This is a genomic window from Deinococcus sedimenti (assembly GCF_014648135.1).
GTDB classification, from domain to species: Bacteria; Deinococcota; Deinococci; order Deinococcales; family Deinococcaceae; genus Deinococcus; species Deinococcus sedimenti.
In genome coordinates, this window is sequence record NZ_BMQN01000002.1 from 274335 (window position 1) to 331483 (window position 57149).

Below are 57149 nucleotides of genomic sequence, written 5' to 3' on the forward strand. Positions count from 1 at the left end.
AACGGCTGCGCCTCGAACTGAGAGAGGCTGCGTCCCAGCGACGGCACCAGCCCACCCACGATGCGGCTGCCGTCCAGCAGCGGAATGGGCAGCAGGTTGAAGATCGCCAGGCCCAGGTTCACGCTGAGCACCGTGAACAGGAAGGTGGCCAGCGTGCCGCCCGCCAGCAGCGTCTCGCGCGGCACGACCGCGATGATGCCCACGCACACCAGCGCGATCAGCAGGTTGCTCAGCGGGCCCGCCGCCGCCGTCCAGAGGGTGCCCCAGCGGCCCAGGTTGTTCGGGTTGATCGGCACGGGCCGCGCGAACCCGAACGGCGCGAACAGCAGCAGCAGCGACCCGATCGGGTCCAGGTGATTGATGGGATTCAGCGTCACCCGCCCGAAGCGGCGCGGGGTGGGGTCGCCCAGCCGGTCGGCGGTCCAGGCGTGCGCGAACTCGTGAAAGGCCAGCGACAGCAGCAGCGCGGCCGCCACGATCAGGAACGCCAGCGGATCGCTAGACAGTAGAGAGATGAGACCCATACCCCGGCATTCTAGAGGTTGACGTGCGGGCCTTTCGTCGCCAGGAATGCCTTCAGGGCTGCGCGCTCGTCATCGGGGCTGCGGACCTGCCCGGCGCGGCGCAGCGCGGCGAGGTGACCCAGCGCCTCGCCCACGCCCCGGCCCGGCGGGACGCCCAGCGCCAGCACGTCCCGCCCGGTCAGCGGCGGGTACGCGTCCGGGCGCAGCAGGGTGCGCAACTCGCGTTCCGGGGTGCCGCCGGGGAACGGCGTGTCGGACAGCGCGCGTTGTAGCAGCGCGGCGGGGCGGTCCCCCAGGCTCAGGCGCTCCGCGAGCGCGCCGGGGTCGGGGGCGGCGTGCAGCAGGGCCGCCGCGTACGCCGTGAACGGCACCCCTGCGCCCGCGGCGCGCCGGGCGTCCAGGGCGTCCAGCAGCGCCGTGTCGGGCAGCAGCGCCCCGGCGCCCCAGCCGCGCAGCACGCCCGCCGCGCGGCCCGGCCGGGGCTCGTGCAGCAGCAGGCGCAGTTCCGCCCACAGGCGCGGCGTCCGGTCCGCCACCGCCACGGCGTCCGGCACCAGGGCCAGCAGGTCCGGATGGGCGCGCAGGTTCAGCCGCGCCGCCAGCCGCGCCCCCCGCACCAATCGGCTGGCGTCCTCGTGGAACGAAGCGGCGTGCAGGGGCCGCAGCACGCGCGCGCGCAGGTCCTCCAGGCCCCCGACCTCGTCCAGCAGCGTCCGTGCGCCGGTGGGGGAGAGGTGCAGCGCCAGCGCGTTCAACGCGAAATCCCGCCGCCGCAGATCATCCGCCAGCGTGCCCGGCATCGGTACCGGGTTCCCGCCCGGCACCGGGTACGACTCCCGCCGCGCCCGCACCAGATCCACCGCCCGCCCGTCCGGAAGGGTGACCGTGGCATTTCCGAACGCCGGGTGGAACACGGACGGCAGACCCGTCGCGCCGGCCAGGGCCTCCACGTCCCCGTCCGGGATGACCACGTCCAGATCCAGCGGCGTGCCGCCCAGCAGCGCGTCCCGCACCGCGCCGCCCACCAGCGCCACCCCTCCCGCGCCCGCCCGCGCCGCCAGGGTCAGGAGCCACGCGCGGTCATCGGCGCGCAGGTGCGCCCACGCGGCCTCCGCCACCCCGGCGGGGTGGATCACTGCCCGGTGCGGACCGTGAACGACGACGCGTCCAGCGTCACCTTCACCTCACGCGTCGCCTCGCCACGCACGACCGTCAGCGTCACGGTGTCCCCCTCCTTCTTGTCGATCAGCGCCGCCTGCAGGTCTTCCAGCGCGTCCACCGGCTCCCCGTCCGCGCGGGTGATCACGTCACCGCCCAGCAGGATCACCCCACCCCGGAACTCCTGCTGCCTGGTCCCGGCCCGCAGACCCGCGCGCGCCGCCGGGCTGCCCGGCTCCACCTGCCCCACCACCAGCCCCTGATCCGGCAGGCCCAGCTGCCGCTTCCCGGCACTGGACAGCACACTCAGCCCCACCGGCAGCAGGCCCTGACGGCTCTGCACCGCCAGCCCACCCCGGATCCCGATGCCCGGCGCGTTCACCTCGCCTCCCTGCGCCGCCTGCAGTCTGGGCAGGAGGTTCCTCGCCGTGTCGATCGGAATGGCGAACCCCACCCCGGCACTCTGGCCCACGCCGCCCCCCTGACCCGCCGGGGAGTAGATCTGCGTGTTGATGCCGATCACACGCCCACCACTGTCCAGCAGCGGCCCCCCGCTGTTCCCCGGGTTGATCGCCGCGTCCGTCTGGATCGCCTTCTGCGTGATGCCCTGCCCGTTCGCCCCGCCGAACCCGATCGGGATCTGCCGCGCGGTGCTGCTCACGATGCCTTCGGTGACGCTGAAATCCAGCCCGAACGGCGCTCCCATCGCGATCGCCTTCTGCCCCACCTTCAGCGAGGCGCTGCTGCCCAGCGGAATCGGGCGGATCAGGTTCTTCTTCAGGCCCGGCGCGCGGATCAGCGCCAGATCGTACTGCGGCGCGAGCCCCACCACCTGGGCGGGCACGCTGCCCTCCTGACCCATCACGCGCACCGTGATCTTCGCCGCCGCGCCATCCGACCCCTCACCCGCCACCACGTGGTAATTCGTCAGGATGTCGCCCGCGTCGTTCACGAAGAAACCGCTGCCCACGCCACGCTGCACCTCCTCCTGACCGCCACCGAACATCATCGCGAACGGATCCTGCGGCACGACCTCCTCGGTGCTGATGAACACCAGCCCCGGCTCGAAACGCCCCACGACATCAATGGTGTTCTGCTCGTTCTGGAGGCGGGCGCCCGGCTCGTTCAGCGGCGCGGCCGCCGGGGCCGTGCCCTGCTGCGCCGACCCCAGCGGCACCTGATCCCGTAGCAGCGTCGCGCCCAGTCCCAGGCCCACCAGCACCAGCAGCACCCCCACACCCTTACCCTTCATGAGGCGCATTATCCGCCAGAGGACGCATGCTGGATGGGCCGCCCCTGTGCTCTGCTTCATCCATGACGCTCGAACAGGCCGCCCGTGACCTCCGAACGCACCTGGGTGACTTCCTCGACCGCAACCGCACCGACGGCGTTTTTCATATTCAGCCCGGCGGACCCGGCAGCGTTCCGGCCCTGACTGACCTGGACGTGCCCGAGTTGCACCTGGACCTGCTGCCCGAAACCCCTACCGACGCGCAGCGCGCCGCCCTGACCCGCCTCGGCTACCAGCGCCACGACGATCGCACCTGGACGCACCCCGGCGGGTGGCGCCTGATCCTCCCCGACCACGGCAGCGGCTGGCGCGCCGAACAGGCCGCGCTACGAGACCTCCTCCTTCACGACCCTGGCGCCGCCCGCGCCTACCGCGCCGCTCACCAGCAGGGGGGACGCGCGCACGCCGACGCCACCATGCGTCCCGCCGCCCTGGCCCACCACGCCCGCACCGTCGGCCTGACCCCCGCCCGGCAGATCACCCAGCTGCTGACTCCGCTGGACGCTCCGTGGATGATCGCCGCCGGGTACGCCCTCGACCTGCACCTCGGCCACACCGCGCGGCCTCACGACGACCTCGACGTGATCCTCCCCCGCGACGTCCAGACCCAGCTCCCCGACCTACTGCGCGGCTGGCGACTCGACACGCCCGTGGACGGCACGTACCAGCCCTACGTCGCTCCCCTGGATGCGCCCCACCACCAGATTCACGCCCGCCACCCCGACCTGCGCGGCGTCCTGATGCTCGACGTCCTCCTGACCGACCTCAGCGGCGACACCTGGCGCTACCGCCGCGACCCCCGCGTGACCCTCCCCCTCCACCGCGCGCGGAAGGTCAGCCCCGACGGGCTGCCGTACCTCACCCCGGAAGCCGTGCTGCTGTTCAAGGCAGGCACCGCCGGACGCGACCCGCGCGGCAAGGACGAGACCGACTTCCAGCGCGTCCTGCCCACCCTGACGGGAGAGGCCCGCGCGTGGCTGCACGACGCCCTGAATCGCACGAGTCCAGACCACCCCTGGCTAACCGAGCTGGGCTCTGTGACCCCGCAGTCATGATGACCGCCTGACGTGGCGAACGCAGGCTACAGGCAGTACAATTCTGTGCATTCTCAAATCGCATCCACTGGAGCCCATATGAACAAGACCGTGACGTGCAGCGCCGCGCTGCTGGCCCTGACTTCCCTCCTGGCCGCCTGCAACCCCGCCCCGACCCCCCCCACCTACACCTGCCCTGCCGGGGCCACCATCACCAACATCGCCGCCGTGCAGGGCACGACCGACACCAGCCCCCTGGCCGGTCAGACCGTCACCGTCCGTGGCGTCGTGACGCTCGACGCCCAGGCGGGCCTCAGCGGCTTCTACGTGCAGGACATCGCCCCCGATCAGAAGGCCGACACCAGTGACGGCGTGTTCGTGTACACCGCCACGACCCCCCGAACCGTGAAGGTCGGCGAGGTCGTCGAGGTCACCGGAACCGTCAAGGAATTCAGTGGACTGACCGAAATCGACACGGTGACCACCCTGACCTCCTGCGGCACCACCAGCCTGCCGGGCGCCACCGCCGTCACGCTGCCCGCCGCCTCGGCCACCGCGCTCGAAGCGACCGAAGGCATGCTCATCACCATCAAGCAGCCCCTGACGGTCACCGACACGTTCACCCTGGGCCGCTTCGGGGAACTCGGCCTGTCCAGCGGCGGACGCCTGTTCAACCCCACCAACGGTCAGGGCGGCGACGCCACCAGCAACAAGCTGCGCACCATTCGCCTGGACGATCTGAGCAGCAAGCAGAACCCGGAAACCATTCCCTACCTGACCAGCAGCGACCCGCAGACCGCCACCCGCCGCGCCGGCGACACCGTCAGCGGGCTGGAAGGGGTCCTGCACTACGCCAACGGCAACTACAAGGTGCAGCCCACCAAAACGCCTGCCTTCACGGCCAGCAACCCCCGCACCACTGCGCCCAAAGAAGTGGGCGGCAGCATCAAGGTCGCCGGCGCCAACGTCCTGAACTACTTCACGACGCTCGGCAGCGCCGGGCGTGGTGCCAGCAACCCCAATGAATTTGCCCGCCAGAAAGCCAAGATCGTGGCCGAACTGCGCGCCCTGAACGCCGACGTCATCACGCTGATGGAAGTTGAGAACAACAGCGAAACGGCCCTCAACGACCTGGTCACCGCCCTGAACACCGCCAGCGGCCGCACCGAGTACGCCAGCGTCAAGACCGGTACCGTCGGCACGGACGCCATCCGCGTCGCGATCATCTACCGCCCTGACCGTGTGGATGCCGTGGGTGCCGCGCAGATCGACACGGCCACCGTGTACTCCCGCCCGCCCGTCGCGCAGACCTTCCGCGACCGCGCCGGCAAGGGCATCTTCACCGTCATGGCCAACCACTTCAAGAGCAAGGGCAGCTGCCCCACCAGCGGCGACACCGACCAGGGACAGGGCTGCTGGAATCAGCTGCGCGTCGAGCAGGCCAAAGCAGTGCTGGCCTTCGCTGACCGCCTGAAAGTGACCGACCCGGACGTCCTGGTCATGGGAGACCTGAACGCCTACGGCGCCGAGGACCCCATCAAGACCATCGAAGCGGCCGGATTCGAAAGCCTGAACAAACGCATTCCTGCCGAGGACCGGTACAGCTACCAGTTCAACGGTGAATTCGGCTACCTGGACCACGCCCTGTCCAGCGCCGCCCTCGCCGCCCAGGTCACAGGCATCACCGAGTGGCACGTCAACAGCGACGAACCCGTCATTCTCGACTACAACACCGAGTTCAAGAAGAACCCCGACTGCACGGCGGCGTCCTGCACCAGCCCCGACCTGTACGCGCCCACCCCCTACCGCAGCAGTGACCACGACCCCGTCCTGGTCGGCCTGAACCTGAAAGCCGACGCTGACCCCGTCCTCCCCCTGACCGTGCAGGCCAGCGGTGCCAGCAGCGTCACGGCCGGTCAGCCCTACACCCTGACGTACACCACCGGCGGCGGCCCGGACAGCGTCAGCGTCACCTGGGGGGACGGCAGCAGCGATACCCTGAACGTCGCGGGCGGCACAGCCACCCACACCTACGCTGCAGCTGGGACGTTCACCGTGACCGTCACCGCCAAGCGTGGCGCCACGGAGACCACTAGCACCAAGCAGGTAACCGTGCAGAGCGTCGTGGAAACCGGCAGCGTGTACTTCAGCGAGTACGTCGAGGGCACCAGCAGCAACAAGGCGATCGAGATCTACAACGGGAAAAACGTGCCGGTCGCTGCGGGTACCCTCACGGTGAACCTGTACAGCAACGGGGCGACCACGCCCAGCCCCAGCAACGTGTTCACGCTCGCCGCGACCATCGCACCGGGCGCGACGTACGTCATCGTCAACCCCAGTGCGGTCGCGGCGCTCAAGGCCTACGCGAACGCGCAGAGCACCGTCACGAACTTCAACGGTAATGACGCGTTGGAACTCGTCCTGAATGGCCAGCGAGTCGACGTGCTGGGCCAGATCGGGTTCGATCCTGTCACGGCGTGGGGCGCGGGCATGACCTCCTCCACCATGGATAAGACGCTGCGTCGCAAGGCATCGATCACCAGCGGCGACGCGAACGGCTCGGATGCGTTCGATCCTGCTGTGGAGTGGGACGGCTTCGCGGCCGACACGTTCGACGGACTCGGCGTGCGCTGAGTTATCCAGGCGGCGTGAAGGGCGGACCCGTCAGGGATCCGCCCTTCACCCTGCCTACCGGTCAGGCCTGGGCGCGCAGGGGCTGTTCGTCCAGCGCGGCGATCTCGTCTGGTGTCAGCTGGTAGCGTTCGTTGCACCAGTGGCACACGATTTCCTGGCCGCCGGTGTCGATCATGTCCTGGCGTTCGGCGGCGGTGAAGAACTTCAGGCTGTCGGCGGCGCGGTCGCGGGAGCAGCGGCATTCGAACCGGGCGGCCTGTGCGTCGGGGGCGAGGTGCAGGTCGAGTCCTTCGGTGGCGCGCTGGATGGCGGTCAGCAGGCCGCCCTGGCGGAGGCTGTCGGTCAGCTGGCCCATGGCGCGGATGTTCGCTTCCAGTTTCGCGAGGGTCTCGTCGGTGACGCCGGGCATCGCCTGGACGAGAAGACCGCCGGCGTGCGCGACGCGGCCGCCTTCCTCGTACACGCCGAGCAGAACGGCGTTGGGGATCTGTTCGGACACGCCGAGGTACATGCTGACGTCCTCGGCGATCTCGCCGCTGACGAGGGTGGCGCTGCCGGTGTAGGGTTCGCCGTTGTCGAGGAGGCGGGTAACGCCGATCTCGCCGTCGGTGCCGACCAGTCCGCCGACGTCGAGTTTGCCGTCGCGCTCGCGGACGGGCAGGTCGGCGTCGGGGTGGCGGACGTAACCGCGGACGCGGCCGTCGGCGCTGCCCTCGGCGACGACCCAGCCGACGGGGCCGCCGCCCTCGACGCGGACATTGACGCGACTGTCCGTTTTCTTGCCGAGCACGATGGCAAGGAGGGCGCTGGCGGTCATGGTGCGGCCCAGTGCGGCGGTGGCGGTCTTGGAGAGGCCGTGGCGGACGCGGGCGTCTTCAGTGATGCGGGTGGAGTCCATGCCCACGAGGCGCAGGGTGCCGTTGGCGGCCACGCCACGGAGGATGAACGAGTCGGGCAGAGGGGCAGTCATCCCGACACCTTAACGAATGGGGCGGGTTTCGGCTGTGCAGGTGCTCCCAATCCGGCGAGAGCATGTGAGAGGGGCGGAGCGTGCAGCGCGGGCGGACAGCAGAGAGTGGCGGGGCGTTGGGGCGTCTCCCAGTCGGGGACAATCGTGATATCCCTCTCTGTTCCTTATGCGGTACCTTCAGCGTTCTGGCGGGGAAGTCTCACGTGGTCTTCCTAGCATGAGAGGCCATGACGGCCACGAGTGGGACGTCCGCGCCCCGCGCGCGGCCGGCTCCTGACGCTCCTGTTTTCTTCGACTCCTGTCAGGTGCCCACTTCTTGCCCGACCCGCCAGTTATTCCGGGAGCGGACCGCCCGCTCCTGACGTAAGGAGTCCGAATGAAGAACAAGACCCTCAGCGCCGTGGCGCTGGCCACACTGTCCCTGACCCTCGCCGCCTGCAACAACAAGCAGGCTGGCGGCGCCGAAAGCACCCTGGTCATCCAGCAGTCCGCCGACATCCTGACGCTCGACCCGGGCACCACCTACGACACGTCCAGCGGTCAGATCGTCGAGAACATGTACGAGACCCTGGTCGGGTACGAAGGCAACGACATCACGAAGGTCGTGCCGGTCCTCGCCACCGAGTGGCAGGAAGGGCAGGACGGCAGGGAGTACCGCTTCACCCTGCGGGACGGCGTGAAGTTCCACACCGGCAACGACTTCACGTGCGCGGACGCCGAGTACACCATCCGACGTAACCTCGTGACGAACACCGCCGACAGCGGCAACTGGTTCCTTGCCGAGAGCCTGCTGGGCACCCCCAGCAACGCCAACGACGACACCAGCATCACCTGGGCCAAGATCAGCAGCGCCGTCAAGTGCGACGGGAACACCCTGATCTTCACGCTGCCTGCCGTGGACCCGGCGTTCATGACCAAACTGGCGTACATCGGCCAGGGCATCGTGGACAGCAAGCACGCCCAGGAAGTCGGCGAGTGGGACGGGACCGAAGCCACCTGGAAAGAATGGGTGGGCAAGGACATCCTGGGTAGCGAGCTGAGCAAGCAGCCCAGCGGCACCGGCGCGTACAAGCTGGTCAACCGCGATGCGAACGCCATCACCCTGACCGCCTTCGACGGGTACTGGGGCGAGGACAAGCCCCAGATCAAGAACGTGATCCTGCAGAAGGTGCCTGAAGAGGCTGCCCGCGTGCAGGCGTTCCTGAAGGGCGACGCGGACTTCATCGAGGTGCCCCGCGCGATCATCAGCAGCCAGCTGCAGGGCAAGCCCGGCGTGGCCGTGCTGGATGACCTGACGAACACCACCGCCGCCGGGTTCAGCATGAACCAGAAGATCGAGGCGGGCAGCGGCATGATCGGCAGCGGCAAGCTCGACGGTCAGGGCGTCCCCACCGACTTCTTCAAGGACGCCGACGTGCGCCGCGGCTTCGTGGCGTCCTTCGACGTGCCCACGTACATCGAGCAGGTGCAGGAAGGCAAGGGCACGGCCCGCAACTTCCTGCTGCCCGACTCCTTCCCCGGGTACGACAGCAACCTCGAAGCGGCGAAGTTCGATCCTGAACTCGCCAAGGCCGCCTTCCAGCGCGCCTGGGGCGGACAGGTCTGGGACAAGGGCTTCACGGTCAACGTCTCCTACCGCGCCGGAGCCCAGACCCAGCAGACGGCCATGGAACTGCTGAAGAAGAACATCGAAGCCCTGAACCCCAAGTTCAAGGTGAATATCGTCGCCAAGGAATGGAGCGAACTGATCAGCTCCAAGAACGTGCCCAAGGAAGCGATGGTCATGACCGCCTGGGCGCCCGACTACGCCGACCCGGACAACTTCGTGTCCACCTTCTACGCCAGCAACGGCTACTACGCCCCGCGCATCAACGCGCAGGACGCGCAGATCGACGGCTGGATCAAGGAGGCGCGCAGCACCACCGACACGGCCCGCCGCGACGAACTGTACGCGCAGATCGCCAAGCGCGCTCTGGACGAGGCGTACTACATCAACATGCCCGCCCAGCCGAACGTGTTCCCGTACCGGGACAACATCAAGGGGGTCAGCGCCGATACCTTCAACCCCATGATCGCCTTCACCAGCGGCACGTACTGGAAGAACCTCAGCAAGGAGTAATCCCCGCTGTCTGAACAACCGCCTCGGCCACACGGCTGAGGCGGTTGTTCGTGCCGCCGGGCTATCCTGCGGGCATGCTCGACGCCGAAACCCTCGAAGCCGGTTCCACGCGCCCCATCACGCTGCTGCTCGTGGATGACCACCCGGTCGTGCGCAAGGGCACGCGTGAACTGCTGGAAAGCGAGGCGGACCTGCGCGTGATCGGCGAGGCAGGCAGCGGCGAGGAGGCCATCCTGCGCGCGCGGGAACTGACGCCCGACGTGATCCTGATGGACGTCAGTATGCCCGGCATGAACGGCATTGACGCCACCCGCGCCATCAAGGCCGAGCGGCCCGGCGTGGGCGTGCTGGTCCTGACCAGCTACGACGACGACGCGTACGTGTTCGCGCTGCTGGAGGCGGGCGCCGCCGGGTACCTGCTGAAGAACGCCTCTGAAGACGACTTGCTCGGCGCCGTGCGCGCCGTGGCCGCCGGGGAGAGCGCGCTGCACCCCAGCGTGGCGAAGAAGGTCCTGGAACGCTTCAGCACCCACACCACCCCCACGCCCCCCGAGGACGACCTGAGCCCCCGTGAACTGGAGGTGCTGCGCGTGGCTGCCACCGGTCGCACGAACAAGGAGATCGCCCGGGACCTGGACATCAGCCCCCGCACCGTGCAGGTGCACCTGGCGAACATCTTCTCCAAGCTGGGGGTCGGGAGCCGCACCGAGGCGGTCCTGTACGGCATCAAGCGCGGCTGGATCGACCCGAAGAACCTGTAGGCGGCGCGTGACCGGGATGCTTCCACCCTTCCCGATGGCCCTCTCGCAGGCGGGCAGCGTGGCCGCGTTCGCCCGCGAACTCGCCGCTTACGCCTGCCCGGTGCTGCACGCGCACGGCGTCCGCGTGTGGGTTGTGCAGGACGCCGCCCTGACGCCCGCTGCCGAGGAGGGGCGTGGCCTGGCCCTCAGCGACGGCACCCTGGCACAGGAAGCCCTGACCGTCGGGGTCCTCATGGAGGACGGCATGCTCTCGGCCCTGCCGTTCGGCTGCGGCGTGCTGGAAGCCGTGGGCGCCAGCCCCGAGGGCCTGCACGCCCTGCTGGGCGCCGCGCCCCTGCTGGCCCTGGCGGTCGAGGGCGTCCAGGCCCGCGAGGCCAGGCGCGGCCACGGCCGCATCGCCGAGACCGTCGAGGGCCTCGTGCGGCGCCTGGGCGGCAGCCTGGACCTGCCCGAGGTCCTGACCGTCACCGCGCAGAGCGCCGCGCTGGCCCTGGGGTTCCGCCGGGCGTTCGTGGCGCTGTTCAGCGAATTTCAGGAGGGCGGCCGCGCCCGCACCGGCGAGGTCTTCACGCACGGCTTCGACGAGGAATTTCGCGGCGGGATCGGCGTGGGTCCCGTCACCTTCGAGGCCCTGGTCCGGCGCGGCGAGGCCATCCGCTTCGAACGGCTCCGCGACGCCGGCACCCCCCTGGCCCGTGGCCTGGAGGAACTCGCGCCGCACGCTGCCGTCATCGCACCCCTCTCGGCCCGCGGGCAGGCCCTGGGACTGCTGTACGTGGATACCCAGCAGCCCGGCGCGGGGGCCAGCGAGGACGACGCGCGGCTGGTCCTCGCGCTGGCCGAGCAGGCGTCCCTGGCCATCGACAACGCCCGCCTGTACGGCATCGAGACCCGCAAACGCGAGGCGGCCGAGGCGCTGCGCGAGGCAGGTGCCGCCCTGGCGGGCAGCCTGCACCTGAGTGACACCCTGACCCGCGTGCTGGAACGCGCCACGACCCTCTTCCACGCGGACGCCGCCGCCGTGTACGAACGACAGCCCGACGGGCGCACCGTGAACATCCGTTCCGCCGTGGGCCTCCCGAACGAGTACATGCTGCGCGTGCGCGCCAAGGTCGGCCTGGGCGTCACCGGGCGCGCCATCGCCGAGTGCCAGCCGGTCGCCGCGCGCGACCTCACGCAGGCGCACCTGGGCGGCAGCAGCCGCTATACCCGGCAGCTGCTGGCCGCCGGACGCTACCCGTACCGGGGCGTGATCAGCCTGCCCCTGACCACCCGCGCGGGCGTGTTCGGCGCGCTGACCCTGTACTGGCAGAACGAACTGCCCCTGGACGCCGACGATCAGGCGCTGGCTGCCGTGTTCGCGTCGCAGGCGGGGCTGGCGATCGAGAACGCGCGCCTGTACGAGGAGGAACTGCGCCGCGAGAACGAGGCCGCGCTCCTGCTGAACCTGGGCCGCAGCCTCAGCGAGGACCAGAGTGACGCCGCCCTGGCCGACGCAGCCCGTCTGGTCACGCACGCCATGAACGCCACGCGCGCCCTGATCGCCCTGAGCGACGACACCGGCGCGTTCACGCGCTGCGCGACGTACAACATTCACGTGCCGCCGCAGGCGGACCTGCACGCCCTGGCCGCCCAGCTGGGCCGCGGCGCCCGCGCCCTCACGCGCCGCTACACCCTGGCCGTCGCGGGCAGCGGCCTGATCGTCCCCCTGCGGGCCGAGGCGCAGGGCGAGCGCGGCGAGGACCTCCTGCTGGGCTTCCTGTACCTCGACGATCCGGGCACCGAGGCCCCCGGCGAGCACCTGCTGGCCCTGGCGCGCAGCGTCGCCGACCAGATCACCCAGACCCTCGTGCGCGAACGCCTCCTGACCGAACTGGAACGCCAGGAAGCCCGCTACCGCCAGCTGGCCGAGGGCGCCCACGACCTGATCATCAGCACCGACGCGAGCGGGACCATCACGTACGCCAACCCGGCCGCCGGGACGCTGCTCGAACCCCTGACCGGGCCGCTGCCCGGCGCGAACTTCCTCGACCTGCCCACGCCCGACACCCGCCCCGCCCTGCGCGCCGCGTGGGCCAGCGCCCGGCGCGCCTCCCGCGGCAGCCGCAGCGAAGTGCAGATCGGCCCGCACCGCCTGGAACTGCGCGTGGGCGTCATGGACGGCGGGCGCGGCGTGCTGATCGTCGGGCGGGACCTCTCCGAACTCCAGACGCTCGCCGACGAGATCGCCCGGCGCGGACAGGCGCTGGAGGCCGCCACCAGCCGCACCGTCGAGATGCGCACCTTCCTGACGCTGTTCACGCAGGCGCAGGAGGAGGAACGCCGCCGCATCAGCCGCGAACTGCACGACGACACCGCGCAGGTCCTGACCGCCACCACCCGCCGCGTCGCCCGCCTCGCCCGCGAACTCGACGGGCCGCAGAAGGACCGCGCCGACGACATCCTCGCTGACCTGAACGCCGCCATCGACGGCGTGCGCCGCTTCGCCCGCAACCTCCGCCCCAGCGTGCTGGACGACCTGGGCCTCCTCCCGGCTCTGGAGTGGCTGGCCACGCAGGCCGCCACGCCCACCCGCCTGGAGGTCAGCGGGCAGGAACGCCGCCTGGACTCCGCGACGGAACTCACGCTGTTCCGCCTGTCGCAGGAGGCCCTGAACAACGTCGACAAGCACGCCGGGGCCCACACCGCCGCCATCCGCGTGGCGTTCCAGGCCGGGCACGTGCAGGTCGCCATCCGCGACGACGGCCGGGGCTTCACCACCGATCAGGCACAGGAACGCGCACAGGCCGGTCACCTGGGCCTGATCGGCCTGCGTGAACGCGTCGCCCTGACCGGCGGCACCCTGGACGTGGACAGCAGCCCCGGCGCGGGCACCACCCTGACCTTCACCCTGCCCGGCTGAGCAATCGGCTCATATGGACTCCGGTTGAAAGGTTTGCAAAATCTTTCAACCCGAGCGGAGCGAGGAGGAGAGAAACGGGTTCCGGTCGTGGAGTTGGCAACCCGGTGTGGTTCCGGGTTGTCAACGAAACAAGCGGAATCCGTATCAGCGGCGCAGCAGGTCCTCGATGGCGTCGGCCAGATGCTCGGGGCTCAGGTGGGCGTCTCCGCGCGCCACGCGCAGTTCATAGGCGCGGCGCAGCACGTCTGCGTCCCGCCAGCCTTCGGGCGTCTGGAACTTGTAGCAGGCCAGTTCGACCTTCATGCCGTTCGGATCGCGGAAGTAGATGGAATCCATGAAGCCCCGGTCGCGTTCCAGCACCTCGATCCCGCGTGCCCGCAGCCGCGCCGGGGCGAGCTGGAAAGTCGCGCGGGACACGGTGAACGCCAGATGCTCCACGGTGCCCGGCTCACGCGGGGCGTCTCGCCCGGCGTCCACGCGGCCCTCGTCGGTGAAGACGGTCAGCAGGCGGCCGTCGCCGGGGTCGAAGTACAGGTGGTTCTCGGCGGGGTTGCCGAGGTTCGGCTGTTCGAACACGAATGGCATGCCCAGCACGCCCTCCCAGAAGTCCAGGGTGCTCTGGCGGGTGGAACCGACGATGGTGACGTGATGCAGGCCCTGCACCTGCACCCGGGGGTCGCTGCGGGTCATGCGTCAGGCTACCGCGTCAGCCGTAGCGCTTCAGGAACTCGTCGCGGGGGAGCCACGCCATTTTCGGGGTGTCCTCGCTGGGCGCGCGGGTCGTGCCGTACGCGACGCGCAGCAGCCGGAAGCCCAGCCCGTACCAGCGGGCCGTGGCCGGGGGGAGGTCCAGCAGCGTGAAGCCCGCCTGCGCCAGCGGCGCGTGGAAGAGGGTCACCGCGAACACCGCCTGCGCGTCCTGCAACTCCGGGCGCTCCTGCAACGCCGCGCCGACGTCGCGCAGGCTGCGCAGGTACGCACGGTACGCGGTCAGGGCGCTGCGGGACGCGAGGCCCACGATGCGCGGCGAGTGCAGGTGCAGTTCCGCCGTGTGGGCGCTGCGCGGCAGGGGCAGCGGTGCGGGCGCGTGGTCCAGCGGCGCGACCCGCATGACGGCGTCGGCGCGCTGCGCGAGGTCAATCACGCCATGCTGCCGCGCGAAGCGGTCCTCGACCAGCCGCATGTACCCGCGCAGGAACAGGTCGCGGCCCGTGCCCGTCCGCAGGTCCGGCACGTCACGCACCGGGACGGCGCGGTAACCCAGGCGCTTCAGGTCCGCCAGCAGCGCGGGCAGCTGAGCGGGGGTGGCGGTCAGCAGTGCCCCCGGCGCGGGCCGGTCGGCCGTGGGGGGCAGCGCATGCAGGCCTCGCCGGCCCAGCGCCGCCAGTGTCCGCAGGTCCGGCGGGGTGGCCCAGGTGGTGACCGGCTGCCCGGCCAGGACGTCCAGCAGTGAGGCCCCGGCCGGGTTGCCCTGCCCCCCGACCTCGTGCTCGGCGAGGTCCGCACGGTCCGCCTCGCGGGCCAGGGCAGGCGAGAGGAGCAGTGTGGCGCGCACCCCCGCTTCATTCAGGACGTACAGGGCGTCGGACAGCTCGGCGCGGGTCGTCACGGGCACACTCAGGCCGACGCGTGGATCGCCCGGGTGACCACCCTGCCACGCGCCGCCCTGACCGGCCCGGAGCGCCGCGCGCAGGGCCGCGCCGCCCGGCTGCAGAAGAGGGGAGTGTGGGGGCATCGGCGTCGACTGTAGCGCGCTTGGGGGGGCAGATGAGCGGCGCGCGTCACCCACCCCCGGAGCGTGAGGCTGATTTCTGAGCCTACTCTCATGTCCGGCGTCGTATGCTCCTGTCTAGTGATGCTTCAGGAATCCTTAAACTTTCCCGTGGGGCGTGTCACCCTGACCCGAGGCGGAACCGCATGAGGCCGCTGCGGATCGGTCTGTTCACCGACACGTTCCTGCCGGATCAGAACGGTATCGTGACCAGCGTGGCGCTCCTGAGCGACGAGCTGCGCGCCCAGGGACATCACGTGGACGTGGTGGCCCCGGACTTCCCCGAGCACATCGACACCCGCAGGGACGTCATGCGCGTCGACAGCATCCGGTACATGTTCCTGCCCACCTACCGGCTGGCGTGGCCCACCCGTAAGGACTTCACGCACCGCTACGACGTCATCCACACGCACACGCCCCTGACGCTCGGTCTCGCTGGCGCCCGGCTGGCCCGCAAGTGGGATATCCCGCACGTCGCCACGTACCACACGCACATCGAGGCGTACACGCACTACGTCCCCGGCATGACGACCCTGCAGCACCACACCGGCGTCGTCACCCGGGCCATGGCCCTGCACTACGGCAAGGCCGACGCGGTCATCACCCCGACCGCCGGCATGATGGACGTCCTGGCCGCCATGAAGGTCCGCAACCCGGTCGTGATTCCCACCAGCATCGACCCGCGCGTCCTGAACGCCGCGCCCGCCGTGCAGAGCCCCTGGCCGGAAGGAAAACGCCGCCTGCTCAGCGTGGGCCGACTCGCGCGTGAGAAACGCTTCGATCACGTTCTGGACACCCTGGCCGGACTGCCCGACGCGCACCTCGTCCTGCTCGGCGAGGGCCCGGAACGCGACCACCTCGAAGCGCACGCTGCCCGCATCGGCGTAGCGGACCGCGTGACCTTCCTGGGCGTGCGGCCCTGGACTGACATCGGCGCGTTCTACCGCCTCGCAGAACTGTTCGTGTTCGCCAGCGATACCGAGACGCAGGGACTGGTGCTGCAGGAAGCCCAGCTGATGGGCGTGCCGGTCGTCGCGGTCGGGGCGCGCGGCACCCTCAGCGGCGTCGCGCACGAACGCAGTGGGTACCTCGTCACGCCCGGCGATGTGAACGCCCTGATCGCCTACAGTCGCGACGTCCTGACTGACCCGGCGCTGTGGGCGCGCCTGTCAGCGGGTGCGCGCAGCTTCGGGGTGAGCACCACTCCGCACGGCGTGGCGCAGCGCGTCCTGGACGTCTACAGCCACGTGCTCGGCATGCCGCGCGCCATCGCCTTCCCTGACGAGATCAGCGGTCATCCCCGAAGTACCCTCGCGTATGACCAGTGATGTTCCTCACGTGCTGCCACAGGAAGGGCAGCACGCCCCGGTCCAGGCGCCGCGCGCTCGTCTCCACCAGCGCGCGGCGCACGTAGGCGATCTCGCCGGTGCGGGCCAGTTCCTCGCCCAGGATCACGTCCTCGTACGCCTCCACCTGCGGGTACCCGCCCACCAGGAGCGCCGCCTCTCGCGAGAAGGCCATGTTCGCGCCCGCCAGATTTGGGCGCCCGATCACGCGCGCCACGTGCAGGAACGCGCTGTAACTCGTTCCCGACGCCAGCGCCCAGTGCCGCGCCACACCGGAAAACCGCATCGGGCCGTACAGGGCCGTGCGGCCCGGCGCGGCCCCGTTCAGGGCCTCCAGCCAGTGCGGGACCGGCAGCGAATCGGCGTCCGTGCTGGCCACCCAGTCCGTGCGCGCCGCCTCCAGACCCATCTGACGGGCGCGGGCCACACCCCGCTCCTCGCAGCGCAGCACCCGCGCGCCGGCTGCCCGGGCGATTTCCATGGTCGCGTCACGGCTGCCGTTATCGACCACGATCACCTCGCGAGGCGGGAGGGTCTGCCGTTCCAGCGCGCGCAGCGTGAGGGGCAGGTACTTCGCCTCGTTGCGGGCGGGAATGACAACCGTGAACTCGGGCACCTTCACACCCTAGCAGGCCGGGACGAATGTGCCCAGGCACGCCGGGGTCAGCCGTGACGGTACGCCGGTCCTTCGTGGACCGCCTGCCGCTGCGACCGGAGACACTGGGGCCACTGCTGGCCGCCATGGTCACGCTGGCCACCGCCGAAGTGGTCCGCAGCGGCATCTACGGCGGGTACCTGACCCAGGCGGTCGACACCCACTTCGGGCTGCCGCTGGCGCTGGGAGGCGTGGCCTACACGGTCCATTTCGCGACCGACACCGTGATGCGCGGTCCGGCCGGCGTCATGATCAACCGGTTCGGCCTGCGGGCCGCGATGCTCGGCGGCGCCCTGCTGAGCGTCCTGGCGATCGCGCTGTTCATGGTGGCGCACACCAGCTGGCTGTTCCTGCTGGCCGCCGCCCTGCACGGCCTGGGCTTCGCCGTCATGTGGCCCGGCACCATGAACTTCGCTGCGGACGCCGCCCGCGACGGGTACCACGGACGCGCCCTGACCCTGGTGGGTACGGCCATCACGCCGTTTTCCGGCCTGGGGTTCCTGCTGTTCGGCGCGCTGGCCAAACGCGACGACAACGTGCCGCTGCTGGTCGCGCTGGCCCTGCTGACCCTGGGGGCCCTGCTGGCCCTGCTCGTCCCGGCCCGGCGGGTCCTGCAGCCCCGCGAGGAGGACGCGGGCGGTCCGCAGCCCGTCCGTTCGGTGACGCGCGCGCTGGTGCCGCTGCTGCCCGCCGCGTTCATGCAGACCATGACCATGTCGCTGCTGGGCCCGCTGCTGTTCCGCATGGCGCCCGACCTGGGCCTGAACTACTGGGGGCTGGTGGGCCTGCTGGTGGTCGGCGGCGGCGTCGCCTTCGGCAGCATGCCCCTCACCGGCCGATTCGCGGACCGTGGACGCGCCCGCCTGGGCGTCATGGTCGGGTACGGCCTGCTCAGCCTGGGTTTCCTGGGCTTCGCCATGACCCCGCAGCAGTGGGTGCTGTACCTGCTGGCCGTGGTGGCCGGGCTGGGCTACGCGTTCCTGACGCCCGCGTGGGCGGCGCTGGTCACTCACGTGCTGCCCGCCGAGCAGCGGCCCGCCGCGTGGGGCGTGCTGATGACCGTGGAGAACGGCGGCATGGCCCTGGGGCCACTGATCGGCACCTTCGCGCTGGGGCAGGCGGGCGTGCCCGGCCCGTTCATTGTCGGCGCGGTTCTGGCGGCCGTCACGGCCGGTGGGTACGCGGCGTTCGGGCGGGCGTTCCGTGGCGCGGCGGCGTAGGGCGCTCGGCGGGGCGGCGTTCCTGCTGGTGCCCGCCGTGCTCGCGGAACTGCTGGGCCGCGCCGCCGGGTGGGGCGCGCTGGGACACGGACCCCGCGACGGCTGGAAGGTGGCCGTGACCTTCGACGACGGACCGGGTGACCGCACCCGTGAACTGCTGGAGATTCTGGCGCAGTACGGCGCGCGCGGCACGTTCTTCGTGACCCGACCGGCCGCTCAGGCCCACCCGGAGCTGCTAGACGCCATCGAGGCCGCCGGGCACACCCTGGACGCCCACGGCGTCTGGCACCGTCACGCGCTGACCCTGACGCCCTGGATGGAGTGGGCGCAGGTCGCGTGGCACCCCCGCCCGCAGCGGGTGGGCCTGCACCTGTACCGCCCTCCGTACGGGGGGCACAGCCCGCTGACCCGCCTGTTCGCCCGGCTGGCGGGACGGCAGGTGGCGCTATGGGACACCGAGAGCCGTGACTGGACGGACGCCGAGCCCGCATCCTTGGCCGCGCAGACCCTGGCGCGCGTGCAGCCGGGCAGCGTGATCCTGCTGCACGACGGTCCGGCCGGAACGCCCGCGCTGCTGGACGCGCTGCTGCGCGGCCTTCAGGAGCGTGGGCTGGCGGTCGTGCCCATGCATGAACTGCCCCCGCAGCGCATCATCCTGCTCGGCGGGCTGAAGCGTCTACGCGACAGTTACGGCGCGTGACACCCGTGTGAGGCGGGGAGGAGGTGGTCCCCCTCATCCCCGCCTCTCTGCTGATCAGCCCTGCGGTTTGCTGACGCGCTGCCGCCCGGCCAGCGCGCGGCCCAGCGTGACCTCGTCGGCGTACTCCAGCGCGCCGCCCACCGGCAGGCCGTACGCGATGCGGCTCACGACTGCGCCCAGGGGCTCCAGCAGCCGCTGAAGGTACAGCGCGGTCGCGTCACCCTCCACGGTCGTGCCGGTCGCCAGGATGATCTCCTGCCCCTCCTGCACGCGTGGCAGCAGTGGGCGGATGTGCAGTTTGTCCGGTCCCACCCCGTTCATGGGGCTCAGTACGCCGTGCAGCACGTGATACAGGCCGCGGTACTCGCCGCTGCGTTCGATGGCGATCACGTCGCCGGGTTCCTCCACGACGCAGATCACGCTCTGGTCGCGGCTGGGGTCGCTGCACACGTCGCAGCGGTCCGCATCCGTGATGTTGAAACACACCGGGCAGGTGTGCAGGTCCCGCTTGGCTTCCAGCAGCGCCCGCGACAGGCGCTCGATGTCTTCGCGCGGCTGCTCGAACAGGTGGAACGCCAGCCGCTGCGCGCTCTTGGGCCCGATCCCGGGCAGACGCGACAGCTCACGGATGAGCGCCACCAACGACGGAGGGTACTTCACTTCAACCCCTTCACCACCACCGGCCACCGGGCCGGGCAGAATCGAACCACGTCAATGGGCGCGGCCACCCACCGCCCACCGGCAGGGGTGGCCGACCACGCCGGAATCAGAAGCCGGGAATGCCCAGGCCGCGCGTGGCGTCCTGCTGCAGGGCGTCCGCCTTCGCGCTGGCGTCCTGAAGGGCAACCAGAATCAAGTCCTCCAGCGCCTCGACGTCATCGGCGTCCACCGCCTCGGGCTTGATCTTCAGGGCCGTCACCTTCCCGTGGCCGTTCATGGTAACGGTCACGAGGCCGCTGGCGCTGCCCTCGACGGACTGCGCGGCAAGGTCCTCCTGAATCTTCGTGGCGGCCATCTGGGCCTGCTGCATCTGCTTCATCAGCTTCTTCATGTCCATGGTGCTTGCTCCTTTCACCCTGCGGGGAGGTCCTCACCTGGGCCCACCGGACCCGGGACCTCCCGGATGCCCCAGTGTAGCGCGGGCGCCCGGCGCGGCACTGAGCGGGCCGTCACCAGCCGGCTGTCCGTGCCTTCCTGACAGCGGTATTCAGGGAGACTGAGGGGTTTTCTCAGTCTTCCTGAAACGAGCAGCGCGAGGACCCGCCGATATCAGCGGTCGGAAGTGAAGTTGAAGGGCGTGCCGTTGGCCCTTCAATGGAACTGGAAACCGCTGTGACACATCAGCCTGAACCTCACACCAGCAGCTGAGAGGACTCGCCGGCCAGCAGGTCCCGCACGCTGCCGAGCACCGCTGCGGCGTCCTGACCGGGCTCGACCTGCGTCCAGTGGCGCCGCACGACGCCGTGCGGGTCCACCAGGAACGTCTCGCGGCGGGGGCGGCGGACCTGCTCGCCGGGCCACGGGTCGTCCAGCAGGTCGAACTGCGCGCTGACCCGCTGCGCCTGATCGTTCAGCAGCGGGTAGTCCAGCTGGCAGACACCGCGGAACTTCAGCTGCTCCTGACGCGGATCGCCGTTGATGCCCACCACGTCCACGTTCAACGCCTGAAAGTCCGCGAGGTGCGCCTGATACTGCCGCGCCTGCAGCTGACAGTGGGAGGTGGCGGTTTTCGGGAAGAAGAACAGCACCCTCCAGCGGTCCGCGGCCGGAGCGTAGGGTCGGCCGTTGTCCTGCGTGAGGTCCAGGGTCGGAATGTGATCACCGGTGGAAATGGGCATGAGACCAGTCTAGGGAGGGACGGGACTGAGGATGCTGGGGCGGTCCTCAAGATCCCCTTGGGGTGTCGGGGGCACGAGGGGAGTTCAGACCCGGCGGGTTACAGCGCGGGGGTGCGGGTGCCCTTGGCGCGGCGGTACAGCTGCGCGGGGCGGCCCACGCCGCTGCGGCGCTCGCCGCTGGGGGTCAGGCTGCCCTGCGCGAGCAGCCGCTTGCGGAAGTTCCGCTTGTCCAGCTTGCGGTTCAGGATCGCCTCGTACACGCCCTGCAACTCGGGCAGGGTGAAGGTGTCGGGCAGGAATTCCAGCGCGAGGTTCGCGTACTCCAGCCGCAGTTGCAGGCGGCCCAGCGCGCGGTCCAGGATCGCCTGGTGGTCGAAGGCCAGTTTCGGGGTGCGGTGGGCGGGCATCCACTCGGCGCCCAGGGTGTGCCCGCCGCCGCTGACGCTGATGGTGCCGTGCGGCAGCACCGCGAGGTGCGCGACGCTGACGATCCGGCCGCGCGGGTCGCGGTTGATCTCCCCGAACGTGAAGAACTGTTCGAGGTGGCGGGGTTCGAGTTCCACGCTGGTCTCGGTGCGCAGTTCGCGCAGGGCCGCCTCGTGCAGTTCCTCGCCGGGGTGGACGAAACCGCCGGGCAGCGCCCAGTCGCGCGCGTGGGGCAGTTCGCCGCGTTGCACGAGCAGGACGTGCAGTTCCCCGGCGTGCATGGCGAACGCGGCGACGTCCACGGCCAGCCCGACCTGCGTGGCGCCTCTGGGCAGCGCGAGGTCGGTCACGCGCGCTCCGGGCGGCGGGGGTGGGGTCGGGCGGTCATGGCGTGATGCTAGGGTTTGTGTCCCCGGTACGTCAAGGGGAATAGTGTCCTGCGGGCGCGGATTTTCACACGTGACAGCGGGGTTTACGCCGGGCTTTGCGTGCCCGCGGCCTGCGCCTCGGCGTGGCTGACCAGCACGTGGGCGCGCAGCAGTTCCGCCACGCTCCACGCCTGGAACGGGCACCCGCCGGGCCGCAGGCTGTCCCCGGCGAACACCTCCGACACGTGCCCCAGTCCGGCTTCGAGCACGTGCCCACTCAGGCCGCGCAGCGCCGCCCGCGCCCGTCCGACCTCGCCCTGCGCCAGCAGCAGCTCCACGAACGCTGTCAGCGGCCAGGGCCACACGGTCCCCTGGTGGTACGCCGCGTCCCGCTGCACCTGCGCGCCCCCGTAATTGCCCCGGTACCGCCCGTCCAGCGGGGACAGCGTGTGCAGCCCGACGGGGGAGAGGAGTTCCGATTCCAGCTGCGCGGTCGTCGCGGCGACCAGCGCCGGGCTGGTGGGCGTGTCCGGCAGCGCCAGCGCGATCGCCACGTTCGGGCGGACGCTGCGGTCCGGCGTGCCGTCCGCCGCCAGTGTGTCCACGTACGCGCCCTGCCAGAACGCCGCGAAGCTGGCCTGCGCGCGCGCCAGGGTGTCCGCGAAGCGCGCCTCCTCACCCAGCGCCGCCGACAGGCGCGACTCGGCGCCCAGTGCGGCCAGCCACAGGCCCTGCACCTCGATGGGCTTCCCGTGGCGGGGCGTGACGACCCAGCCCTCGATCTTCACGTCCATCCACGTGAGCTGCACGCCGGCCTCCCCGGCCAGCAGCAGCCCGTCCGCCGGGTCCATGCGGATGCCGTGATCGGTGCCGCGCACATGCCAGTCCAGCAGGTCGCGCAGCTGCGGCAGGGCCTCCCGCGCGAAGGTCGCGTCGCCGGTGACGGCCACGTAGCGTTCCAGCGCGACCGCCAGCCACAGCGCGCCGTCCACCGTGTTGTACCCGGCGCCCTGCCCGTCGTCGTGGAAGTTGTTCGGCGTCAGGCCCCGGCGCAGGCTGCGCAGAAACGTGCCCAGGAGGTCGCGCGCCTCGGCGTGCCGCCCGGTCAGCAGGGTCAGGCCCGTCAGGGCGATCATCGAGTCGCGGCCCCAGTCCGCGAACCACGGGTACCCGGCGATGACCGTCACGCCCTGCGGCTGCGTCCGCCGCACCAGGTACGCGTCCGCCGCGACGGCCAGCGTGGCGACCAGTTCGTCCGGCACGCCCGTCGTGACCTGCGCCCGCACGGCCAGTTCGCGGCGGCGCGCGGCCTCGTCGGCGTACGCCGCCCACGGGTCGAGAACCAGCGCCTGCGCCACGCCCGGCGTGACCGCCTGCACCACCAGCGCCGCGCGCCCCCCGCCCGCCGGGAAGCTCAGTTCCCACAGCGGCGTGCCCAGGGTGGACTCGGTGTCCGGCTCGCCGCGCGCCAGATCGTGCCGGTAATGCACCCGCTGGGGCGCGGGCCGGGGGTCCAGGGCGTCGATCACCGCGCCCGGCGCGTGTACCTGCACCCGCGTCTGCGCCTCGCCCTGCACCGTCACCTCGCGGCCCGCCCCGTGGAAGGCCAGCGTGGGCACCCGCTCGTGCACGACGTGCATGTCCCGGTCCACGAAGAAACCCCCCAGCCGCAGCGCCACCGGATCGCGGCTCTGGACGTCGTACAGGAACACCACCGCGCCCGACCCGCGCGGCATGAACGCCCGGCGGCGCACCCGCACGCCCGCGAACAGCTGCTCCCGCTCGGGCAGCAGGTCGCTCAGCGACGCGCCGGTCAGCCAGCGCAGCCCCTCGCCCTCGAAGGTGTCCGGGGCGATCTCCAGGGCGTGCAGGGTCGTCTCGCGCACGCCGTCCGCGCCGGGCACGCGCAGCACCTCCAGCGGCGAGACCAGATGCGTGCGCCGCTGCACCGGCGGCAGCTGACTGGCCACTAGCCCCGAGTAGCAGCGGGTCGGGACGCCCGCCAGGCTGCTCAGCGCGAAGCCGCCTAGCCCGTCGGTCAGCAGGACCTCCAGGTCCGGGGTGCGGGCGGTCAGGGAACCGAAGGGAAAGGTGACGGGCGCGGCGTCCATGCGCGCCAGCATGGCACGAAGGCGCCGCATGGAACGCGCGTGGTAGACTGAGGGGTACCGTCCGCCCCGTGGGGTGGGCGCAGCCGCCCGGGAAGCCAGCGTGCCCCGGAGCGCGGCGGAGGTGATGAACATAGCGAAAGAACACAAGGTCAACGAGCAGATCCGCGTGCGCCAGATCCGACTGATCGGCGCCGAAGGCGAGCAGGTGGGCATTATTGACACTCGCGACGCCATGAACATGGCCCGCGAGGCCGGGATGGACCTCGTCATGGTCAGCCCGCAGGCCGTCCCCCCCGTCTGCCGCCTGCTCGACTATGGCCGGTTCCGCTACGAGCAGCAGCAGAACGAGAAGGAAAACCGCAAGCGCGCCCGCGCCCAGGAAGTCAAGGCGATCAAGTTCCGCGTCAAGATCGACGACCACGACTTCAACACCAAGACCGGGCACGTGCGCCGCTTCCTGGAAGAAGGGCACAAGGTCAAGGTCACGATCATGTTCCGCGGCCGTGAACGCACCCACCCGGAACTCGGCGAGCGCATCCTGGTGCGCGTCGCGGAGTCCCTGGCGGACATCGGCGCGCCCGAAGGCACCCCGAGCATGATGGGCATGGACATGAACATGATCATGACCCCCCGCGCCGAGAAGCCCGCGAAGAAGGAACGCTCCGCCGAGGACGCCCCCAGCGCCCCGGCCACCGCCGCCGAGCCCGCCCCCAGCGAGCCCGTGGCGAACGCTGGCGCGTAAATCCTGACCTGCGAGCGCCCGTCCCGCCTGGGGCGGGCGTTCCTGTTACCGCGTGGAAGGCCCGCGTTTGTGGACGCGACCACCCTCCCTGATGCTTTAAATAGTAAACTGACTTCCGTGGGCGACGCCCACCCGGAGGAACCCCATGATCAAGATGTACACCACCACCTGGTGCCCCGACTGCCACGCCGCCAAACGCGCCCTGACCAGCAAGGGCCTCGCGTTCGAGGAAATCAACATCGAGCAGGACGACAGCGCCGCCCAGTACGTCATGAGCGTCAACGGCGGCAAACGCAGCGTCCCCACCCTCGTGCACGGCGACACCGCCGCCAGCCTCAGCGGCTTCCGCCCCCAGAAACTCGACGCGTTCCTGGCCCAAGCCGGACTGTAAGAATCGTCGAAAGTCAAAGGTTGATGGTTGATAGAGGGATGTCCTCCATCAACCATCAACCTTCTCCTATCACCCCTTCTTTATCCGTGCGGCTTCGCGCGCCGTCACGGTGCCATCGACCGCGACCGTGTACGCCGTGACGACCAGCTCGGTGGGCGTGAGGTCCAGGCGCAGGAAGCCCGGCTGACCGAAGGCCGCGAAGGCCGCCGCGTGCGAGCCCGATGCACCTCCCCCCACCTCGCCCGCCGCGCCGGACACCGCCGTCCACGTGCCGGGACACTCCGGCTGCGGCGCGAAGACCTCCAGCGCGTGCACGTGCCCGCTCAGGATCAGATCCGCCGCGCCGCACACCGACCCGTACAGGTCCCGCACCGCGCCGCCCTTCTGGAACTCGAACGGGAACCGGTCGTACGCCCCGGCGTTCCCGTGCTTCCCGTTACTGAACAGCGGGTGATGCCCAAGCACCAGCCGCCAGCGCGCCCCGCTGCCCCGCACCGCGCCCGACAGCCACGCCCGCTGCGCCTGATCCCACGCCCCACCGGGCCGCTCTGAGGGCCGCAGGCCCGGCAGGTACGCCGCCAGCGGCGCGGTATCTACGCCGAAGAACTCCGCCAGTGCCCCCACCGGCGCACGGTAGGTGCGCGCAGGCATCACCCACTGCGGATTCACGCGCGAGTACGCCACCTGCACGTCCGCGCCACGCGCATCCGCGCCGTCACCGCCCACCAGCCACGACTCGTCATGATTGCCCGGCACCACCAGAAACGGAAACCCCAGCGGGCCGTACACGTCCGCGAACCGCTCCCGGAACAGCGGCGAATTTACGTCCTTCGGCCCAGCCGGATAGAAATTGTCGCCCAGCGCCACGCCCAGGTCACAGCCCTCCCGCGCGCACACGCCCTGCATGGCCGCCGCCACGCGCCTCTGCACGTCCGTGCCGGTCCCCTGGTCCCCCATCACCACGACCCGCACCTGCGCCTGCGGCAGGACGGGCAGTGAGGCCCTGACGTCAGGAATTGTGACCGGGTCGGTCAGGGCTGGTGCGCAGGCCCCGAGGACTCCGCTGAGCAGTACCCCCACCGCACCCCTCCTCAAGATTGGCAACATGGCCCCAATGTGACGCTTAGACTGTTCTCACGCAACAACCTCAGGGGGAACCATGAACGAATACCTGAACGTCATCCGCAACAACTACGCCAACTTCCAGGGCCGCGCCCGCCGCCGCGAATACTGGATGTTCACCCTGATCAACACGATCATCGTGACCGTCCTGAGCATCCCCGTGTACGGCGCGACCATCGGCATGGCCATGCAGTCCGACACGGGCGCCGACCCCAGCGCGGGCCTGACCGGCACCACCCTGATCTTCACCGCTCTCATGCTGATCTACACTCTGGCGGTCATGGTGCCCAGCATCGCCGTCACCGTCCGTCGCCTGCACGACGCGGGCTTCAGCGGCTGGCTGTACCTGCTGAACTTCATCGGCCTGAGCATCGTCGTCCTCGTGCTGTGCGTGCTCGACAGCAAACCCGGCAGCAACAAATGGGGACCCAACCCCAAAGGCGTGACCGACGGCACCCCTGCCCCCGCGCAGAACTGGTAACACCCACCCCCACAGTGCCCCGTCCATCCTGAATCGAACAGGGAGGAGGGGCGTTGTGACTGTGAGTCGTAAACCGCGACCGAGGTCATGCAGATGCACGAATTCATGGACGTCGTCCGCCACTACGCCACATTCACGGGCCGCGCCCGGCGGCTTACATTCTGGATGTTCATCCTGACCGGCATCCTCCTCGCGGCGGGCCTTGCCCTGATCGACGAGGCGCTCGGTCTGCGCGTCAGTACCAGACCGGACGATGACGGACTGCTGGTCAGTCTCCTGACTCTCGCCCTGCTCCTGCCCACCATCGCCGTGACTGTGCGCCGCTTGCATGACACTGGTCGTTCGGGCTCGAATCTCTGGTTGCTCCTGATTCCCCTGTTCGGCTGGCTCACGTTGCTCGCCTGGCTGTCAGAGGACGGTCAACCCAGGACCAACAAATGGGGTGCCGATCCGATGTCTGCCACCGGACGTGTTCCCACTCCTGCGCAGAACGATTGAACTCACGCCGCGTCCGCCCTGCCGTCCGGTGGGGCGGTCTCCTCATGCCCGTGCATCTGCCAGTTGGCGCAGGCGCGGCCGGGGCCGGGCGGGCAGAATGGGGGGCGTGCCCCTCACTGTGCGACCACTCACCCCGTCCGACTTTCCCCAGGTCCGGCCGATGCTGCTCGACATGGGGTTCGTGGAGGACGAAACCGAGCTGGCGGCGCGCTTTCCGGCGTTCTGCGTCCATCCGGAGTGGGTGGCGCTGGGCGCGTTCCGGGACGGGGTGCTGCGGGGGTACGCGGCGGCGCAGGACTACGGGCCGCACCTTCGCTCCGGGAACAGTCACCGCACGGCGAAACTGCACGACCTGTACACGGCACCTGAGGTTCGGGGTCAGGGCGTGGGCCGGACGTTGATGCTTGGCATGGAGGCGTGGGCGCAGGCGCGGAGCGCGCGCTACCTGTTCTGGTACGCCAACCTGCGGGAGGCGACGCCCGCCGACGAGCGCATGGGGTACACGCCGGGTGCGGAGGCGCAGGAGGGGTACCGCTTCTTCGAGGTGGACTTCAGCGATCGCACGTCGCGCCAGCCGCACCCGGAGCGGGGCTCGTGAACCTGACCGCGCACTTCACACCCCGCACGGCGGTCACCCCGGAGCTGGAGACTGAGTTACGGACCCTGCTGATCGCGGCTTACCCGCAGTTCGCGGACTTCTGGGCGGGCACGTCGTACTGGGGCAGCGAACCCGAGTGGCACCTGTGGCTGGTCGACCCGGCAGGCACGCCTGCCGCGCAACTGGGCTGCGGGAGGCGCGTCGCGGAGGTCGGCGGGCGCGAGGTCACGCTGGTGGGCGTCGGTGGGGTCGCCACGCACCCCTCGGTTCAGGGGCGGGGCGTGGGCCGCCGCCTGCTGCGGGAGCTGCGCGCCTTCCTGCACACGCTGCCGGATGTGCAGTTCGCGTTCCTCCAATGCCGGGAGGAGGTCGTCCCGTTCTACGAGCGGGGCGGTTTCGTCCGCGTGCCGGGTGCCGCGCAGTACCTCGACCCGGACGAGGGGCAGTGGGTGACGGACGCCGGTCCCACCCTGATCCTCCCCGTGCAAGCGGCCCTGCGTGACTGGCCGCCAGGGGAGACGGTGAACCTGCGCGGGCTACCGTGGTGAGTGGGCAGGACCGGATCAACTCCCGGCCGGGTGGCCAACCTGGGGGATAGTGCCGGACCTGAACCAGTCGATCAGCGCCTGCGGGTCGCTGGGTGTCAGGTAGTACTCCCGGTCGTGGTGGGTGAGGATCACGGCCTGATCCGGGCGTGCGGCGCCCGCTGCGGCCTGGATCTTCCCGCCGGTTCCGGCGCGGCTGATGAACGTGCCGGTGTAGTAACCGGGTGTGGCGGTGCCGAACAGCCGCGCGCCCAGGGGGGTGTGCGTCAGGGCGGCGCGGGTGTCGTGCCGGGGGAATCGCAGGGTGGCCGCGGCGGTCCGGACGGTCAGGACGTCACCGTCCAGCCGGTAGGTCAGGCGCGGCCGGGCGAGCAGGAGAACAGCGAGGGGTACGAGCGGCAGCAGGAGCAGCAGTGTCCAGTCGGGCCTGGCCGGTCGGGCGGGCCGGAAGGTGGCGTTCTCTCTGGCCTGCCAGGCGCGCAGCAGCGCCTGCGGGTCGGCGGGCGTCAGAACGGTGGGCGGCCGGGTGGCGAACTCCAGCGCCGCGCGTCCCTCGGAACCGTCGCTGAACACCTGGGCGCGGCCTTCAGGCGTGCGAAACAGGCCGACGGTGTACCCCGGCAGGGCGCTGCCGATGATCTTGCCGCGCAGCGTCACGGCCCGCGACTGGACGGGCGTGCCGGGCAGAATGACGACCCGGGCGCCCAGCGACCGAGCCGTGAGGGTCCCGCCCTGCACGGAGTACACCGGCAGCTTCAACACGGGCGGGAGCAGCAGCAGGGCTGGCAGGATCAGCAGGGGAAGGAGCAGCAGCAGGCGCGCGGCGGGCCACCAGCGCGGCATTTCCTCGACCTGAACGGGGAGCGATGTCATGCTGTTCAGTACGCGCCGCGCGAGGCTTCGGTTGCCGCTGCGTGCTCCTGGGCGGTATCCTGCCTGCATGAAGCCTCTCGCCCGTCACTCCGGTCTGGTGATGCGTGGCGCAGGGCTGAACCGAATGCCTGCACCCGGTCTGATCACGCGAACTCTGAGCGCCTGAGAACCTCACCCGAGGTTTTCAGGCGTTCTGCTGGAATGGTGGCCAGACCGGGTTTCTCATGGCTGAACGCGACCCTGCGCTCAGCCCGCACACAGAGGTCGACATGCACGTAATCCTTCCTGACGGTAAACAACTCGAACTGCACGCTGGTGCCACGGCCCTCGACGCGGCGGCCGCCATCGGCCCGCGTCTCGCGCAGGACGCCCTGGCCGCCACCGCGAATGGTGAACTGGTCGACCTGATGACGCCCCTGCCCGACGGCGCGAACATCACGCTGATCACGAAGAAGAACCCGGCGGACGCCGCGCCGCTGTTCCGGCACTCGCTGGGGCACGTCATGAGCCAGGCGGTCGGCGAGTACTACAGGGGCAAGGGCTACGGCGCGGACGCCATCAAGCGCGGCGTGGGCCCCAGTATCGAGAACGGCTGGTACCAGGACTTCGACCTGCCCGAACCCCTGAAGGAAGAGGACCTGCCGGAGATCGAGAAGATCATGCGGGACATCATCGCGCGCGGCCTGGACTTCACGCGGCGCGAGATCAGCAAGGACGAGGGCCTCGCGCAGTTCCCGCACGACCCGTACAAGCAGGAACTCATCGCGGGCCTCCCCGAGGACGAACCCATCACGTTCTACACGCAGGGTGACTACACGGACCTGTGCCGCGGGCCGCACTTCCCGAACACCGGCAAGCTGCCGGGCGCGTTCAAGCTCATGAGCACCAGTGGCGCGTACTGGCGCGGGAACGAGAAGAACCCGATCCTCCAGCGCGTGTACGGCGTCGCGTTCGCCACGCAGAAGGAACTCGACGCGTACCTGCACCAGCTGGAGGAAGCCAAGAGGCGCGACCACCGCAAACTGGGCCGCGAACTGGAACTCTTCACCATCGACCCGCTGGTCGGCAAGGGCCTGCCGCTGTGGCTCCCGAACGGCACGGTCCTGCGCGAGGAACTGACCAGCTTCATGAAGGAGCAGCAGTTCCAGCGCGGCTACCAGGGCGTCATCACGCCCAACATCGGCAACCTCGACCTGTACCGCACCAGCGGGCACTACGAGAAGTACTCCGACGGTCAGTTCCGCCCCATAGAGGTGGACGACGAGGAGTACATGCTCAAACCCATGAACTGCCCGCACCACGTGCGCATCTACGCCAGCAAACCCCGCAGCTACCGCGACCTGCCGGTGCGGCTCGCGGAGTTCGGCACGGTGTACCGCTACGAGCAGAGCGGCGAACTGAACGGCCTGACCCGCGTGCGCGGCTTCACGCAGGACGACGCGCACCTGTTCGTCCGCCCCGATCAGCTGAAGAAGGAATTCCTGGACGTCCTCGACCTGACGGTCCTCGTGCTGAAGACCTTCGGCATGAACGAGGTTCGCTTCCGCGTCGGCACCCGCGACCCGGAAAGCGACAAGTACGTCGGTGACGAGGCCAACTGGACCCTAGCGGAGAGGCAGATCATTGAGGCGGTCGAGGAAGTCGGCCTGCCCTACACCATCGAACCCGGCGACGCCGCCTTCTACGGCCCCAAACTCGACTTCGTCGTCAAGGACGTCCTGGGCCGCGAATGGCAGCTGGGCACCATCCAGGTGGACTACAACCTGCCCGAACGCTTCGACATCAGCTACGTCGGCGAGGACGGCCAGGACCACCGCCCCATCATGATCCACCGCGCGCCGTTCGGCAGCATCGAACGCTTCACCGGCATCCTCATCGAACACTACGCCGGGGACTTCCCCCTGTGGCTCGCGCCCCGCCAGATCATGATCATCCCCATCGCCGACCGCCACAACGACTACGCCTGGGCGCTGCGCGACGAACTGCACGCCGCCGGGCTGCGCGCCGAAGTCGACGACTCGTCAAACCGCATGAACGCCAAGGTCCGCACCGCCGAACTGAGCAAGATCCCTGTCATGCTGATTGTCGGCGATCAGGAACAGGCAGGCCGCGCGGTCAGCGTCCGCGAACGCACCCCCGAAGGCCACAAGGAACGCAAAGGCGTCGCCTTCGACGACCTCAAGAACGAACTGCTGGGCCGCTACCGCAACCGCAGCTGAAGCTGAGCCGAAACAGAAACGCCCGGTCCATGGAGGCCGGGCGCTATTCTTGATCAGGGCGTGAACGGCAACGGAGTCAGGTCAACCGGCGCATTGGTCCGGTCCGGCAGCGCCACGAGAATGGCCGGGCGCGTGCTCATGTCTGCCGCGAGCCAGTCTGCCAGGGTTGATTTGAGGGTGACGTCAACGACTTTCGCGAGATGTGGTATGCGGACTGGAACGTTGACCGTACCCCGGTCACTCACTGGGATTGTGAATGAGATGAACATGGGTGCCGAATACTTCCGCTTTTCCGGCCAGGAGGTTCCGTTGATCTGGAACCGGACGAGCAATCCCACCTGCCGGGCAGTTGTCTCGACGTGGTGCGGGCTCCACGTGATCTTCGATGAAGCACTCGAATAAGCAATCACGCTGGGCTCGTTCTGTGGCGTGGGTGCAGTCGGGCTAGACCAGAGGTGGCGGGGCAGCCCGCTGAGGCTGTGGGTGAGTTGCCGCACGTAGAACATGGGTGCGATTTCTCTGGTCCACGCGTCAGGAAAAGCTTTCCCTTGCAGTTTTACCCGTTGCCCGTCGAGTTCAAGCGGCCAGCCGGCTTCACTCATGCAGACCAGCAGACCGGCCGGATTGACGTAGCCGACGCTGGGATTCCCAGTGATCCAAGATCGTGGTTGCTCCTCGGAAAGAGAGGTCGAGGGCCCACGACAGAGCCAAGAGCCGTCCACTCCGACCTTCGCCTTTGGAAAATCAGGGTGTTGAAGCTCCCATGCTTCTCTGCGGTGTTGCAGTCGAATGCCGTAGGGCTTCAGTTGGGTATTCGCTTCTCGGATGGTCAGGTAACCTTCGGCACGGAGTTCGCGGACGGACTGTGTGGTCGTAGTGTTGAAGGGATCAGGCTGCGAGTTCAGTAGTTCCGGCACGGGCCACAGCAGCATGGTGGCGAGTGCGAGGAGTGCGGCGGCGCTCAGGGCGGGGTGGACGTGTTGATTGGCGCGCAGGCTGCGGGCGACAGTGGGGGCGGGGCCGAGTTCCTGCATGGCCTGTGCGCGGGCCTGTTCGGGGCTGAGCCCGGTCAGGGTGAGTTGTCGGGTACGTTCGGTGATGTGGTCGAGCAGTTCGGCCTGGGTGTCCTTGCGGGTCTGGCCGTTCAGGCCGCGGGTGGCGTTGTGGACGTAGTGTTCTTCGGGGCTCATGCGAACTCCAGGTAGGGGCGCAGGGCGCGGGCGTGAGCGCGTTGTTCTTCGCGTTGGCGGGTGAGTTCATTCAGGCCGGTGGGGGTCAGGTGGTAGTACTTGCGGGGGGGGCCGCCGGCATCGCTGGGGCGGGTTTCGGCGCGGATCAGGGCGCGTTTTTCCAGGCGATGCAGGGCGGGGTAGAGGGTGCCTTCCTTGAAGTTGAAGTGGCCGCCGGTGCGTTGCTGGACGTCCTGGATGATGCGCAGGCCGTAGAGGGGGCCGTGTTCGAGGCTGGCGAGCAGCAGGAAGTCCAGCGTGCCGCGCAGCAGGTTGCCGTCCGCGCCATTACTTTGCATGGCTACATAGTGGCACAAAGGAGTGGCGGGCGCTGCGCACACCCGCCGGGTGAGGTACAGATCAGCGGAACGCTTTCAGTCGCGCCTCGATCACGCTGGCGGCGGACGGCTGCGCCGTCGTGATCGCGCGGGCGCGGGCCACCTCACGCGCGTCACTGTAGTTCGACAGCTTCAGGCCGTTCAGGTACACGGTCGGGGTGCCCTGCACGTTCACCTTCAGCCCGGCCTGTACCTGGGCGTCCACACTGGCCTTGAACGTCCTCTGGCCCACGCAGGTCTTGAAGGCGGCCGTGTCCAGCCCGGCGGCTTTCGCGTAGGCGGCGTACTTCGCGGGGGCGTCCTTCGGGTCCAGCGGGGTCCAGACGCTGAAGTTTGCGAACAGCTGATCCGCGAACGGCCAGAACTTCCCCTGCGCGGCGGCGCACTCGCTGGCTTCCGCCGCGCCCTGAGCGTTGCGGTGGAAGGACAGCGGGAACTCGTAGTGCATCACGCGGTACGTCGCGCTGTCCCTGCGCCACGCGGGCATCGCCTTGTCCCACATCTGCTTGCAGTACGGGCACTGGAAGTCACTGAACACCCGCAGCGTCACGGGCGCGGCGGCGCTGCCGGTCACGGCCTTCGTGACCGGGAAGGCACTGTCCGGCCAGATGTTCACGGCGACGTACGCCGCGTACCGCGTGCCGCTGCCCTCGCCGGTCACCTTCAGGGCGATCAGGTCGGTGCCTGAATCGTCGGTGGTGTCCACGAAACCTGCGCGGGCGGCCGTCAGCAGTTGCGGGTTGCTGAGGTTGCCTTTCAGCTTCGGCAGGTTCGTCTCGTCCAGTCCCCACCCGGCGCCCACGCCGCGCGCCAGATCGTCCAGCGAGTCCGTCTCGGTCAGGACGCCCACCACGTACCCGCCACTGATGTCCAGCGTGACCGTCGTCGCGCCCCGGCGCAGCACGCTGCCGTCGGCGGTCAGGCCCTTCAGGGTGGACTGCGCCAGCGTCTGCGCGGGCGTCTGCAGCAGCTGCGCACCCGCTGAAGTGCTCAGGAGGAAGGCCGTGATCAGGGCGCCAGAGCGCAGAGACAGAGCAGGAATCATGCGGCGCAGTCTAGAGTCAGGGTGCACCATCTCCCGCCGCATCTGCCCCCCTGTTTACAGGTCAGAAAAGCCGTGCTAACATTCCTTCCGCTGGAGAGGAAGACCCACCAGCCGCCCGCAAGGGACAGCAACAGCCTCACGGCGCTGTAGCCAAGTGGTAAGGCAGAGGTCTGCAAAACCTCCACCACCGGTTCGAGTCCGGTCAGCGCCTCCAAGTACCCCATTCCAGGTCTAGAACCGTAGCTCAGGGGTAGAGCACTACCTTGACACGGTAGGGGTCAGGGGTTCAAATCCCCTCGGTTCTACCAGAAAAGTCCCCGCCTCGGCGGGGTTTTTTATTGATCACCCCAGGTCAGAAGGACATCAGGATTCGTTCTAGAATGAAGGACCCGACCCGGTACGACACATGACTGATACTCATTACTTCACGGCCCTCCTGCTCGCCCTCATCCTGCTCTATGCAGCTCGGCTGCTGTGGACCTCGGCCCGCCGGCTGCATTACCGGGATCGCCCGCGCTACTGGCAGAAAGCCTGGGTGCTGGTTCTCGCCGGGTTCGCCGCCGCCGTCCTCGCCACGCTGGCCCTGACGGGCATCATCAGTGCGGCGGCCCTGTGGCCGGCTCTGGTCCTGGCGGCGCTGACCGGTGGGGCCGCCTACTGGATCGATCTGAACCCGCAGCGGGCGCTGGCCGTTCTGCGGTCCCGCCGCTGACCGCAGGCATCACGACGTGCCCGGGGCCGACATCGCGCCCCAGAGGTTCACTCGCAACCACGAGCCGTCTGCGGATACTCGGTCGGCTCGCTGCAGGGACATCAAGGCCGACCCGCTGGGTTCGTGAAAACCACGGGGAGGTCACGCGACTGATGTCGGGGCCAGTGGAGTGGGCCTGCGCCCGGTTCGGAAGTCCCTGCGAAGGCAGCGCCGATGACGCTAGACTGCAGTAATGCTGGCATTGCGACTGCTGATCACGCTGATGGGCCTGCTCCTCGGGCTCGTGGCTGGGCGGGGTCTGGCCTCTGTGCAGCCCGGAGATCTCGGAACGGTCAACACCCTGAGCCTCATGCTGGCGGGCATGCTGACTGCCCTGCTGCTCGCCCCGCGACTGGAAAGCGCGGGGCAGCGCGCCGCGACGCGGTTCCTGCGCTGGTACCGGGGCCTGTCCCCACGCGCCGTGGCGGCCGCCACGTTCGGACTGATTGTCGCGCTGCTCGTCAGCGTGCTCCTGAGCAGTCTGCTGCGCACCGTGCCGTTCTACACCTGGGTGTGGAATGTCGTGGTGACCGCCGCTCTGGGTGTCTTCTTCGTGTCCTTCGCCGTCCGGAACGCTGAGAGCTTCGGGCTGCTGGCCTTCCCACAGGTCCGGCGCAAACCCGGCAGTAAGCTCCTCGACAGCAACGTCATCATCGACGGGCGCATCGTGGACCTCCTGCGCGCGGGGTTCCTGGACGGGGAACTGATCGTCCCGGCGTTCATCCTGCGGGAACTGCAGATTCTCTCGGATCACCACGACGCGCAGAAACGTACGCGGGGCAAGCGGGGCCTGACCGTACTGGAAGACCTCCGGTCCCTCCGGTCCCTGCGGATCGAGGACTGGGACGACCCCGCGCTGCCCACCACGGATGACAAACTCATCCGGCTGGCCCGCGAGAGCGGCGCGCGGATCGTCACGAACGACGGCAACCTCGGCAAGATCGCCCGCCTGCACGGTGTGGAGATCCTCAGCATCCACGAGGCCGCCGTCGCCCTGAAACCCCAGGTGCAGGCCGGGGACCAGCTGACCGTCACCATCAGCAAGGGCGGCCAGCAGAAGAACCAGGGCGTCGGGTACCTCGAGGACGGCACCATGGTCGTCGTCGAGGACGCCATCAGGTTCCGTGGGAAACCCACCCGGGTGGTCGTCGTGAACAACGTGCAGACGAACGTGGGCCGCATGATCTTCGCGAAACTCGACGGCGAGGAAGGCGCGGCGGAGACCGGGTAGTGGGAAGTGGGTCGGTTGCTGTTGCATCCCGTCCACTCCCCACTGCCTACATCCCTTACAGGTCGAAGCGTTGCACGCTGCTGCCCGCCACGCTCTTGGTAACGAGCAGGCGGCTGGGGAGGCGTTCACTGAGGCTCTCGACGTGCGTGACGACGCCCACCATGCGGCCCTGCGTGCGCAGGTTCTCCAGGGCGTTCGCCACGGCCTCCAGCGCCTGCGGGTCGAGCGTACCGAAACCCTCGTCGAGGAACAGCGCGCCCAGCACGCGGTTCCCCGCGAGGTAGTCGCTCAGCGCGATCGCCAGGGACAGTGACGCGAGGAACGTCTCACCGCCGGACAGGGTCTTCACGCCGCGCACCTCACCGGCGTTCCAGAGGTCCTGCACGACGTACTCGCCGTCCTGCAGGGCCAGGCGGTAACGGCCGTCGCTGATCTCATGCAGCAGGATGCCCGCGCGGGTCAGGAGCTGTGCCTCAATCTCCGCGAGGAGGAACTGCTGGAACTCGTTCGCCTTGAGGCTGTTCGTGAGGGTCTGCCAGGTGTCCAGCGCGCGCGACGCGGCCTGCGCGCGGGCGTGGATGTCCGCCTTGCGCTCCAGGCGTTCCCGTAGCTGACGTTCCTGCTCGGCGAGGCGACCGGCCTGCTCGCGCGCGGCGGTCAGGGCGGCGTCGGTGGCGGTCAGGTCCCGCGTGACCTGCGCGAGGTGCGCCGGGTCGAAGGGTGCCGCGCCCAGCTGCCGGTCCAGATCGGCCAGTGCCGAGCGGAGCTGCGCCACGTCCGCCTCGTGGGTGCGGGCGGCGGCTTCCAGCGCGGCGATGTCGTTCTCGGGCAGGGCGGCGGCGCGGGCCTGCGCGGCGTCCAGGTTCAGGTCACGCAGGGCGGTGTCCAGGCTGACCTGCGCTTCCTGCGCCTCCTGCGCGCGGCGCTCGGCGTTCGCCTGCACGCCCCGCAGGGTCGCCCCGGCGGCGGCGAGGTCACCCTGCGCGCGCGCCAGGGTCGCCTGCGCGTCCTGCACGCGGGTCCGCAGGGCCGTGATCTCGGCCAGGGCCGCCTGTCGCGCGCGGGCCGGATCGGGTCCAGCGGCGCGGACGCGGGCGGCCAGTCCGGCCAGCAGCCGGGCCATGTCCGACTGCGGGTCGCCCGTCACCAAGCCTTCGGCCGCGCGCAGGTCGGTCTCGCGGGCGGTCAGTTGCTCGTCCCAGTTGCGGTACTCGGCGCGTTTCTCGCCCAGCCACGCCTGCCGGGCCTTCAGCGCGGCGCGCAGGTCCGTGAAGCGGGTGCGGCGCTCGTCCAGCGTGCGGGTCAGGGCCTCCACCTGCGCCTGCTGCGCGCCCAGATCGGCGCGTGGCGCGTCCGGCAGCACCGTCACGGTCTGCCCGCACAGGGGACAGTCGTCCCCGACGTGCAGGTGCGCGCGGTACGACGCGAGGCCCGCCTCCAGCCGCGCGGCGTCCAGCGCGGCCTGCGCGGCCTCCAGCGCCGCCTTCGCGTCGGTGCCCTCGCGCTTCACGCGTTCCTGCTCGGCCGTCTCCTGCGCCTGCGCGCGTTCCTCGCTGGCGAAACGGTCGTGCGCGGCCTTCAGGCTGACCCGTTCGGTCTGCACGAGCACCCGCTCCTGCCGGGCCTTCTCGGCACGCTGCGCACCCTCACGCGCGGCGAGGAACGCGTCCTCGTCCCAGGGCAGGGGTTGGGCGTGCGTGGCGTCCGGTTTACCGCCCGCGCGGCGCAGCCTCGCCACGTCACTCTCGGCGTCGCGCAGGGCCTCGGCACGGGCTTCCAGGTCAGGAATGCGGGCCTCGGCGGCCTGGGCGGCCTCCAGGGTCGCGGCGGCCCCCTGCGCGGCCTGTTCCGCGGCCTCTGCGGCAGCCTGCGCCCCCCGCAACTCGCCCGCTTCACGCGCGGCAGCGATCCGCGCCCGCTCGGCCGCGTCCAGCAGCGGCAGCACGCCCGCCACCCGCCGCGCCCGCGCCGCCCGCGCCGCGCCCTCCTGCACGCCCTGCGCGCGGCCCTCCAGCGACGTCAGCCGCCGCGCGGTGTCCTCGCGCGCCTTCCACACCCGCTCCTGTTCGCGCAGGCGCAGTTGCTGCCCGGTCAGGCGTTCACGCTCGTCGGTGAGGCGTTCGGCGTCCGCGTCCGTCCGCTCCCGCTCGACCCGCAGGCCCGCCAGCGCCTCTGGGGTCACGCCCGCGTACTCGCCCTCCAGCACGGCGTTCAGGCTCCCGGCCTCGTGCTTGAGTTCCTTCGCCCGGTCGGACGCGACGCGCTGCATGGCCGCCACGTGATCCAGCCCCGTCAGCTCGCCCAGCAGCGCCTGCCGTTCCTTCCCGGTGCCGTGCAGCACGCGCGAGAACTCCCCCTGGGGGAGCATCACGCTGCGCGCGAAATTCCGGAAGTCCAGCCCCAGCACCCGCCGGATCCGCTCGTTGATGACCTTCATCCCACCGTCGGACAGGTTCGTCCAGCGGCCATCGTCATCCAGCCGCTCGAACCGCACCTCGTTCTCCGCCTGCCGCCGTCCCTTCGTGCGCGACGCGCGGTACGTCACGCCACCCACCTCGAAGGTCAGCGCCGCTGACAGGCCCCGCTCGCCCTGCGAGATCAGCGCGTCCAGCCCCGACGCGCCCAGCCGCGCCGTCTGCCCGTACAGCGCGAACGTCATCGCGTCCAGCAGGCTGCTCTTCCCGCTCCCCGTCGGCCCCACCAGCGCAAACAACTCCAGATCACCGAAATCCAGACTCGTGAACTGCCGGAACGCCGTGAAGCCCTGAATGTCCAGCTGGATGGGCCTCATTGGTTCGCCTCCGGCGTGGTGATGGTTGATGGGTGATGGTTGATAGAGGTCAGACCATCAACCATCAACTTTCGAATATCAACCCTCTTCACGCGCTCTCCTCGGTGCGGGCGAGTTCGTCCGCTTCCTGGAAGGCGGCGCGCAGGTCGCCCGGCAGTTCGCCGCGTTTCTCGCGGTGGTAGCGTTCGTAGAGTTCCATGAGGCTCAGGCCCTCCCGTTTCAGTTCCGGCAGGGCGAGGTCCTCCTGCACAGCGTCGAGGTCCACCGCGAGGGTGTTCGGCGCGAGGGTCAGCACGCGGTCTTTCAGGCCGGGCAGGGCGGTTCCGGCAGGGGCGCGCACGACGACCTTCAGCAGTCCGCCGAAGCCCTGGAGCTGCGTGAGGCGGCTCTCGACGTGTTCGAGGTCCACGCGCAGGGTGCGGAGTTCGCGGCCGCTGGCGAGCGGCAGCGCGTGGACGCGGGCGGGGCGTCCGGCCTCCACCTCGATCAGGTTCACCTGTTTCTTCTCGCCCGCCTCGCCGAAGTCGAGCTGGATGACGCTGCCTGGGTAGTACGCGGGGGGCGCGTCGGACACCTGCTGCGGCTTGTGCACGTGCCCCAGCGCGACGTACTGCGCGCCGGGTGGCAGTTGCAGGCCGGATAGGGTGTAGCTGTTCGTCAGGTCGAACTGCATGGTGCGCTCCGAGCCGCTGGGCACCGCACCGTCCATGGTCGCGTGGGCCATGAGCATGTTCACGCTGCTGCCCGTGAAGCCCTCGCCGAGGCGGCGCAGGAAGAAGCCCATGCCCTCGCGGTACTTCTGTCGCCACGCGCCGGTGTCCCCGCCCAGCAGGTCGGCGGCCTTCACGAGTCGCCGTTCGGACAGGTACGGCAGTGCCCCCACGACCAGCCGCTCGCCGCCGCGCGTCTCGATGGTGCGGATCATGTCGGCCGGGTTCGCGGTGGGTTGCGCGACGACCTGCACGCCCACCCAGCCCAGCAGCCCGGTGACGGACGCGAGGCGGGCGGCGCTGTCGTGGTTCCCGGCGATCACGACGCTGGGGATGCCCTGGTCGCGCAGGCGCAGGAAGAAGTCGAACACGGCGTGCTCGGCCTCCGCGCTGGGGTTGGCGGTGTCGAAGAGGTCGCCGGACACCAGCACCACGTCGGCCCGTTCGGTGCGGGCCAGCGCGGCGATCTCGGTCAGGGCGTCGTGTACCTCGGGCGTGCGGTCGAAGCCGCGCAGGGAACGTCCCGCGTGAAAATCAGCGGTGTGAAGTACGCGCATAACGGAAAAAATAGCACGGTGGGCCTGGGCGTCCCGAAAGAATGGCCGCCCGCCGCCACGCAGGGGAGAGGTGGAGCTATGGGAGGACGAATATACACGGCTGAATATGCAGTGGGGTTGCCGTTTGGGAAGTCGGGTGATCCGATGACCTGGCGAATGGTCTGTCTGGGCGACGTTGGATCACCTCTCCTGCACATAAAAAGAATACCTGCTTATAAGCATTCAAAAGGTCATTTATCATGGTGAAAACGCCGGTTCATTGCGAATATAGGCCCATGTACAGCAGTGACCTCGACCTCATCACGAAAAGCCGCCTGACGGCCACCGGGGACGTGGCCCTCGTCCAGCGCACGACCCGCCGCCTGCCCCGCTGGCTGCGCCGCCTCACCCGCCGCTGAAGCCAGAGTCCGGTCCCCTGCTACTCCGCGCGCCCCCTGGTTCGCGGAGTAGCTTCCAGTTCACGCTGGTCGGCATGACCACCCACGCCCCGGACCGCCTGTGGAACCGCTCCTTCCTGCTGTGGTGGCTGGGCAGCGCCCAGAGCGCCCTGGGCACCGCGCTGGCCGGAATCGCCACCAGTTTCCTGGTGCTGCACCAGACCGGCAGCGCCGGGAAGATGGGCGTGAACCTCGCGCTCGCCCTGCTGCCCGGTCTGCTCTCGCCGCTCTTCGGGACGCTGGTGGACCGCCTGCCCCTGAAAATCCCACTGATCCTCGGGAACGTCCTGCGCGGCGCGCTGCAACTCACGGTGGGGCTGCTGGCCCTGCGCGGTCACGTCCCGCTGGAACTCATCTACGTCGCGTCGTTCCTGACCGGCCTGATCGGCGCGTTCTACACACCCGCCACGATGGGCGTCACGCCCCGCCTCGTGCCCCGCGAGCAGCTGCAACGCGCCACCGGCCTGATGCAGGGCGCCACGCAGGTCATGGGGCTGGTCGGCATGGTCGGCGGCGGCGCACTGGTCGGCGTGTTCGGCAGCGCCCCCGCCCTGATCGCCGACGGCCTGAGCTTCCTGCTGTTCGCGGCCCTGCTGCCCCTCGTGACCCTCCCCGCGCGTGGCTCCGCGCCGGAAGGGGAGGGGTTCTGGACGTCCTTCCGCGCGGGCTTCGACTACGCCCGCCGCAGCCCCCTCACGCTGGGCCTGCCCGTCCTGGCCTTCTTCCTGAACGCCGCGTTCGCCCCTTTGGAGATGCTGATGCCTGCCCGCATGACCGCCCTGGGCGTGGGCGCGCAGGGGTTCGGGCTGTTCTTCGGGCTGCTGCTGGCCGGACTGGCCGCCGGGAGCTTCGGCATGGCCGCCCTGGGACACCGCGTGGACGCCCGCCGCCTCAGCGCGCCCGCCTTCGCCGCGCTGGGCGTGACCGTCCTGCTGCTGAGCCTCACGCAGACGCCCACGCAGATGTACGCCCTGGCGTTCGTGATGGGCCTCGTGAACGCCACGCTGAACCTCTCGATCAGCATGATCTTCCAGAAACGCGTCGATCCGGCCTATTACGGCCGGGTGGGCAGCCTGCTCACCATGCTCAGCATGGCGGGCATGCCCCTGGCGATGCTGCTCCTCGCCCCGGTCGCGGACCGCGTGGCCGTGAGCACCGTGTTCACTGTCGCGGGCACCCTCACCCTGCTGGCCGCCTTCGGCTGGGCCGCGCTGCTGCGCCGCGACCAGGCCGCGCCCGCCCCGCTGGCCGCGCAGGGCTAATAGCGGCTTTCAGGAGGGTTGAGGGAACTCCTCAACCCTCCTGAAACGAGCGGAGCGAGTCCCCGAAGACCACAGAGGTTGGAAGTGGAATTGCAGGGCGTGCCGTTGGCCCCAGGGTGGAACTGGAAACCGCTGTGAGCGCTACGCGTCCCCCGGTGTGAGGAACACGCCCAGCAGGCGCGGCACGAGGCCGTCCGCGCGCGGCTGGGCGCGCTCGTCGAGCCAGTCGAACAGAGCCTGCAACCTCGTCTCGAGTTCCTGCGCGTCCGCCGGGCTGAGGTAGGCGAGGCGATGCGCGCTGATGGCGCTGTCCATCACGTCCTCGAACCCGGCGAAGTCCAGCGTCACCTGCCCCCGGTCATTCAGGTGGATGTTCAGGGTGCGGCCCGGCTGCGCGGCCAGCATCCGCCCCACCCGCTCGTGCTGCCGCGCCAGCAGGTCGCGGTGCAGGCCCGCCACGAGGTCCGCGAGGGTCGCGTGGTCCGTCAGCGCGAACGGCACGCGGAACGCCTGCGCCGCCGCCCGGTAGCGTTTCACGGGCCGCCCGGCGCGCGCCTGCTCCTGCGTGACGACCACCAGCCCCGCCGCGCGCAGCCGGGTCAGGCGGTGATGCGCCTGCTGCACGCTCAGGCCGCACGCACGCGCCAGTTCAGCGGCGCTGACCTCGCCGCGCAGCAGGTGCCCCAGCGGCGTCAGCAGCGCCGGGTCTAGGAGCAGCCGTGCCTGCTCGGGCGTGCTCACCGTCAGGGCCTGTGTAAGGTCACTCACGCTGAGCAGTGAAGCACGCCGCGCCCCTGCAACGCTCACGAAACGCCCCCCGGCGCACCCTGGATTCAGCGGGCCACAGACGGCCCCAGGAGGCCCACCCATGAACGCACGCACCGCCCTGCCCACCCTGACCCTGCCCGCCGTTGCCGCCCTGAGCGCCCTGCTGTCCGCCTGCGGCGGCGGATCGGCCCCCACGCCCACCTACACCCTGAGCGTCAACGTGCCCGCGAACCTCAAGGTCGGCGAAACCACCCAGCTGGCATACACCGTGAAGAACGCCCAGGGTGACACCATCAGCGGTCAGGCCGTCACGTGGACGTCCAGCGACCCGCAGATGGTCAGCGTGAACGCCGCCGGGCAGGCCACCGCCCGCCACCTGAGCCTGTCGCGCAAGAAGGTCACCCTCACCGCGAAACTCGCCAGCGGGGCCACCGCCAGCGCCGACGCGAACACCTACGGCATCGACGTGGCCTTCGGCGTGCACCGCGACCCCCTGAACGGCACGGACCGCCTGTCCCTGGCGTACAGCGCCATCCGCTTCCAGCGGATCGACGGGACGCCCCTGGCCGCGGACACCAGCTGCACGTTCACCGGTCCCGCCGGGGCGAAAGTGGGGCCGGTCTGCCTGGTGCGGGCCGTCATTCCCACCAGCAGCGGCTTCGCGTACGCCCCGACCGCGCCCGCGCAGGCCGGAACGTACGGCGTGACCTTCACGCTCGACGGCGTGACGTACACCAAGACGCAGTTCATCGACCCCGCCCAGGCGCTGCCGTTCGTGCAGAACCTCAAGGTCACCGCCAGCGGCACCACGCTCGGCGCGACCGGGACCACCGTGGACGCCGTGAAACTCGCCGACGTGTTCATCTACACCGACAGCAACACCTCGTACTCCACCGCCCGCATCGCCGCCGGTGCGAACCTGAACGTCAGCGGCCCCATCCGCGAGAGCGGACCCATCGCGCCCGGCACGTACCACACGATCGTCAGCACGTACGGCACCCTGCCGCCCAACCAGCAGGACGTGCTGCCGGACACCATGTACTTCACGGATACGTACGGCCCCGACATCGTCGTGCCCTGAGCCCGCTGGTTCCGACATCGTCGTGCCCTGAACCCGCTGGCCAGGGCATCACCATGCCCTGAGCCACCCGGCGGGGCGGGCGGATTCCGTCACAGGCGGACTGCCCGCCCCGCGCTATGCTGAGTAGCGATGTCAGCTGCCCCAACCGAGGCGTTCCGCGTGACCGGCGGCGTGAACAAGGTGCGATTCCGCGCCGACTCGGGCTTCACGGTCATGACCGCCCGCATCCGCAACGCCGAGGGCGAGGACCCCGACGCGACCGTCATCGGCGTCATGCCGCCCCTGGAAGCCGGGGACACCTTCAGCGCCGACGTGCTCATGGAGGAACACCGCGAGTACGGCTACCAGTACCGCGTGCTGAACCTCGTGCTGGAGGCTCAACCCGCCGACCTGACCGAGGCGGGCATCGCCGCGTACCTGGAAGCGCGGGTGGGCGGCGTGGGCAAGGTTCTGGCCGGGCGGATCGCCAGTACCTTCGGCGCGGCGACCTTCGACATCCTGGAAGGCGACCCGGACCGCCTGCTGCAGGTGCCGGGCGTGACGGCCAGCACCCTGCACAAGATGACGTCCAGCTGGTCGCAGCAGGGCCTGGAACGCCGCCTGCTCGCGGGACTCCAGGGGCTGGGTCTGAGCATCACGCAGGCGCAGCGGGCCGTGAAACACTTCGGCGAGGCCGCGCTTGAACGCCTGACCGCCGACCTGTTCACCCTGACCGAGGTCGAGGGCATCGGGTTCCTGACCGCCGACAAGCTGTGGCAGGCGCAGGGCGGCGCGCTGGACGACCCGCGCCGCCTGACGGCCGCCGCCGTGTACGCGCTGCAGCAGGCGGCGCAGCAGGGTGGGCACTCGTACCTGCCGCGCGCCCGTGCGGAGAAGGGCGTGGTGCACTACACCCGCGTGACGCCCGCCCAGGCCCGGCTGGCCGTCGAGACGGCCGTGGAACTGGGCCGCCTGAGCGACGACACGCCCCCGCTGCTGGACACGCAGGACGCGCTGCACGACCCCAGCCGCATCTACCTGCCGCCCACCCTGCGCGCCGAGAAGAAACTCGCCAGCCTGATCCGCACGCTGATCGCCACGCCCCCCGCCGGGGACGAGTGGACCGTGCCCAAAGGCGCGGCGAAGGGCCTGTCCGCCGAGCAGGCGGGCGTACTGGACCTGCTGGCCGATCACCGACTGGTCGTCCTGACCGGCGGCCCTGGCACCGGCAAGAGCACCACCACCCGCGCCGTCGCGGACCTTGCGGAGAAGCTGGGGCTGGAGGTCGGCCTGTGCGCCCCGACCGGCAAGGCCGCCCGCCGTCTGGGCGAGGTGACGGGCCGCACGGCGAGCACCATTCACCGCCTGCTGGGGTACGGCCCGGCGGGCTTCCGGCACAACCACCTCGAACCCGCGCCGTACGACCTGCTGATCGTGGACGAGGTCAGCATGTGCGGCGACGGCCTGATGCTGTCGCTGCTCGCGGCGGTCGCGCCCGGCGCGCGGGTGCTGCTGGTCGGCGACACGGACCAGCTGCCCCCGGTGGATGCCGGGCTGCCCCTGCACGCCCTGACCGAGACGGCCCCCACCGTGCGCCTGACGCAGGTGTACCGGCAGGCGGCCGAGAACCCCATCATCCGCGCCGCGCACGGCCTGCTGCACGGACAGGCTCCCGCGTGGGGCGACCCCCGATTGAACCTCACGGAGACCGAGCCCGACGTCGGCGCGCGACGCGTGGCGCTGCTCGTGCGCGACATGGGCGGCCCCACGCAGGTGCAGGTCCTGACCCCCATGCGCAAGGGCCCGCTGGGCGTGGAGATGCTCAACCACCACCTCCAGAGCCTCTTCAACCCCGGCGAGGGCGGCGTGCGCATCGGGGACTCGCACGCGCGGCCCGGCGACATCGTCGTGCAGACGAAGAACGACTACACCAACGAGGTCTTCAACGGTACGATCGGCACCGTCCTGAAGGCCGACGGCTCGCGCCTGACCGTGGATTTCGACGGGAACATCGTCGAACTGGCCGGGGCGGAACTGTTCAACCTGCAACTCGGGTACGCGCTGACCGTGCACCGCGCGCAGGGCAGCGAGTGGGGCACCGTGCTGGGCGTCCTGCACGAGGCGCACATGCCGATGCTGAGCCGCAACCTCGTGTACACCGCCCTGACCCGCGCACGCGAACGCTTCTACGCCGTGGGGTCCGCGACCGCGTGGCAGCGCGCCGCGTCCCGCCAGCGTGAGGAACGGTGCACCGCGCTGCTCGAACGCATCCGCGCCCGCTGACCCCGCGGAGTGGCACGACCCGGCCCGCACCCGGACACAGGTGGCGGCCGGCGTGCTAGCATGAAATCCCGGAGGCCGAGCGCCCCGGTTTTTCTTTTTGGCCCCGTTTCAGGTGGGGTGGCTCCCGGGCTGGGGGTCAGGCGCTCGCGGTCAGACATGAAATACATCTTCGTTACAGGCGGCGTCGTCAGCAGCCTCGGTAAAGGCGTGGCCAGCGCGTCCCTCGGGGCACTGCTGCGCGCCCGTGGGTACAAGGTCACGGCCGTCAAGATCGACCCGTACATCAACATCGACGCGGGCACCATGCGCCCCTACGAGCACGGCGAGTGCTTCGTCACCGCGTCCGGCGCCGAGACCGACCTGGACATCGGCAACTACGAACGCTTCCTGGACCTCGACATCCCGGCGGGCAGCAACATCACGACCGGGCAGGTGTACCAGGAGGTCATCCGCAAGGAACGCGCCGGGGACTACCTCTCGCAGACCGTGCAGGTCATCCCGCACGTCACCGACGAGATCAAACGCCGCGTCCGCGCCGCCGGGGAACGCGCCGGGGCCGAGATCGTCCTGATCGAGGTGGGCGGCACCGTCGGCGACATCGAAAGCCTGCCGTTCCTCGAAGCGATCCGGCAGTTCAAGTTCGACGAGGGCGACGAGAACGTCCTGTACCTGCACCTGACGCTCGTGCCGTACCTGGGCACCAGCAACGAGTTCAAGACCAAACCCACCCAGCACTCGGTCGCGGAACTGCGCAGCGTGGGCATCAGCCCCGACATCGTCATGGTGCGCAGCAAGGAGAAACTCCCGCCCGAGATCACCCGCAAAATCGCCGCGTTCACCTCGGTGCGCGAGAACCGCGTCTTTTCCAGCTTCGACGTCTCCCACGTGTACGAGGTGCCCCTCGCGCTGGAGGAACAGGGCCTCGGCAAGACCGTCGAGGACATCCTGGGGCTGGAGCGCATCCATCCGAACCTCGGCGTGTGGCAGAACGCCGTGCGCACCATCAAGCAGCCCGCGCGTGAAGTCACGATCGCCATCGCCGGGAAGTACACCGCGATGCCCGACGCGTACCTGAGCCTCATGGAGTCCCTGACGCACGCCGGGATCGCCAACGACGCCAAAGTCAACATCCAGTGGGTGAACGCCGAGGACCTCGCGGACCCCAGCGTCACCGACGCCGACGTGAAAGCCACCCTGGAAGGCGCCGACGGCATCCTCGTCCCCGGCGGCTTCGGCATCCGCGGCATCGAGGGCAAGATCCGCGCCGCGCAGTACGCCCGCGAAAGCGGCACCCCGTACCTGGGCATCTGCCTGGGCATGCAGATCGCCGTGATCGAATACGCCCGCCACAAGGCAGGGCTCGACGGCGCGAACAGCGCCGAGTTCGACGAGTACGCCCCCCACAAGGTCATTGACCTGATGCCCGAACAGCTCGAAGTCGCCGGGATGGGCGGCACCATGCGCCTCGGCGACTGGCCCATGGACCTCCAGGCGGGCACGAAAATCGCCGAACTGTACGGCGTTCCGCAGGGCGGCACCGTCCGCGAACGCCACCGCCACCGCTTCGAGGTGAACCCCGCGTACACCCAGCAGCTCAAGGACGCCGGGCTCGTCATCAGCGGCGTCACCCCCGGCGTCGAGGGACGCGGCGCGGGCCTCGTGGAAACCATCGAGATTCCCGGCCACCCGTACTTCGTGGCCCTGCAGGCCCACCCGGAATTCAAGAGCCGCCCCATGCGCCCCAGCCCCCCCTTCGCCGGACTGATCAAGGCCGCGCTGGACGCCCAGCAGGCATAAGTACGCAGGGGAGAGGGGTCGGACTCGCGGGGCGGGACCGCTCCCTTCTGCTGGGTTGTAGGGAGTGGGAAGAGGGGAGTGGGTGGGCCTTGACGTGGGCAGTCGGCTCGCGCAGACGCTGTTGACCATCAACCATCAACCATCAACCATCAACCATCAACCATCAACCATCAACCATCAACCATCAACCAGCAACCATCAACCATCCAGCCCCAGCTGGCGCAGCGCGGCGTTCACCTGCGCTTCAAGGTGGGGCAGGTCGCGGTCGTTCTCGATGACGACGGTGGCGCGCTGGCGTTTCTGCTCGGCGGGCATCTGGCGGGCGTCGCGGGCCAGGACCTCGGCCTCGGTCAGGCCGCTGCGCTCCATGACCCGCCGCACGCGCAGAGAGAGGGGGGCGTCCACGACGATCACGGCGTCCATGCTCGCCTCCAGCCCACCCTCGAACAGCAGTGGGACGTCCTGCACGACGGCCCGCTCGCCGCGCGCGGCGGCCTGCGCCTCCAGCGCCGCTATGCGCGCGCGGACGCGGGGATGGGTGATGGCGTTCAGGTCCGCCAGGGCGGCCGCGTCACCGAACACCCGGCCCGCCAGCGCCGCGCGGTCCAGCGTGCCGTCCACGACCACGCCGGGGAACCTGGCTTCGATCTCGGCCAGGACGGCCGGGTCCTGCGTGACCAGCCGCGCCTGTTCGTCGGCGTCCAGCACGGTCAGCCCGCGCGAGCGCAGCAGGGTCGCGACGGTGCTCTTGCCCGCGCCGATGCTGCCGGTCAGGCCGATTCGCCGGGGTGTTCTCATGCCGCGCACAGTAGCAGGGAGGGCAGCCATGCATGAAGACCTGGGCGGCATCAGACGCGCGTCAAGCGCGGCGGCGACACTGCCTTCATGAATGGTCAGCCCGGTCTGTTTTTCCGCTCTCACGGGCACTTCACCCTGACATTGAACGTTCTCACGTATGATGCCCCTATGCCCAACCCTGGCAGTGAGTGGTCGGCCCGGTGCCTGCGTGCCCAGCTGATCCCCACGGAGGTTACCGAGTGAATCAACGCAACATGACTGGCGGCCTGCTGGGCCTCATGCTGCTGCTGGCACCCGCCAGCGCACAAACCGCCCCCGCCGCGCCCGCCACCCCCACCACGCCGAGCGCCGCTCCGGCCGCCCCCCGCCCCATTCCCGCTGCGAACTACGTCGCCGTGGGCGGGTACTACTACGAGCAGGGCAAGTACGATCAGGCCTACGTGGCGTACCGCGCCGCCGCCGAACTGGAACCCAACAACCCGGCCGCTCTGCTCGGCCTGGGCCGCGCACAGGTGAAACTGCGCCTGTACAGCGCCGGGATCAGCACGCTGCAGAAACTGATCGCCCTGGACAGTCGCAACTTCGACGCGTACATCTCGCTGTCGCAGGCGTTCGTACAGCAGTACATCGGCGCTGGCGACCGCGCGGTCGTGAGCGCCAACCTGGGCGAATCGCTGCGCGTCCTGCAGGACGCCGAGACGCTGGCCACCGCCCAGACGCAGAACCGGGACGTGTGGCTCAGCCGCGTCTGGAACGAACGCGGGTACGTGTACAAGCTGCAGGGAGACGCGGGCAAGGCCATTGACGCCTTCAAGCAGGCCATCGTCCTGAACAGCGAGAACGCCATCCTGCTGTACAACCTCGGCGACATGTACTACGCCGCCGGGAACATCCCCCTGGCGCTGGACAACCTGCAGCAGGCCGTGATCCTAGATCCCCGCGATCCCTTCAACCGGGCGTACTACGCCAAGTTGCTCGCCCTCAGCGGAAACGTTGCCGCAGCGAAACCCGAAGCGGCGCAGGCCGCGCGACTTGCGCCGAAGAACGCCTACGCCGTCGGGCAGTACGGCGTGGTCAGCTACCTCGCCAAGGATTCCGTCACGGCGCGCACGCAACTCACGCAGGCCGTGGCGCTCGACCCGCTGCGTTACCCCGAGTTCTACTTCTACCTGGGTCGGCTGGCGCTCGACGCGGGCGACCTGAAGGCCGCGCGCGAGCAGTTCACGCGCTCCTCCGCCCTGGGCAGCCAGAGTGCCGAGTACGCGTACTACCTGGGCCTCAGCTATGAGCGGGGCGCCGGGGCCGTCGCCCCGGACCGCCTGAAAGCCCGGGAGAACTATGAGCGGGCCGTCAAACTCGACCCTCGCTACAGGGACGCGCAGGACGCCCTGAACCGCGTTCGCTGAGCCGTTTCCGTGTGCTGGCCCGCCGTATCTGATCGGCGGGCCAGCACGTTTCGTTGCATGTCCGGACAGCGGTGAAAAGTGGGGTTGAAGGGCCAACGGCGTGCCCCTGGGCTCCACTTCCAAACGCTGGTGTCGACGGGTTCTCGCTCTGCTCCGCAGCTCTGCGAGTCCGCTCGTTTCAGGTGCACCGTGGGGCCAGCAGCACGCCGCAGGGCTTCGTTCCCGACCACGGGCATGTTCAGGTGTTCGCTCTGCTGTGCGACTCTGCGAGCCTGCTCGGTTCATACGGCTTCCGTCTGTCTCGCTGACACCCCGCAAGCCGCTGGGCTCCTTCCTGTCGGGGCAGGTCCGCGAGTCGCCTCTGCGTGGATTGAACTGTTGTGAAAAACCACTTCATCGGAGGCCGTGTCACAGGTCTTGATGGACACATTCAATGCCTATTCATTCTGGCGTGGCGTCCGGGGGCAGCGTGTGTCCCGACCCGTAACGGGCGTGTCACAGCTTCCTCACAACCGTAAAAAATTCACATTCCCGTGCTCGGCTGGCGGCGGGATGGCTTGCGTTCTTGGACTGAAGTCCCGGTTTTCACCGTGTCAGTCGCACAAGGATGGAAACCTGCCTTCCCGCCGCTCTGATGGCCACCCACCCACCTGGGGGCGCCCCGAGGGCGCGTCTTCATCTGCCGCATCGTGAGCGGCCCGAGAGGCCCCCCTCGCTACCGTGAGGTCACTTCAGACCGGACCCCACCGTTCCACCGGTCAAAGGACCCTCACATGCAGAAGTTGATCCTGACCACCCTCCTTCCCCTCAGTGCGCTGCTCGCCTCCTGCGGCGGCCCCAGCACGCCCAGCGCGGTCGGCAGTTCCGTCAGCACCGGCGCCCAGAGCGGCGCGGTGCGCGACGCCGGCAGCCAGACCATGAGCATCGAGGAAGCGCAGATCCTCAGCGCCCTGAACGCCGCGCGCGCCGTGGCCCGCACCTGCGGCGGGCAGCGCTTCGAAGCCGCCGCGCCCGTCACCTGGAACGGCTACCTGGCCGCCGCCGCCCGCGCCCACGCGGCCGACATGGCCAAGCGGCACTTCTTCGACCACGTGACCCCTGACGGCGTGAAGCCCGCCCAGCGCATGGAAGCGGCCGGCTACACGGACTGGACGAAAGCCGCCGAGAACATCGCCGCCGGATTCGTCGTCAGCAACGTCATGCAGGGCTGGATCGACAGCCCCAGCCACTGTAAGACCCTGATGGACCCCGCCCTGAAAGAGGTCGGCATCGGGTACACCTACCAGCCCGGCTCGCCGTACGGCACGTACTGGGTGCAGGACTTCGGCACGCGCTGAGGCGCGCAGGGAACGCCGGCGACGGAAGGCCCGTTCCCACTGCAGCACAACTCGGGCGGGGCGATTCTGTGAGGGGAGTCGTCCCGCCCACGACTGTGGCGCCCCGCGCAGCACCGGACGGTCGCCGCTGACCGGAAAACGGCCCCGCCAGCAACCGGACGGGGCCGCGGGACTTCTGCCGGAGCCTACCCGCCCAGGTACGCCTGCAGCACGCGCTCGTCGTTCACGAGTTCGGCGCTGTTCCCACTGAAGGTCAACTGCCCGGCCTCAAGGACGTACGTGCGGTGCGAGGCGTTCATGGCGAGGCGCGCGTTCTGCTCGACGAGCAGGATCGTGACGCCCTGCGCGTTCAGTTCGCGGATGATGCTGAAGATCTCCCGCACGATGATCGGCGCCAGACCCAGGCTGGGTTCGTCCAGCAGCAGCAGTTTCGGGCGGCTCATCATGGCCCGCGCGATGGCGAGCATCTGCTGCTCGCCGCCCGACAGCGTCCCCGCCAGCTGGTCGCGCCGCTCGCCCAGGCGCGGGAAGCGTTCGTACATCTCGTTCAGGTCCGCGCGGAAGCTGCCCTTCCGGGTGTATGCGCCGAGTTCCAGGTTGTCCTGCACGCTCTGCCGCGCCAGCACCTGACGACCCTCGGGACTCTGCGCGATGCCGAGTTTCACGGCCTCGTCGGCGGGAAGACGCGTGATGTCCCGCCCCGCGAAGCGGATGCTCCCGGCGACCGGGCGCAGCAGGCGTGACACGGCGCGCAGCGTGGTGGTCTTGCCCGCGCCGTTCGCGCCGATCAGCGTGACGACCTCGCCCTCTTCGACGGTCAGGGACAGGCCGCGCACCGCCTGGATCGCGCCGTAGTTCACGCTGAGGTTCTCGATCTCCAGCAGGGCCATCATTGACCTCCTTCCGAGGGCTGCTGCGCCTGCGGGGCAGCCCGACGAGCGGATGCGAGTGGGAACAGGATGCGAATTCCGGAAATGGAGTGGGGGTGCGGCGCTGTACCGCAGGCCCACGCAATGGACGGAATTCGCATCATTCGCCTCCCAGGTACGCTTCGATGACTTTCGGGTCGCGCTGCACCTCGGCCGGGTTGCCCATGGCGATCAGCTGCCCGAAGTTCAGCACCGCCACGCGGTCACACAGGTTCATGACCAGCGGCACGTGATGTTCGATGACCAGCACGGTCAGGTCGAAACGGTCGCGGACCTCGCGGATGAACGCGGTCAGCTGCCCCTTCTCGGACGTGTTCATCCCGGCGGCGGGTTCGTCGAGCAGCAGCACGCGCGGTTCGGTCGCCAGGGCGCGGGCGATCTCAAGGCGGCGCTGGTCGCCGTAACTGAAGTTCGCCGCGAGTTCCCCCGCGCGGTCCCCCATGCCCACGAGGTCCAGCAGTTCCCAGGCGCGGCGTTCCACCTGCGCCTCCTCGGCGCGGGCGGCGCCCAGCACGCCCCGCCACAGTCCAGCGCGGGTGCGGGTGTGCTGCGCGATCTTCACGTTCTCCAGCGCGGTCAATCCCCGGAACAGGCGGATGTTCTGGAAGGTGCGGCTCATCCCGAGGGCCGCCACGCGGTTCGGTTGCAGTCCCGTCACGGTCTGCCCACGGTACGTCAGCGTGCCGCTTGAGGGCGGGGTGAGGCCGGTCATCAGGTTGAACAGCGTCGTCTTGCCCGCGCCGTTCGGGCCGATCAGGCCGAAGATCTCGCCCTCGCGTACGTCGAAGGACACGTCGTTCACGGCGATCAGTCCCCCGAAGCGGCGGGTCATGTTGCGCGCTTCGAGCACCACGTTCCGGTCCGTCGTGACGGGCACGGAGGCGGTCATGCCTGCCCCGGTCATGACTTCACCTCCGCCGCGCTGACGGGCGCAGAGGTCGGCCGCTGCGGCGGGCGGGGCCGCCCCAGGCGTTCCAGCGCGCCCACGATGCCCTGCGGGAGGTACAGGCTTGCCACGACGAGCACCAGCCCGTTGATCACGAGTCGCCAGTCCGCCAGGAAGCGCAGCACCTCGGGCACCGCCGCGAGCAGCGCGCCGCCCACCACCGGCCCCCAGATGTTCCGCGAGCCGCCGATCAGCACCGCCGCCAGGATCGTGATGCTCGCGTCGAAGGTGCCCTGCTTGGCGTTCCAGGTGTTCAGGAACGGCGCGCTCATGGCGCCCACCAGCCCGGCCAGCACCGCGCCGATCACGAACGCCAGCACCTTGTACTGCGTGGGCGGCACGCCCATCGCGTCGGCCGCCAGTTCATCCTCGCGGATGGCGCGCAGCGCGCGGCCCACCCGCGAGCGTTCCAGCTGCCGCGCGAACAGCAGGGTCAGCAGCAGCAGCGGCAGGAACAGGAAGATGTACTGCCAGCGGTCCTGGAAGCCGAACGCCTGCGGAATCCCGAAGATGCCCACCGCGCCGCCCGTCACCGTCAGGTTCAGCGCGACCACGCGTAGGATCTCCACGAACGCGATCGTCGCCAGCGCCAGGTAGATGCCACGCAGCCGCAGCGCCGGGACGCCCACAATGACGCCCAGCAGCCCGCCCAGCACGGCGCCCGCCAGCCACGTCAGCGGGAACATGCCGTTGCCCAGCGTGTCGCGCAGGCCCGCGAAGGCCGGGTTGGTCAGCATGATCGCCGCCGCGTACCCACCCACCGCGTAGAACCCCGGACTGGCGAGGCTCAGTTGCCCCGCCTGCAGCGGGAAGTACAGGCTCAGGCCCAGCAGGCCCGCCTGAAGCATGGTGGCGATCAGGAAGCCGTACGTCTGAAGAAAATCGTCCATATGTCGCCCCCCGTTAGACTTTCTGAATGGCTGCGCGGCCCAGCAGGCCCTGGGGCCGCACGAGCAGGATCACGAACAGCAGCGCGAACGCCACGGCGTCCTTGTACGCCGAGTACTCGGCGGGCACGAACGCCTCGGCCAGCCCGATCACCAGGCCGCCCAGCACCGCGCCCGGAATGCTGCCCAGGCCGCCCAGCACGATCACCGCGAGGCCCTTGAGGCCGTACGTCACGCCGAAGTACGGTCCGGCCACGCCGAACGCCGTGCCGACCAGCGTGCCCGCCAGTCCGCCCACGAAGCCCGACAGGAAGAACGTGATCACGATGAACCGGTCCACGCTGATGCCCAGCAGGCTGGCGGTCGTGGGGTTCTCCGCCACGGCCCGCAGCGCCTTGCCGATCTTCGTGCGGCCGATCACGTACCCCAGCACCGCCAGCATCACCAGACTGACCGCGAAGATGATGACCTGCACGGTCCGGATGATCACGATCTTGCCGCCCAGCGTGAACGACAGGGCCGGGGGCGTCTCGCCGTACGCGTCGGACGGGAAGTTGTAGATCTCCGCGCCGACCAGCAGCTGGATCAGGTTCACGATGACCAGCGCCACGCCTAGCGAACTGACCAGCGCCAGCAGCGGGTCCGCGCCGCGCGAGCGCATCGGCCGGAACGCCAGCCGCTCAATCAGCACGGCGATCAGGCCCGCGCCCGCCGCGCCCAGCAGCGTCGCCAGCGCGAACGTCAGCGGGTTGCCCGACAGTGGCGAGCCGTCCGGGAAGAGCGCCACGCCCTTGAGGAGGCCGTTGTTGCTGAATTCCCCGACGACCAGCGTGTACGTGAAGTACGCGCCCAGCGTGAACACCGCGCCGTGCGCGAAATTGATGATGCCCAGGATCGAGAACACCAGCGTGTACCCCAGCGCGAAGATCGCGTACACGCTCCCGATCGCCAGGCCGTTGAGCAGGTTCTGCACGAACTGACTGAACTCCATGCGGGACTCCTTTCAGAGAAACGCCGTCAGCGTCCGTGGGGGGCTGACGGCATGGTGGGGAAGGGGGTGGTTACTTCAGGTACACGAACGAGCCGTTCTTCGCGTCCCTCATCTTGATCTGCGCGACGTAGAACTCCTTCTGGATCAGTTCGCCTTCCTTGTCGAAGGAGATGGTGCCCAGCGGCGTGTTGTACTTCCCGGCGAGGATCTGCTTGTTCAGCGCGACGCGCAGGTCGTCCAGGTCGTAGGTGTTCAGTTTCTTCTTGCGGTCCAGGGCCTTGAGGGCCTCGACCATGACCTGCACTCCGGCGTAGGCCTGCGCGGCGAACTGGGGCGGGTCTTTCTTGTACTGCGCGCGGTATTCCTTGACGAACACCTGGTTGGCGGCGCTGGCCTGCGCGGGGCTGTAGGCCTGCGCGATGATCACGCCGTCGCAGAGTTTCTGGCAGACGGGGAACATGTTGCTGGTGTTCAGGCCGTTCCCGCCGATGATCAGGCCCTTGTAGCCCAGCTGGCGCAGCTGCTTGACGAGGTTCCCGCCGTCCGCGGCGAGGCCGGAGATGATCACGAGGTCCACCTTGGCGTTCAGGACGGCCTGGACCTGCGTGGTGAAGTCCGTGTCGGTGGTCTGGAAGCGCTGCACGGTGGAGAGGGTGAGGCCCTGGTCCTTGACGGTCTGCTGGAAGGTGCCGGTCTCGCTGGTGGAGAAGGCGTCGTTCTGCGCGTACAGGACGGCGACCTCCTTGATTTTCGGGTCGAGTTTCAGTGCCTGACGCACGGCGTTCGGGGCGACCACGGCGACCGGGGCGGACACGCGGGCGATGAAGTCCCCGATCTGCGGGATGCCCTTGGCGGTGTTGCTGGGCCCGAGGACCGGGACCTTGGCGCGCTCGGCGATGGGGTCGGACGCGAAGGCCTGCTGGGACAGGGTCGGGCCGACGATGCCGACCACGCGGTCCTTGGTGATCAGGTTCTGGAAGGCGTTGATGGCGCCGGCCTCGTCGCCGCCGGTGTCCTGGAACGCCAGTTTGAAGGGCGTGCCGTTGATGCCGCCGCGGCCGTTGAGGAACTTCTCGGCGAAGCGGGCGCCGATGACCTGTTCCTGGCCGAGCAGGGCGGTGTTGCTGGTCTGCGCGACAGCCACGCCGATGGTGACGGTCTCGACCTTCTGCGCCTGCGTGAGCCCCAGCGAGAGGAGCAGGGCAGCGCTGAACTGAGCGGACGTGCGGGTCCTGATCATGACAAACCTCCAGTTCACCTGTCCCGGCGTCTCCGGGCAGGCGCAGTGAACCGGTGCGCGTGCCGGGGCACGGGCGCAGACCGGACTTGAGTTGTGGAACACGGTCACTGTAGGCTGAGGCAAATCACAAGTCAACTGGTCGAATGATCAGATCATTGAACTCAGTTCAAAGAGAATTGGAGAATCCACCCCCGGAGTGCCCATGACCGCCACCCCCCAGACCACCACCGCCCCGAGCGCCCCCGCGCCCCGCCCCCTGAGCCTGCGCACCAAAGCAGTCCTGATCACCGCCCTGCCCATCCTGACCCTCGGTTTCCTGCTCGCCGCGATCCTCACCGCGCAGCGCCGCGCAGAGGTGAACAGCATCTCCCGCAACGTCAGCTACTCGGTCGGCAGCCTCCTGGCCAGCACCCTCGACGTCACCGACCTGACCCAGGTCAGCACCCAGCTGCGCGCCGCCGTCGCCGCCCCCAGCGTCGCGTTCATCGACGTGCAACCCGCCGGGGACGCCCCCCGCGCCTTCATCAGCGACGACCCCCAGACCGACTGGCTCCTGCGACCCCAGCTCGACGCCGCCCTGCGCGACCACCCACAGGACACGCACTTCAGCTGGCCCGACACCCGCGCCGACGCCTACCGCGCCGCCCAGGACACCCTCAGCCCCGACGCCCCCGCCAGCGTCCGCGACCACCTCGACGCCGCCCAGACCACCCTGCGCGCCACGTACGGCCAGCCCCGCACCTACGACATCACGCAACTCGACGTGTTCGACACGCCCTTCGGCACCCGCGCCCTGCGCCTCCCCGGCCAGCCCACCCCCCCCGGCGAACGCCTGTTCCGCCTGACCATCGGCGTCACCCTGGGCGACCTGACCGCCACCCTGCACCGCCAGCTGCTCATCGTCCTGACCGCCTGCCTGATCACCGCCGCCGCCGCCGCGCTGCTCGCGTGGCTCGCCGCGCGGCGCGTCGTGACCCTGCTGCTCACCATCACGCATGCCGCCCAGCAGGCCAGCCTGGGCCAGCTGCACGACCCCATCCACATCCCCCGCCGGGGCCG

The 57149-nt window shown here is 69.6% G+C and carries 51 protein-coding genes and 2 tRNA genes (2 of these 53 cut by a window edge); 27 read left to right on the forward strand and 26 right to left on the reverse strand.

Translation table 11 applies throughout. The features are described 5' to 3' along the window. The 3 genes in view from IEY69_RS08080 to IEY69_RS08090 are tightly spaced (at most 11 nt apart) and all read right to left on the reverse strand, a layout consistent with a single transcriptional unit that may run on beyond the window. Positions 1–524 carry the 5' portion of a site-2 protease family protein gene (locus IEY69_RS08080; protein WP_046843007.1) on the reverse strand. 100 nt of this gene lie to the left of the window's left edge, so only the first 524 of its 624 coding nucleotides appear in the window; its start codon is at positions 522–524; its stop codon lies beyond the left edge, outside the window. An 11-nt stretch (positions 525–535) separates the two neighbouring features. Then, positions 536–1660: a tRNA nucleotidyltransferase/poly(A) polymerase family protein gene (locus tag IEY69_RS08085; RefSeq protein ID WP_229783748.1), complete on the reverse strand. Its 1125-nt coding sequence runs from the start codon at positions 1658–1660 to the stop codon at positions 536–538. Next, positions 1657–2934, reverse strand: coding sequence for a S1C family serine protease (locus IEY69_RS08090; protein ID WP_189072628.1), 1278 nt, complete (start codon positions 2932–2934; stop codon positions 1657–1659). The genes IEY69_RS08085 and IEY69_RS08090 overlap by 4 nt, the downstream gene beginning before the upstream one ends. Positions 2935–2996: 62 nt before the next feature. On the opposite strand from IEY69_RS08090, the gene IEY69_RS08095 reads away from it, so the two are divergent. Next, the gene (locus IEY69_RS08095; RefSeq protein WP_189072629.1) at positions 2997–4028 is read left to right on the forward strand and encodes a nucleotidyltransferase domain-containing protein; all 1032 of its coding nucleotides are present in this window, start codon (positions 2997–2999) and stop codon (positions 4026–4028) included. 78 nt (positions 4029–4106) lie between these two features. Then, on the forward strand, positions 4107–6641 hold the full coding sequence (locus IEY69_RS08100) for an ExeM/NucH family extracellular endonuclease (protein WP_189072630.1): 2535 nt from the start codon (positions 4107–4109) through the stop codon (positions 6639–6641). A 61-nt stretch (positions 6642–6702) separates the two neighbouring features. On the opposite strand, the gene hslO is transcribed toward IEY69_RS08100, so the two are convergent. Continuing rightward, a complete protein-coding gene (gene hslO / locus IEY69_RS08105) occupies positions 6703–7611 on the reverse strand; it encodes an Hsp33 family molecular chaperone HslO (RefSeq protein WP_189072631.1) in 909 nt (302 codons plus the stop codon). 376 nt (positions 7612–7987) lie between these two features. Between hslO and IEY69_RS08110 the strand changes: the two genes are divergently transcribed. The 3 genes from IEY69_RS08110 to IEY69_RS08120 all read left to right on the forward strand — a co-directional run bounded on the left by IEY69_RS08110 (position 7988) and on the right by IEY69_RS08120 (position 13393). Continuing rightward, positions 7988–9730 carry an ABC transporter substrate-binding protein gene (locus IEY69_RS08110; RefSeq protein ID WP_189072632.1) on the forward strand — a complete coding sequence of 581 codons (1743 nt, stop codon included), beginning with the start codon at positions 7988–7990 and terminating at the stop codon, positions 9728–9730. Positions 9731–9804: 74 nt separating this feature from the next. Then, complete coding sequence (locus IEY69_RS08115) at positions 9805–10491, forward strand: response regulator (RefSeq protein ID WP_189072633.1); 687 nt, start codon at positions 9805–9807, stop codon at positions 10489–10491. A gap of 16 nt (positions 10492–10507) precedes the next feature. Next, positions 10508–13393, forward strand: a complete 2886-nt coding sequence (locus tag IEY69_RS08120) for a GAF domain-containing sensor histidine kinase (protein WP_189072850.1) — start codon at positions 10508–10510, stop codon at positions 13391–13393. A gap of 144 nt (positions 13394–13537) precedes the next feature. On the opposite strand, the gene IEY69_RS08125 is transcribed toward IEY69_RS08120, so the two are convergent. Together IEY69_RS08125 and IEY69_RS08130 are read right to left on the reverse strand one after the other, a co-directional pair. After that, entirely contained in the window at positions 13538–14083 is a 546-nt protein-coding gene (locus IEY69_RS08125) for a VOC family protein (RefSeq protein WP_189072634.1), read from the reverse strand. A 16-nt stretch (positions 14084–14099) separates the two neighbouring features. Then, positions 14100–15128, reverse strand: a complete 1029-nt coding sequence (locus tag IEY69_RS08130) for a YkoP family protein (protein WP_189072635.1) — start codon at positions 15126–15128, stop codon at positions 14100–14102. Positions 15129–15310: 182 nt separating this feature from the next. Here IEY69_RS08130 and IEY69_RS08135 point away from each other — a divergent pair, with 182 nt between their 5' ends. Next, positions 15311–16492, forward strand: a complete 1182-nt coding sequence (locus IEY69_RS08135) for a glycosyltransferase (protein WP_189072636.1) — start codon at positions 15311–15313, stop codon at positions 16490–16492. Here IEY69_RS08135 and IEY69_RS08140 read toward each other — a convergent pair. After that, entirely contained in the window at positions 16452–17126 is a 675-nt protein-coding gene (locus IEY69_RS08140) for a glycosyltransferase family 2 protein (protein ID WP_189072637.1), read from the reverse strand. The genes IEY69_RS08135 and IEY69_RS08140 overlap by 41 nt on opposite strands. A 53-nt stretch (positions 17127–17179) precedes the next feature. On the opposite strand from IEY69_RS08140, the gene IEY69_RS08145 reads away from it, so the two are divergent. Then, entirely contained in the window at positions 17180–18385 is a 1206-nt protein-coding gene (locus tag IEY69_RS08145; protein WP_229783749.1) for an MFS transporter, read from the forward strand. Beyond that, positions 18369–19085, forward strand: a complete 717-nt coding sequence (locus IEY69_RS08150) for a polysaccharide deacetylase family protein (protein ID WP_229783750.1) — start codon at positions 18369–18371, stop codon at positions 19083–19085. The genes IEY69_RS08145 and IEY69_RS08150 overlap by 17 nt, the downstream gene beginning before the upstream one ends. Before the next feature lie 54 nt (positions 19086–19139). On the opposite strand, the gene recR is transcribed toward IEY69_RS08150, so the two are convergent. The 5 genes from recR to IEY69_RS08175 all read right to left on the reverse strand — a co-directional run bounded on the left by recR (position 19140) and on the right by IEY69_RS08175 (position 23858). Then, positions 19140–19745, reverse strand: coding sequence for a recombination mediator RecR (gene recR / locus IEY69_RS08155; protein ID WP_189072639.1), 606 nt, complete (start codon positions 19743–19745; stop codon positions 19140–19142). A gap of 106 nt (positions 19746–19851) precedes the next feature. Further along, positions 19852–20142 (reverse strand): YbaB/EbfC family nucleoid-associated protein, encoded by a 291-nt coding sequence (locus IEY69_RS08160; protein WP_189072640.1) that lies wholly within the window; start codon positions 20140–20142, stop codon positions 19852–19854. A 295-nt stretch (positions 20143–20437) separates the two neighbouring features. Further along, positions 20438–20923 carry a peroxiredoxin gene (locus IEY69_RS08165; RefSeq protein ID WP_189072641.1) on the reverse strand — a complete coding sequence of 162 codons (486 nt, stop codon included), beginning with the start codon at positions 20921–20923 and terminating at the stop codon, positions 20438–20440. Between the two features lie 98 nt (positions 20924–21021). After that, on the reverse strand, positions 21022–21699 hold the full coding sequence (locus tag IEY69_RS08170; protein ID WP_189072642.1) for an NUDIX hydrolase: 678 nt from the start codon (positions 21697–21699) through the stop codon (positions 21022–21024). A 122-nt stretch (positions 21700–21821) separates the two neighbouring features. Next, on the reverse strand, positions 21822–23858 hold the full coding sequence (locus IEY69_RS08175) for an amylo-alpha-1,6-glucosidase (RefSeq protein WP_229783752.1): 2037 nt from the start codon (positions 23856–23858) through the stop codon (positions 21822–21824). A gap of 91 nt (positions 23859–23949) precedes the next feature. Between IEY69_RS08175 and infC the strand changes: the two genes are divergently transcribed. After that, positions 23950–24570: a translation initiation factor IF-3 gene (gene infC / locus IEY69_RS08180; RefSeq protein ID WP_189072853.1), complete on the forward strand. Its 621-nt coding sequence runs from the start codon at positions 23950–23952 to the stop codon at positions 24568–24570. 145 nt (positions 24571–24715) lie between these two features. Beyond that, positions 24716–24961, forward strand: a complete 246-nt coding sequence (locus IEY69_RS08185) for a glutaredoxin family protein (RefSeq protein WP_046844456.1) — start codon at positions 24716–24718, stop codon at positions 24959–24961. Between the two features lie 69 nt (positions 24962–25030). Here IEY69_RS08185 and IEY69_RS08190 read toward each other — a convergent pair whose 3' ends face one another. Further along, positions 25031–26041: a metallophosphoesterase gene (locus IEY69_RS08190; protein ID WP_229783754.1), complete on the reverse strand. Its 1011-nt coding sequence runs from the start codon at positions 26039–26041 to the stop codon at positions 25031–25033. 79 nt (positions 26042–26120) lie between these two features. Between IEY69_RS08190 and IEY69_RS08195 the strand changes: the two genes are divergently transcribed. From IEY69_RS08195 to IEY69_RS08210, 4 genes are all read left to right on the forward strand, one after another. After that, positions 26121–26564: a DUF805 domain-containing protein gene (locus IEY69_RS08195; RefSeq protein WP_189072644.1), complete on the forward strand. Its 444-nt coding sequence runs from the start codon at positions 26121–26123 to the stop codon at positions 26562–26564. 87 nt (positions 26565–26651) lie between these two features. Next, positions 26652–27062: a DUF805 domain-containing protein gene (locus tag IEY69_RS08200; protein ID WP_229783755.1), complete on the forward strand. Its 411-nt coding sequence runs from the start codon at positions 26652–26654 to the stop codon at positions 27060–27062. 106 nt (positions 27063–27168) lie between these two features. After that, positions 27169–27660 carry a GNAT family N-acetyltransferase gene (locus IEY69_RS08205; RefSeq protein WP_229783756.1) on the forward strand — a complete coding sequence of 164 codons (492 nt, stop codon included), beginning with the start codon at positions 27169–27171 and terminating at the stop codon, positions 27658–27660. Then, positions 27657–28208: a GNAT family N-acetyltransferase gene (locus tag IEY69_RS08210; RefSeq protein ID WP_189072645.1), complete on the forward strand. Its 552-nt coding sequence runs from the start codon at positions 27657–27659 to the stop codon at positions 28206–28208. The genes IEY69_RS08205 and IEY69_RS08210 overlap by 4 nt, the downstream gene beginning before the upstream one ends. A gap of 15 nt (positions 28209–28223) precedes the next feature. On the opposite strand, the gene IEY69_RS08215 is transcribed toward IEY69_RS08210, so the two are convergent. Beyond that, on the reverse strand, positions 28224–29078 hold the full coding sequence (locus tag IEY69_RS08215; protein ID WP_189072646.1) for a PH domain-containing protein: 855 nt from the start codon (positions 29076–29078) through the stop codon (positions 28224–28226). A 269-nt stretch (positions 29079–29347) separates the two neighbouring features. Between IEY69_RS08215 and thrS the strand changes: the two genes are divergently transcribed. Then, complete coding sequence (thrS, locus tag IEY69_RS08220) at positions 29348–31297, forward strand: threonine--tRNA ligase (protein WP_189072647.1); 1950 nt, start codon at positions 29348–29350, stop codon at positions 31295–31297. Between the two features lie 53 nt (positions 31298–31350). Here the strand turns inward: thrS and IEY69_RS08225 are convergent, their stop codons facing one another. From IEY69_RS08225 to IEY69_RS08235, 3 genes are all read right to left on the reverse strand, one after another. Continuing rightward, positions 31351–32487: a permease prefix domain 1-containing protein gene (locus tag IEY69_RS08225; protein ID WP_189072648.1), complete on the reverse strand. Its 1137-nt coding sequence runs from the start codon at positions 32485–32487 to the stop codon at positions 31351–31353. After that, a complete protein-coding gene (locus tag IEY69_RS08230) occupies positions 32484–32825 on the reverse strand; it encodes a PadR family transcriptional regulator (protein ID WP_189072649.1) in 342 nt (113 codons plus the stop codon). The genes IEY69_RS08225 and IEY69_RS08230 overlap by 4 nt, the downstream gene beginning before the upstream one ends. A 61-nt stretch (positions 32826–32886) precedes the next feature. Further along, complete coding sequence (locus tag IEY69_RS08235; RefSeq protein ID WP_189072650.1) at positions 32887–33909, reverse strand: DsbA family protein; 1023 nt, start codon at positions 33907–33909, stop codon at positions 32887–32889. A 140-nt stretch (positions 33910–34049) separates the two neighbouring features. On the opposite strand from IEY69_RS08235, the gene IEY69_RS08240 reads away from it, so the two are divergent. From IEY69_RS08240 to IEY69_RS08255, 4 genes are all read left to right on the forward strand, one after another. Continuing rightward, positions 34050–34123, forward strand: a tRNA-Cys gene (locus tag IEY69_RS08240). Positions 34124–34142: 19 nt separating this feature from the next. Then, positions 34143–34217, forward strand: a tRNA-Val gene (locus IEY69_RS08245). A 98-nt stretch (positions 34218–34315) separates the two neighbouring features. Beyond that, positions 34316–34621: a hypothetical protein gene (locus IEY69_RS08250; protein WP_189072651.1), complete on the forward strand. Its 306-nt coding sequence runs from the start codon at positions 34316–34318 to the stop codon at positions 34619–34621. Between the two features lie 232 nt (positions 34622–34853). Then, positions 34854–35891: a PIN/TRAM domain-containing protein gene (locus IEY69_RS08255; protein WP_189072652.1), complete on the forward strand. Its 1038-nt coding sequence runs from the start codon at positions 34854–34856 to the stop codon at positions 35889–35891. A gap of 55 nt (positions 35892–35946) precedes the next feature. Here the strand turns inward: IEY69_RS08255 and IEY69_RS08260 are convergent, their stop codons facing one another. Together IEY69_RS08260 and IEY69_RS08265 are read right to left on the reverse strand one after the other, a co-directional pair. Continuing rightward, complete coding sequence (locus tag IEY69_RS08260; protein WP_189072653.1) at positions 35947–38682, reverse strand: AAA family ATPase; 2736 nt, start codon at positions 38680–38682, stop codon at positions 35947–35949. 88 nt (positions 38683–38770) lie between these two features. Then, positions 38771–39949 carry an exonuclease SbcCD subunit D gene (locus IEY69_RS08265; RefSeq protein WP_046844467.1) on the reverse strand — a complete coding sequence of 393 codons (1179 nt, stop codon included), beginning with the start codon at positions 39947–39949 and terminating at the stop codon, positions 38771–38773. Between the two features lie 275 nt (positions 39950–40224). Between IEY69_RS08265 and IEY69_RS21940 the strand changes: the two genes are divergently transcribed. Further along, on the forward strand, positions 40225–40347 hold the full coding sequence (locus tag IEY69_RS21940; protein WP_256444734.1) for a hypothetical protein: 123 nt from the start codon (positions 40225–40227) through the stop codon (positions 40345–40347). Between the two features lie 74 nt (positions 40348–40421). Continuing rightward, complete coding sequence (locus IEY69_RS08270; protein ID WP_189072654.1) at positions 40422–41648, forward strand: MFS transporter; 1227 nt, start codon at positions 40422–40424, stop codon at positions 41646–41648. A 141-nt stretch (positions 41649–41789) separates the two neighbouring features. Here IEY69_RS08270 and IEY69_RS08275 read toward each other — a convergent pair whose 3' ends face one another. Further along, positions 41790–42416, reverse strand: coding sequence for an ArsR/SmtB family transcription factor (locus IEY69_RS08275; RefSeq protein ID WP_189072655.1), 627 nt, complete (start codon positions 42414–42416; stop codon positions 41790–41792). Positions 42417–42516: 100 nt separating this feature from the next. Here IEY69_RS08275 and IEY69_RS08280 point away from each other — a divergent pair, with 100 nt between their 5' ends. The 3 genes from IEY69_RS08280 to pyrG all read left to right on the forward strand — a co-directional run bounded on the left by IEY69_RS08280 (position 42517) and on the right by pyrG (position 47556). Beyond that, positions 42517–43497, forward strand: coding sequence for a hypothetical protein (locus IEY69_RS08280; RefSeq protein ID WP_189072656.1), 981 nt, complete (start codon positions 42517–42519; stop codon positions 43495–43497). A 129-nt stretch (positions 43498–43626) separates the two neighbouring features. Then, complete coding sequence (recD2, locus tag IEY69_RS08285; RefSeq protein ID WP_189072657.1) at positions 43627–45759, forward strand: SF1B family DNA helicase RecD2; 2133 nt, start codon at positions 43627–43629, stop codon at positions 45757–45759. A 156-nt stretch (positions 45760–45915) separates the two neighbouring features. Then, positions 45916–47556, forward strand: coding sequence for a CTP synthase (gene pyrG, locus IEY69_RS08290; protein WP_189072658.1), 1641 nt, complete (start codon positions 45916–45918; stop codon positions 47554–47556). A 198-nt stretch (positions 47557–47754) separates the two neighbouring features. Here pyrG and coaE read toward each other — a convergent pair whose 3' ends face one another. Beyond that, positions 47755–48354, reverse strand: coding sequence for a dephospho-CoA kinase (gene coaE / locus IEY69_RS08295; RefSeq protein WP_229783758.1), 600 nt, complete (start codon positions 48352–48354; stop codon positions 47755–47757). Positions 48355–48593: 239 nt separating this feature from the next. Here coaE and IEY69_RS08300 point away from each other — a divergent pair, with 239 nt between their 5' ends. Continuing rightward, the gene (locus tag IEY69_RS08300; RefSeq protein WP_308425452.1) at positions 48594–49760 is read left to right on the forward strand and encodes a tetratricopeptide repeat protein; all 1167 of its coding nucleotides are present in this window, start codon (positions 48594–48596) and stop codon (positions 49758–49760) included. 773 nt (positions 49761–50533) lie between these two features. Beyond that, entirely contained in the window at positions 50534–51097 is a 564-nt protein-coding gene (locus IEY69_RS08305) for a CAP domain-containing protein (RefSeq protein ID WP_189072660.1), read from the forward strand. Between the two features lie 185 nt (positions 51098–51282). Here the strand turns inward: IEY69_RS08305 and IEY69_RS08310 are convergent, their stop codons facing one another. The 5 genes from IEY69_RS08310 to IEY69_RS08330 all read right to left on the reverse strand — a co-directional run bounded on the left by IEY69_RS08310 (position 51283) and on the right by IEY69_RS08330 (position 56090). Next, positions 51283–51987 (reverse strand): ABC transporter ATP-binding protein, encoded by a 705-nt coding sequence (locus IEY69_RS08310; RefSeq protein ID WP_189072857.1) that lies wholly within the window; start codon positions 51985–51987, stop codon positions 51283–51285. Positions 51988–52126: 139 nt separating this feature from the next. Next, complete coding sequence (locus IEY69_RS08315) at positions 52127–52915, reverse strand: ABC transporter ATP-binding protein (RefSeq protein ID WP_189072661.1); 789 nt, start codon at positions 52913–52915, stop codon at positions 52127–52129. 11 nt (positions 52916–52926) lie between these two features. After that, the gene (locus IEY69_RS08320; RefSeq protein WP_189072662.1) at positions 52927–53862 is read right to left on the reverse strand and encodes a branched-chain amino acid ABC transporter permease; all 936 of its coding nucleotides are present in this window, start codon (positions 53860–53862) and stop codon (positions 52927–52929) included. Positions 53863–53875: 13 nt separating this feature from the next. Beyond that, a complete protein-coding gene (locus tag IEY69_RS08325) occupies positions 53876–54850 on the reverse strand; it encodes a branched-chain amino acid ABC transporter permease (protein WP_189072663.1) in 975 nt (324 codons plus the stop codon). Between the two features lie 70 nt (positions 54851–54920). Further along, positions 54921–56090, reverse strand: a complete 1170-nt coding sequence (locus IEY69_RS08330; protein WP_189072664.1) for an ABC transporter substrate-binding protein — start codon at positions 56088–56090, stop codon at positions 54921–54923. 202 nt (positions 56091–56292) lie between these two features. Between IEY69_RS08330 and IEY69_RS08335 the strand changes: the two genes are divergently transcribed. Continuing rightward, positions 56293–57149 carry the 5' portion of a hypothetical protein gene (locus IEY69_RS08335; RefSeq protein ID WP_189072665.1) on the forward strand. Its footprint extends 97 nt past the window's final position, so only the first 857 of its 954 coding nucleotides appear in the window; the start codon lies at positions 56293–56295; the stop codon falls past the right edge of the window.

Bases quoted from the DNA above. Each gene is read 5' to 3' on its own strand.
- IEY69_RS08090 (WP_189072628.1), bottom strand. From the start codon at position 2,934: ATGAAGGGTAAGGGTGTGGGGGTGCTGCTGGTGCTGGTGGGCCTGGGA.
- IEY69_RS08095 (WP_189072629.1), top strand. From the start codon at position 2,997: ATGACGCTCGAACAGGCCGCCCGTGACCTCCGAACGCACCTGGGTGAC.
- IEY69_RS08100 (WP_189072630.1), top strand. From the start codon at position 4,107: ATGAACAAGACCGTGACGTGCAGCGCCGCGCTGCTGGCCCTGACTTCC.
- hslO (WP_189072631.1), bottom strand. From the start codon at position 7,611: ATGACTGCCCCTCTGCCCGACTCGTTCATCCTCCGTGGCGTGGCCGCC.
- IEY69_RS08110 (WP_189072632.1), top strand. From the start codon at position 7,988: ATGAAGAACAAGACCCTCAGCGCCGTGGCGCTGGCCACACTGTCCCTG.
- IEY69_RS08115 (WP_189072633.1), top strand. From the start codon at position 9,805: ATGCTCGACGCCGAAACCCTCGAAGCCGGTTCCACGCGCCCCATCACG.
- IEY69_RS08120 (WP_189072850.1), top strand. From the start codon at position 10,508: ATGCTTCCACCCTTCCCGATGGCCCTCTCGCAGGCGGGCAGCGTGGCC.
- IEY69_RS08125 (WP_189072634.1), bottom strand. From the start codon at position 14,083: ATGACCCGCAGCGACCCCCGGGTGCAGGTGCAGGGCCTGCATCACGTC.
- IEY69_RS08130 (WP_189072635.1), bottom strand. From the start codon at position 15,128: ATGCCCCCACACTCCCCTCTTCTGCAGCCGGGCGGCGCGGCCCTGCGC.
- IEY69_RS08135 (WP_189072636.1), top strand. From the start codon at position 15,311: ATGAGGCCGCTGCGGATCGGTCTGTTCACCGACACGTTCCTGCCGGAT.
- IEY69_RS08160 (WP_189072640.1), bottom strand. From the start codon at position 20,142: ATGGACATGAAGAAGCTGATGAAGCAGATGCAGCAGGCCCAGATGGCC.
- IEY69_RS08165 (WP_189072641.1), bottom strand. From the start codon at position 20,923: ATGCCCATTTCCACCGGTGATCACATTCCGACCCTGGACCTCACGCAG.
- IEY69_RS08175 (WP_229783752.1), bottom strand. From the start codon at position 23,858: ATGCGGCGCCTTCGTGCCATGCTGGCGCGCATGGACGCCGCGCCCGTC.
- IEY69_RS08185 (WP_046844456.1), top strand. From the start codon at position 24,716: ATGATCAAGATGTACACCACCACCTGGTGCCCCGACTGCCACGCCGCC.
- IEY69_RS08195 (WP_189072644.1), top strand. From the start codon at position 26,121: ATGAACGAATACCTGAACGTCATCCGCAACAACTACGCCAACTTCCAG.
- IEY69_RS08200 (WP_229783755.1), top strand. From the start codon at position 26,652: ATGCAGATGCACGAATTCATGGACGTCGTCCGCCACTACGCCACATTC.
- IEY69_RS08215 (WP_189072646.1), bottom strand. From the start codon at position 29,078: ATGACATCGCTCCCCGTTCAGGTCGAGGAAATGCCGCGCTGGTGGCCC.
- thrS (WP_189072647.1), top strand. From the start codon at position 29,348: ATGCACGTAATCCTTCCTGACGGTAAACAACTCGAACTGCACGCTGGT.
- IEY69_RS08225 (WP_189072648.1), bottom strand. From the start codon at position 32,487: ATGAGCCCCGAAGAACACTACGTCCACAACGCCACCCGCGGCCTGAAC.
- IEY69_RS08230 (WP_189072649.1), bottom strand. From the start codon at position 32,825: ATGCAAAGTAATGGCGCGGACGGCAACCTGCTGCGCGGCACGCTGGAC.
- IEY69_RS08235 (WP_189072650.1), bottom strand. From the start codon at position 33,909: ATGATTCCTGCTCTGTCTCTGCGCTCTGGCGCCCTGATCACGGCCTTC.
- IEY69_RS08250 (WP_189072651.1), top strand. From the start codon at position 34,316: ATGACTGATACTCATTACTTCACGGCCCTCCTGCTCGCCCTCATCCTG.
- IEY69_RS08255 (WP_189072652.1), top strand. From the start codon at position 34,854: ATGCTGGCATTGCGACTGCTGATCACGCTGATGGGCCTGCTCCTCGGG.
- IEY69_RS08260 (WP_189072653.1), bottom strand. From the start codon at position 38,682: ATGAGGCCCATCCAGCTGGACATTCAGGGCTTCACGGCGTTCCGGCAG.
- IEY69_RS08265 (WP_046844467.1), bottom strand. From the start codon at position 39,949: ATGCGCGTACTTCACACCGCTGATTTTCACGCGGGACGTTCCCTGCGC.
- IEY69_RS21940 (WP_256444734.1), top strand. From the start codon at position 40,225: ATGTACAGCAGTGACCTCGACCTCATCACGAAAAGCCGCCTGACGGCC.
- IEY69_RS08270 (WP_189072654.1), top strand. From the start codon at position 40,422: ATGACCACCCACGCCCCGGACCGCCTGTGGAACCGCTCCTTCCTGCTG.
- IEY69_RS08280 (WP_189072656.1), top strand. From the start codon at position 42,517: ATGAACGCACGCACCGCCCTGCCCACCCTGACCCTGCCCGCCGTTGCC.
- recD2 (WP_189072657.1), top strand. From the start codon at position 43,627: ATGTCAGCTGCCCCAACCGAGGCGTTCCGCGTGACCGGCGGCGTGAAC.
- pyrG (WP_189072658.1), top strand. From the start codon at position 45,916: ATGAAATACATCTTCGTTACAGGCGGCGTCGTCAGCAGCCTCGGTAAA.
- coaE (WP_229783758.1), bottom strand. From the start codon at position 48,354: ATGAGAACACCCCGGCGAATCGGCCTGACCGGCAGCATCGGCGCGGGC.
- IEY69_RS08305 (WP_189072660.1), top strand. From the start codon at position 50,534: ATGCAGAAGTTGATCCTGACCACCCTCCTTCCCCTCAGTGCGCTGCTC.
- IEY69_RS08310 (WP_189072857.1), bottom strand. From the start codon at position 51,987: ATGGCCCTGCTGGAGATCGAGAACCTCAGCGTGAACTACGGCGCGATC.
- IEY69_RS08315 (WP_189072661.1), bottom strand. From the start codon at position 52,915: ATGACCGCCTCCGTGCCCGTCACGACGGACCGGAACGTGGTGCTCGAA.
- IEY69_RS08320 (WP_189072662.1), bottom strand. From the start codon at position 53,862: ATGGACGATTTTCTTCAGACGTACGGCTTCCTGATCGCCACCATGCTT.
- IEY69_RS08325 (WP_189072663.1), bottom strand. From the start codon at position 54,850: ATGGAGTTCAGTCAGTTCGTGCAGAACCTGCTCAACGGCCTGGCGATC.
- IEY69_RS08330 (WP_189072664.1), bottom strand. From the start codon at position 56,090: ATGATCAGGACCCGCACGTCCGCTCAGTTCAGCGCTGCCCTGCTCCTC.